The 43,646-nt window shown below is 69.2% G+C and carries 30 protein-coding genes; 8 read left to right on the forward strand and 22 right to left on the reverse strand.

The genetic code is table 11. The features are described 5' to 3' along the window. The 4 genes from ACNFOC_RS12010 to ACNFOC_RS12025 form a co-directional block, all read left to right on the forward strand. A partial coding sequence (locus tag ACNFOC_RS12010) for a response regulator transcription factor (protein WP_416959091.1) occupies nucleotides 1-261 on the forward strand: 261 nt, incomplete at its 5' end. Nucleotides 262-428: 167 nt separating this feature from the next. Next, on the forward strand, nucleotides 429-1,706 hold the full coding sequence (locus tag ACNFOC_RS12015; protein WP_416959092.1) for an HRDC domain-containing protein: 1,278 nt from the start codon (nucleotides 429-431) through the stop codon (nucleotides 1,704-1,706). 277 nt (nucleotides 1,707-1,983) lie between these two features. Then, nucleotides 1,984-3,201, forward strand: a complete 1,218-nt coding sequence (locus ACNFOC_RS12020) for a thiolase family protein (protein ID WP_416959093.1) — start codon at nucleotides 1,984-1,986, stop codon at nucleotides 3,199-3,201. After that, nucleotides 3,198-5,327, forward strand: a complete 2,130-nt coding sequence (locus ACNFOC_RS12025) for a 3-hydroxyacyl-CoA dehydrogenase NAD-binding domain-containing protein (protein WP_416959094.1) — start codon at nucleotides 3,198-3,200, stop codon at nucleotides 5,325-5,327. Before ACNFOC_RS12020 ends, ACNFOC_RS12025 begins: the two co-directional genes overlap by 4 nt. A gap of 59 nt (nucleotides 5,328-5,386) precedes the next feature. Here ACNFOC_RS12025 and ACNFOC_RS12030 read toward each other — a convergent pair whose 3' ends face one another. From ACNFOC_RS12030 to ACNFOC_RS12065, 8 genes are all read right to left on the reverse strand, one after another. Then, entirely contained in the window at nucleotides 5,387-5,530 is a 144-nt protein-coding gene (locus ACNFOC_RS12030; protein WP_416959095.1) for a hypothetical protein, read from the reverse strand. Between the two features lie 12 nt (nucleotides 5,531-5,542). Further along, nucleotides 5,543-6,229 carry a hyaluronoglucosaminidase gene (locus tag ACNFOC_RS12035; protein WP_416959096.1) on the reverse strand — a complete coding sequence of 229 codons (687 nt, stop codon included), beginning with the start codon at nucleotides 6,227-6,229 and terminating at the stop codon, nucleotides 5,543-5,545. Between the two features lie 130 nt (nucleotides 6,230-6,359). Beyond that, nucleotides 6,360-7,604: a phospholipase D-like domain-containing protein gene (locus ACNFOC_RS12040; RefSeq protein ID WP_416959097.1), complete on the reverse strand. Its 1,245-nt coding sequence runs from the start codon at nucleotides 7,602-7,604 to the stop codon at nucleotides 6,360-6,362. 82 nt (nucleotides 7,605-7,686) lie between these two features. Then, complete coding sequence (locus tag ACNFOC_RS12045) at nucleotides 7,687-9,654, reverse strand: hypothetical protein (RefSeq protein ID WP_416959098.1); 1,968 nt, start codon at nucleotides 9,652-9,654, stop codon at nucleotides 7,687-7,689. 32 nt (nucleotides 9,655-9,686) lie between these two features. Then, nucleotides 9,687-11,783: a glycosyltransferase family 4 protein gene (locus ACNFOC_RS12050; protein WP_416959099.1), complete on the reverse strand. Its 2,097-nt coding sequence runs from the start codon at nucleotides 11,781-11,783 to the stop codon at nucleotides 9,687-9,689. Then, nucleotides 11,780-13,543: a stealth family protein gene (locus tag ACNFOC_RS12055; RefSeq protein ID WP_416959100.1), complete on the reverse strand. Its 1,764-nt coding sequence runs from the start codon at nucleotides 13,541-13,543 to the stop codon at nucleotides 11,780-11,782. The genes ACNFOC_RS12050 and ACNFOC_RS12055 overlap by 4 nt, the downstream gene beginning before the upstream one ends. Further along, entirely contained in the window at nucleotides 13,540-15,156 is a 1,617-nt protein-coding gene (locus ACNFOC_RS12060; protein ID WP_416959101.1) for a stealth family protein, read from the reverse strand. Before ACNFOC_RS12060 ends, ACNFOC_RS12055 begins: the two co-directional genes overlap by 4 nt. Before the next feature lie 15 nt (nucleotides 15,157-15,171). Beyond that, entirely contained in the window at nucleotides 15,172-16,800 is a 1,629-nt protein-coding gene (locus tag ACNFOC_RS12065) for a stealth family protein (RefSeq protein WP_416959102.1), read from the reverse strand. A 306-nt stretch (nucleotides 16,801-17,106) separates the two neighbouring features. Here ACNFOC_RS12065 and ACNFOC_RS12070 point away from each other — a divergent pair, with 306 nt between their 5' ends. Further along, complete coding sequence (locus tag ACNFOC_RS12070) at nucleotides 17,107-18,207, forward strand: LCP family protein (RefSeq protein WP_416959103.1); 1,101 nt, start codon at nucleotides 17,107-17,109, stop codon at nucleotides 18,205-18,207. A 36-nt stretch (nucleotides 18,208-18,243) separates the two neighbouring features. Here the strand turns inward: ACNFOC_RS12070 and ACNFOC_RS12075 are convergent, their stop codons facing one another. Together ACNFOC_RS12075 and ACNFOC_RS12080 are read right to left on the reverse strand one after the other, a co-directional pair. Next, on the reverse strand, nucleotides 18,244-19,368 hold the full coding sequence (locus tag ACNFOC_RS12075) for a DUF8189 domain-containing protein (protein WP_416959104.1): 1,125 nt from the start codon (nucleotides 19,366-19,368) through the stop codon (nucleotides 18,244-18,246). Nucleotides 19,369-19,581: 213 nt separating this feature from the next. Next, nucleotides 19,582-20,601: a PLL family lectin gene (locus ACNFOC_RS12080; RefSeq protein WP_416959105.1), complete on the reverse strand. Its 1,020-nt coding sequence runs from the start codon at nucleotides 20,599-20,601 to the stop codon at nucleotides 19,582-19,584. Between the two features lie 140 nt (nucleotides 20,602-20,741). Here ACNFOC_RS12080 and ACNFOC_RS12085 point away from each other — a divergent pair, with 140 nt between their 5' ends. Further along, the gene (locus ACNFOC_RS12085; RefSeq protein WP_416959106.1) at nucleotides 20,742-21,113 is read left to right on the forward strand and encodes a PIN domain-containing protein; all 372 of its coding nucleotides are present in this window, start codon (nucleotides 20,742-20,744) and stop codon (nucleotides 21,111-21,113) included. A 73-nt stretch (nucleotides 21,114-21,186) separates the two neighbouring features. Here ACNFOC_RS12085 and ACNFOC_RS12090 read toward each other — a convergent pair whose 3' ends face one another. The 9 genes from ACNFOC_RS12090 to ngcE all read right to left on the reverse strand — a co-directional run bounded on the left by ACNFOC_RS12090 (nucleotide 21,187) and on the right by ngcE (nucleotide 33,317). Then, nucleotides 21,187-22,710, reverse strand: a complete 1,524-nt coding sequence (locus ACNFOC_RS12090; protein ID WP_416959107.1) for an amino acid permease — start codon at nucleotides 22,708-22,710, stop codon at nucleotides 21,187-21,189. 148 nt (nucleotides 22,711-22,858) lie between these two features. Then, nucleotides 22,859-24,787, reverse strand: coding sequence for a 1-deoxy-D-xylulose-5-phosphate synthase (gene dxs, locus ACNFOC_RS12095; RefSeq protein ID WP_416959108.1), 1,929 nt, complete (start codon nucleotides 24,785-24,787; stop codon nucleotides 22,859-22,861). A 193-nt stretch (nucleotides 24,788-24,980) separates the two neighbouring features. After that, a complete protein-coding gene (locus ACNFOC_RS12100; protein WP_416959109.1) occupies nucleotides 24,981-26,300 on the reverse strand; it encodes a sugar ABC transporter permease in 1,320 nt (439 codons plus the stop codon). Continuing rightward, on the reverse strand, nucleotides 26,297-27,085 hold the full coding sequence (locus tag ACNFOC_RS12105) for an ATP-binding cassette domain-containing protein (protein ID WP_266862968.1): 789 nt from the start codon (nucleotides 27,083-27,085) through the stop codon (nucleotides 26,297-26,299). Before ACNFOC_RS12105 ends, ACNFOC_RS12100 begins: the two co-directional genes overlap by 4 nt. Nucleotides 27,086-27,294: 209 nt before the next feature. Beyond that, nucleotides 27,295-28,401, reverse strand: a complete 1,107-nt coding sequence (locus tag ACNFOC_RS12110) for a sugar ABC transporter substrate-binding protein (RefSeq protein WP_416959110.1) — start codon at nucleotides 28,399-28,401, stop codon at nucleotides 27,295-27,297. A gap of 120 nt (nucleotides 28,402-28,521) precedes the next feature. Continuing rightward, complete coding sequence (rok7B7, locus tag ACNFOC_RS12115; protein WP_019063292.1) at nucleotides 28,522-29,721, reverse strand: ROK family transcriptional regulator; 1,200 nt, start codon at nucleotides 29,719-29,721, stop codon at nucleotides 28,522-28,524. Between the two features lie 199 nt (nucleotides 29,722-29,920). Then, the gene (locus tag ACNFOC_RS12120) at nucleotides 29,921-30,856 is read right to left on the reverse strand and encodes a carbohydrate ABC transporter permease (protein ID WP_416959111.1); all 936 of its coding nucleotides are present in this window, start codon (nucleotides 30,854-30,856) and stop codon (nucleotides 29,921-29,923) included. 17 nt (nucleotides 30,857-30,873) lie between these two features. Further along, entirely contained in the window at nucleotides 30,874-31,809 is a 936-nt protein-coding gene (locus ACNFOC_RS12125) for a carbohydrate ABC transporter permease (protein WP_416959112.1), read from the reverse strand. A gap of 59 nt (nucleotides 31,810-31,868) precedes the next feature. Then, complete coding sequence (gene ngcE, locus ACNFOC_RS12130) at nucleotides 31,869-33,317, reverse strand: N-acetylglucosamine/diacetylchitobiose ABC transporter substrate-binding protein (protein ID WP_416959113.1); 1,449 nt, start codon at nucleotides 33,315-33,317, stop codon at nucleotides 31,869-31,871. A 369-nt stretch (nucleotides 33,318-33,686) separates the two neighbouring features. Here ngcE and ACNFOC_RS12135 point away from each other — a divergent pair, with 369 nt between their 5' ends. After that, the gene (locus ACNFOC_RS12135) at nucleotides 33,687-37,481 is read left to right on the forward strand and encodes a GH92 family glycosyl hydrolase (RefSeq protein ID WP_416959114.1); all 3,795 of its coding nucleotides are present in this window, start codon (nucleotides 33,687-33,689) and stop codon (nucleotides 37,479-37,481) included. Between the two features lie 7 nt (nucleotides 37,482-37,488). Here the strand turns inward: ACNFOC_RS12135 and ACNFOC_RS12140 are convergent, their stop codons facing one another. The 3 genes from ACNFOC_RS12140 to ACNFOC_RS12150 form a co-directional block, all read right to left on the reverse strand. Then, nucleotides 37,489-37,845 (reverse strand): hypothetical protein, encoded by a 357-nt coding sequence (locus ACNFOC_RS12140; protein WP_416959115.1) that lies wholly within the window; start codon nucleotides 37,843-37,845, stop codon nucleotides 37,489-37,491. Nucleotides 37,846-37,930: 85 nt separating this feature from the next. Further along, entirely contained in the window at nucleotides 37,931-41,191 is a 3,261-nt protein-coding gene (locus ACNFOC_RS12145) for a GH92 family glycosyl hydrolase (protein WP_416959116.1), read from the reverse strand. A gap of 501 nt (nucleotides 41,192-41,692) precedes the next feature. Beyond that, on the reverse strand, nucleotides 41,693-42,781 hold the full coding sequence (locus tag ACNFOC_RS12150) for a lytic polysaccharide monooxygenase auxiliary activity family 9 protein (protein WP_416959117.1): 1,089 nt from the start codon (nucleotides 42,779-42,781) through the stop codon (nucleotides 41,693-41,695). 270 nt (nucleotides 42,782-43,051) lie between these two features. Here ACNFOC_RS12150 and ACNFOC_RS12155 point away from each other — a divergent pair, with 270 nt between their 5' ends. Next, nucleotides 43,052-43,609, forward strand: coding sequence for a hypothetical protein (locus ACNFOC_RS12155; RefSeq protein WP_416959118.1), 558 nt, complete (start codon nucleotides 43,052-43,054; stop codon nucleotides 43,607-43,609). Nucleotides 43,610-43,646 lie beyond the last annotated feature (37 nt).

A 43,646-nucleotide genomic window follows, 5' to 3' on the forward strand; every position in this document is an offset into this window, starting at 1 on the left:
TATAAGAGACAGGCCGCCCGTATGCACCGCCGCCCCCCGGGTTCCCCGAGCCACCCGGGTGGCTACCGCGAACTGTCCGGCCGTGAGGTCGAGGTCCTGCGTCTGGTCGCGGAGGGCCAGTCGAACAAGGCGATCGGCGTCTCCATGGGCCTGTCCGCACTGACCGTCAAGAGCCACCTCGCCCGCATCGCCCGCAAGCTCGGCACGGGTGACCGCGCCGGCATGGTCGCGGTGGCGCTGCGCACCGGAATCATCCACTGACCCCGTCCCGCAACCCCGTCCCCACATCGCCTTCCGCTCCCCTTCCCGCTCCCCCTTCGAGCCGTGAACCGGATCTTTCACTTACCTGACTGGTTTACGACCCCCAGACGCCCGTCGACGGAACGTTCCGTCGGCGGGCGTTGTCCATACACGGATACCCTTGACAGGTGACCGACGCCCAAGAAACCGCAGCAGACACCTCACTGCGAACCACCGGAGGCGCCCCTCCGGACGACGTCGAAACGGCGCCGATCCCTTTGCTTGAGCCCCGAGAGGGCATTCCGCCCGTGATCGCCGACGAGGACGCGCTCGCCGAGGTGATCGCGGCCTTCGCCGCCGGCACGGGTCCCGTCGCCGTGGACGCCGAGCGCGCGTCCGGCTACCGCTACGGACAGCGCGCCTATCTGGTGCAGCTGCGCCGTGAGGGCGCGGGCACCGCACTGATCGATCCGGTGGCCTGCCCCGACCTGTCGGGCCTCGGCGAGGCCATCTCCGGCGTCGAGTGGGTGCTGCACGCCGCCACCCAGGACCTGCCCTGTCTGCGCGAGATAGGCATGGTGCCGACGCGGCTCTTCGACACCGAGCTGGCGGGTCGGCTCGCCGGATTCCCGCGGGTCGGCCTGGGCGCGATGGTCGAGGGTGTGCTCGGTTTCGTCCTGGAGAAGGGGCACTCCGCCGTCGACTGGTCCACCCGCCCGCTGCCCGAGCCCTGGCTGCGCTATGCCGCCCTCGACGTCGAACTCCTCGTCGACCTGCGGGACGCCCTGGAGAAGGAGCTCGACCGGCAGGGCAAGCTGGACTGGGCCCGCCAGGAGTTCGACGCGATCGCGGCCGCGCCGCCCGCCGAGCCCCGCAAGGACCCGTGGCGCCGTACGTCCGGGATGCACAAGGTACGGCGGCGCCGGCAACTCGGTGTCGTACGGGAGCTGTGGCAGACGCGGGACCGGATCGCGCAGCGGCGGGACGTGTCGCCGGGGAAGGTGCTGTCCGACGCGGCGATCGTGGAGGCCGCGCTCTCTCTTCCCGTCGACGCGCAGGCGCTGGCCGCGTTGAACGGGTTCGGGCATCGGATGGGGCGGCGGCAGCTGGAGCAGTGGCAGGCGGCCGTTGATCGGGCCAAGGCCCTTCCCGACTCCGCGCTGCCGCAGCCCGGTCAGCCGGTCACCGGGCCGCCTCCGCCGCGCGCGTGGGCCGACAAGGATCCTGAGGCTGCGGCTCGGTTGTCCGCGGCGCGGGCTGCCGTGTCGGCGGTGGCTGAGGGGCTCAACATGCCTCAGGAGAACCTCATTACTCCGGACACGGTGCGGCGGGTCTGCTGGGAGCCGCCGAAGAGTGTGGATGTGGCTTCTGTGGGGGCTGCATTGGCGGGGTATGGGGCTCGGGCTTGGCAGGTTGAGCAGGTTGCGCCGGTTTTGGTGGAGGCGTTGACCGCGAAGGCGCCGTAGGAGTCTGTGCTGTTTTGCGGGTGCGGGCTCGCTGTGGCTGGTCGCGCAGTTCCCCGCGCCCCTAAAGACAAAAGGGCTCGGAAGCGGAACCTTGGCGTCGAGATCAAGCCAAGATCCTCAGGTAGCGCCTAGGGAACTGGACGCGGGCGGGGTGTGACGTTCGCCGCTCCCGGCCCCGGGGGTGGGCAGGTTGGTTACCCGCAAGTAGCATGGGTACTGAGCGCGCGCTCAGCGCATCGCGGCAGTGCCGATCCCGCACCCTGGAGGAGAGCCAATCGTGCCTCGTACCGTCAGGGACGTCGTCTTCGTCGACGGCGTCCGCACCCCGTTCGGCAAGGCGGGCCCGAAGGGCATCTATCACGAGACCCGGGCCGACGACCTCGTGGTGAAGGCGATCCGGGAGCTGCTGCGGCGCAACCCCGGACTCGACCCCAAGAAGATCGACGAGGTCGCCATCGCCGCGACCACGCAGATCGGTGACCAGGGGCTGACCCTGGGGCGGACCGCGGGCATTCTCGCCGGGCTGCCGCAGTCGGTGCCCGGTTACTCGATCGACCGCATGTGCGCGGGCGCGCTGACCGCCGTCACGACCACCGCGGGCTCCATCGCCTTCGGTGCGTACGACGCCGTCATCGCCGGCGGTGTCGAGCACATGGGCCGGCACCCCATGGGCGAGGGCGTGGACCCGAACCCGCGGTTCGTGAGCGAGAAGCTGGTCGACGACTCCGCGCTGTTCATGGGCATGACGGCGGAGAACCTGCACGACCGCTACCCCACGATCACCAAGCAGCGAGCCGACGAGTACGCGGTGCGTTCGCAGGAGAAGGCCGCCAAGGCGTACGCCAACGGCAAGATCCAGCAGGACCTGGTGCCGATCTCGGTGCGCAACACCAACGAGCAGGTGGGCGAGACCGGTTGGGGTCTCGTCACCGCCGACGAGCCGATGCGTCCGGGGACCACCCTCGAGAACCTGGCTGGTCTGAAGACTCCGTTCCGTGTGCACGGGCGGGTCACCGCCGGCAACGCGGCCGGTCTCAACGACGGTGCCACCGCTTCGATCATCGCCAGCGAGGACTTCGCGCGCGAGAACGACCTGCCGGTGCGGATGCGCCTCGTGTCGTACGCCTTCGCGGGCGTCGAGCCGGAGGTCATGGGCTACGGCCCGATCCCGGCCACGGAGAAGGCGCTCGCCAAGGCGGGTCTGTCCATCGAGGACATCAACCTCTTCGAGATCAACGAGGCCTTCGCCGTACAGGTGCTGGCCTTCCTGGAGCACTACGGCATCGCGGACGACGACGCGCGCGTCAACCAGTACGGCGGCGCGATCGCCTTCGGTCACCCGCTGGCCTCGTCGGGTGTGCGTCTGATGACGCAGCTGGCCCGTCAGTTCGAGGAGCAGCGACACGTCCGCTACGGCCTGACCACCATGTGCGTCGGCTTCGGCATGGGCGCCACGGTCATCTGGGAGAACCCGCACTTCGAGGGGGACAAGTGAGCACCACCACCGAGCTTCTGAAGGGTGCGGCCGAGCTGTTCCCGGACGAGGTCGTGACGTCCGCGCACGTCCGTCACCTCGAACTGCCGTACGGCGCCGGGCGGTTCGCGCTCATCACGCTGGACAACGGCTTCGACCACACCAAGCCGACCACCTTCGGTCCGGCCTCGCTGGCGAACCTGAACACCGCCATCGACCAGGTCGAGAAGGAGGCCGCGGCCGGCGAGATCGTCGGTGTCGGCATCACCGGCAAGCCGTTCGTCTTCGCGGTCGGCGCGGACCTGAAGGGCGTCGAGCTCCTCAAGAACCACGCCGACGCGCTCGCCATCGGCAAGGGCGGCCACGAGGTCTTCAAGCGCCTCGCGGACATCGCGGTGCCGACCTTCACGTACTACAACGGCGCGGCCATGGGCGGCGGTGTCGAGGTCGGTCTGCACTGCGAGTACCGCACGGTCTCGAAGCACATCGCGGCGTTCTCGCTGCCCGAGGTCTTCCTCGGCCTCGTCCCCGGCTGGGGCGGCTGCGCGCTGCTGCCGAACCTGATCGGCGCGGAGAAGGCCGTCTCGGTGATCATCGAGAACAGCCTCAACCAGAACAAGCAGCTCAAGGGCCAGCAGGTCTTCGACCTCGGGATCGCCGACGCGCTCTTCGAGGGCGCCGACTTCCTTGAGCAGTCGCTGATCTGGACGGCGAACGTCCTCAAGGGCGACATCAAGGTCGAGCGTCCGGCGATCGACCGCGGCGAGGCCTGGGACCAGGCCGTCGCCAAGGGCCGTTTCGTCGCGGACTCCAAGGTGCACGGCGCGGCCCCGGCCGCCTACCGCGCCCTCGACATTATCGAGGCCGCGAAGAACGGCGACCTCCAGCAGGGCTACGACGCCGAGGACCTGGCGCTCGCCGACCTGATCATGGGTGGCGAACTGCGCGCCGGTATCTACGCGTTCAACCTCGTCCAGAAGCGCGGCAAGCGTCCGGCGGGTGCGCCCGACAAGTCCCTGGCGCGTCCGGTGACGAAGGTCGGCGTGGTCGGCGCGGGTCTGATGGCCTCGCAGCTCGCCCTGCTCTTCCTGCGCCGCCTCGAAGTGCCGGTCGTCCTCACGGACATCGACCAGGAGCGCGTCGACAAGGGTGTGGGCTACGTCCACGCCGAGATCGAGAAGCTGCTCGGCAAGGGCCGTATCAACCAGGACAAGGCCAACCGCCTCACGGCCCTGGTCACCGGGGTGCTGGACAAGGCCGAGGGCTTCTCCGACGCCGACTTCATCATCGAGGCCGTCTTCGAGGAGATCGGCGTCAAGCAGCAGGTGTTCGCGGAGGTCGAGGCGGTCGCCCCGGCGCACGCGATCCTCGCCACCAACACCTCCTCGCTGTCCGTCTCCGAGATGGCGTCGAAGCTGAAGAACCCCGAGCGGGTCGTCGGCTTCCACTTCTTCAACCCGGTCGCGATTCTGCCCCTGTTGGAGATCGTGCGCGGCGAGCAGACGGACGACGCCTCGCTCGCGACCGCGTTCGCGGTGGCCAAGAAGCTGAAGAAGACGGCGGTGTTGGTGAAGGACGCCCCGGCGTTCGTCGTCAACCGCATCCTCACCCGCTTCATGGGCGAGATCCAGAACGTCATCGACGAGGGCACGTCGGTCGCCGTCGCGGAGAAGGCCGTGGAGCCGCTCGGCCTGCCCATGTCCCCGCTGGTGCTGCTGGAGTTGGTCGGTCCGGCCATCGGTCTGCATGTCTCGGAGACCCTCAACCGGGCCTTCCCGGACCGCTTCACGGTCTCCCCGAACCTCGCGGCCGTCGTCAAGGCGGGCAAGCGCGGCTTCTACGTGTACGACAGCGGGAAGCCCGAACTCGACCCCGAGGTCGCGGCGTTGCTCCAGCAGGGCGATTCCGTGCTGACCGAGGAGCAGGTGCGGGACCGGGTCCTGGACGCGGTGGCGCAGGAGATCGGTCTGATGCTCGACGAGGGTGTCGTCGCCGAGGCCCAGGACATCGACCTGTGCCTGATCACGGGCGCCGGCTGGCCCTTCCACCTGGGCGGCATCACGCCGTACCTGGACCGGGAGGGTGTGTCGGAGCGGGTCAACGGCAAGCCGTTCCTGGCGCCGGGTGTCGCGAGCGTTCCGGCGTAACCGCCTTCGTACGGACGTGACTTGAGGAGGGCCTCCGCCTTTGGGCGGAGGCCCTCCTCTCATGCCTCGGCTTCGGCGGCGGCCAGCCGTGCCTTCAACTCGGCGTTCTCCGCCTCCAGGTTCACGATGCGCTTGCGGGCGAAGTACAGCTCCATGACGGCGTCGTGGAACTCGGAGATGAGTTCGTCGGGGGTGAGTTGCACGCCGAATTCCCTTTACGCGGAGGCCAGTTGGGTGACCGTGCCGGCGGAGCCCTTCCAGAACAGCTTGCCGTCGCGGGCGTAGAGGGAGCCGCCGCCGGCCGCGGCGGGCGCGTTGGTCGGTTCCGTCGTGACGTTGGCGAGGCGTACCGCGCCCTCGGCGAGGATGGCCGAGGCGGCGCCCGTGCGCTGGACCACGTGGAGCTGGGACTGGGGTGTGGCCCCGCGGTCGATGCCGACGCCGATCCGGCCGGTGCCCTTGACGACGAGGTCGTCCAGGCCGTCGTTGTTGCGCAGGACGAGCAGGGCGCCCTTGGTCGCGCCGTTGGTGGCGGTCAGATAGATGCCCTGGGAGGCCGTGCCCGTCGTCTGGAGGTCGATGGAGAGGGCGGAGGCGTTCGCGTCCGAGCCGTCGGCGTACCCCACGTGTGCGATCTTCAGCGTGCCCCGGCCGGTCTCCACACCGGTCAGGTACATCGCCGAGGTCTCGGGGTTGTCGGAGGTCACGTTCAGCGCCACCGCCGACCCGGAGGTGGCCTTGTGGTTGATGGTCACCGTGTGGGCGGTCGTGGAGGTGCCGTAGAACTGGGCGGGCGCGGTGTACTCGGTGTACTCGCCGTCGGCCGCCGCGTCCGTGCCGGCGGCGACGGTGACGGCGCCCGCGGTGAAGGCGCCGAGGAATATTCTTCGTCCGACTGTCATGGGGTGTACGGCCTCTCCGTCAGCGTTGGTATCGGGGTTTCTGTCTGCCGGGATCGTGCGGCCGGCTCTCACGAGATGAGCACGATGGAGTTCCGGCCGCCGAAGCCGGCGCGGAGCGTGCTTCGGGTGGTCACGGCGCCACGTCCGCGGCGGAACGCTGGTGCCAGAAGTTGAGGCGGTAGGCGTCGTGCACGGCGGGGTCGTCGTACTTCAGCAGGGCCTCGTCGTTGCCCTGGAGCGCGCGCACGGTGTAGGTGTGGCTGCCGGTCCAGACGATCTTCTGGTCGGCCTGCCCCTTGTAAGTGCCTTCCACCAGAAGGTACTTGCTGTGGGTGTAGAAGCCGTCGGTGTTCTCGTCCATCCGGTGCAGCGCGATGCCGCCGTATGCGGTCGGGGCCGCCAGCTGGGCCGCCACGGCACCGGAGGCCGACTCGTCCAGCCAGTGGTACACGATGTCGACGTAGCAGCCGGCGTTGTCGAGTTCCCAGAGCTTCTTGGCGACCGCGAGCCGGGTGATCTGGTGCATGGCGATCCGGACGACCGTACGGCCGTCCGAGGTGCCGTAGCCGGTGGAGTTGCCGTGGCAGACGGCGTTGCTGCCGACCGGGTCGTCCACCGTGTCGAGGATGTTGACGATCGGGTCGGCGCTCGCGCGCGGGAAGAGGTACAGCTTGGCGACACCGGCCTGGGTCTCCACCGGGTAGTCGGCGACCTGTGCGGTCTCACCGCTCCCCGCGGCCCGCAGATCCTCGAAGTAGTCGGCGTAGGCCTGGTGGAGGGCGCTGTTGCCGACGACGACCATGGCGTCGTTCCACGCGAGGGTCAGATCGTCGCCGGTGAGGTTCGAGGAGGTCTGCAGCACCACGTCCCGGACCGGGGTGGCGCCGCTCGCCGAGGTACCGGTGGTCTCGCTGAACAGGAAGAACTTGTTGTGGTTGACGGTGGTGTAGGCGTCGCCGGGGTTCGGGTCCTGGGACAGACACGCGGAGTCCTGGGGGCAGGTGAGGACCCAGGAGTCGGCGGTGGTGTCGGTGCCGAGCGCGTTCTTCAGTGAGGTGTAGGCGGTACTGGTGCTGTCCGAGTCGGCGATCACCTGGACGGAGACTCCGCGGGCGGCGGCTTTCACGAGTTCGTCGGCGATCCACTGCGACCACATCAGGTAGATCGAGATCCTGATCCGGGAGCCGGCGGTCGCGCCCTGTGTCAGCCGGCCGATCTTCGTGAGGATCTCCTTCTGGGCGGTGGCGTCGCCCGAGGGGTCGTTGAAGACGGGTCCGGTCGTGACGAGTGGTGTGTCGTCGGCGTGGGCAGCGGTCGGCAGGATGGCGATCGCGACTGTTGTCGCGATGGTGGCGAGCCAGGTGCGTGTTCTCAAGTGTTCCCCTCCTGTTGGTCACTGACGGTTGATCAGCTTTTCGGGACGATCGGCGGACGATCGGCAGAGGGGCCATGACGCTCTACGATCGCCACGGCCCCAGCGGGCTGCCCACCGTCGGGGACAGTTGGCGGCGCACCCGCAGCCGGCCGCCCGTGCCGATGACGGCGACGACCAGGGCACCTGTCACGTCGTGGGCCATCGCCGGAGCGTGGGCGACCATGTCGCCGGACTCGTGCCAGTGTGTGCCGGAGACGTTCTTGTCCCGGTCGGGCATCGAGACGACGAGTCGGCCGCGGCTGCCCCGGTGGGCCAGGAAGGCTTCGCGGGCACCCCGCTCCGGAGCCCACAGCGCGGCCACCGCGCCCGTGCCGCCATGGCCGCCGAGTCCGGCGCCGGAGCCGGGCCAGCGGCCGTCGGCGTGCTGGCGGTAGGCCATGACCTGCTGGGTGCCGGCTTCCCGGAAGTACAGGCAGGTGCGGCCGCCGCCCGAGTCGACGGCGGAGATGCCGCCGGTGGCGGGACGGCCCGTCTGCAGGGTGTCGTCGAGGAGGAAGGCGCCGCCGGGTTCGGCCTGATGCCAGCGCCACACCGTGTTCTTGCCCGGCACGTACAGCTCGACCGTGCCGCGCTCGGTGGTCAGGGCCGTGCCCGCGTCCTGGACGAACCGTCCGCCGATGTTCTCCCAGGGGCTCCAGGTGCCGTCGGTGTCCCGGCGGCGCACGCTGATGCCCTGGTCGAAGTTGCGGACGAAGACGTACAGGCGTCCGGCCGTGTCGACGGCGGCGGACGGCACGCCCGCCTCTCGCTGGCGGCGGCCGTCGCCGTGCGCCCAGTCGGGGTTCTCCAGGGTCTGCCAGCCGCTGAAGCCGTTGCCGCCGGGGTCCTGGACCGTGTGCACGACGTCGACGGTGACCCCGCCGCCCACGACCTGCTGGCGGCGCAGGCCGACGAGTTCGGCGGGGCCGCCGGGCGACCCGGTGACAGCGAGAGTGGAGGCGATCCAGCCGTCGCCGAGGACGAAGGGGCCCTTCCACTCGCCGTCGCCCGGGCTGGTCTCCGTCCAGAACGCGAGCCGTCCGGCCAGCACCCCGAACGCGTTGAGCCGCCCGCCGGGCCCGAGGCGCAGCCAGTCGGTGGCGGGCGAGTAGCGGTAGGCGACGCTCATCATGTGCGTGCTGCGGTACGGGTCGGGGCCCAACTGCCGGTCCCCGCAGGTCTGGCAGGTGCCGTGCGGGCAGGCCGAGGGGGCGTCGAGACCGCCGTACGTGGCCAGGTACTCGGCCTTCTCCGCCGCCGCCGCGGAGTCGAGGTTGTGGCCCCAGAAACGGTTGGCGTACGCGCGGTAGTGCTCGACGACCGGGTTGTGGCCGGCCTCCCGGTGCCGGGCGAGGGCGGCCAGCGCGAACTGTGCCGCGGTCGTGTGGTCGACGTGGTCCGAGCAGACGAACTCCTCACGGCCGCCGTCGTGTTCGGGGTCCGGATCCATCGTGCGCACCGTCGTGGGACAGAAGTGGCCGAGCAGCGCGGTCAGGCCGTCGATCACCTGCTCGCGGGTGATGTGCTGGACCTGGCCGACGGTGCAGCCGTGGACCGGCAGCGTGGCCTGGGTGCGCAGGGCGCCCTCCCACAGGTCGTGCAGGCGGGTGCGGGTGCCGCGCTCGGTGGGGGCGCCCTGGTGCAACTGAAGGAAGTAGAGGCTCACCGAGTCGTGGTCGACCAGGGTGAACCGCTCGGCGGCGAATCCGGGGACGAGATCGACGGGTTCGCGCTGCCAGGGGTGATCGCGGTCGCCGGTGGCCATCCGGGCGTACGCGGACCGCAGTCCGCAGCCGCGCTCGGTGCTGTAGCGGGCGAAGTCCGGTGGTACGGCGGCGCGTTGGGACTCGTTGGTGTCGACGTTGATGCCGTCGCCCTCGCCCGCGGTGACGACCACCGTGGTGATCCGGTCACCGTCCTGGAGAGAGCGGACGAGGTCGGGGTTCATGAAGTACAGGTCGTCGTCCTGGTGGGCGACGATGTGCAGAACGGATCGGGCTGTCGCGGTCATCGGGCCTCCTGGGCCGTCGCGGTCGGAAGGGTTCATCGGTCCACCACGTTCATGGCCATCGCACCCGAGGCCGAGCAGTAGGGCCGCACCCACACGGGGCGGGCCGGGTGGACGACGGCGTACGGGGAGGCCTCGTCCCCGACGAGCGGAACGGAAGGGTAGACGTAGGCACCCTTGACGTCGGGGAAGTCCTCCAGCAGATGGCAGACGCGTACCTTGCGGCGGTCGTAGGGATCGGGCTGAAGCCACCAGTCCCAGTCCTCCCAGCGCTCCAGGCGGTGGTCGACGACCCGGCGCAACGGCACTTCGGCCCGGAACGCCTGGCTGCCGAGGACCTCGACGGGCGTGGCGAAGCTCTTCGCGTGCCGCCCGCGGCGGCTGACGATGAACAGCGCGCCCGGCTCGATCCAGCGTCCACCGGTGAGCACGCCCCGTACCGTGACGGCGCCGTCGGCCGCCTCGACCCGGGTGCACTCGGCGTGTTCCTCGCGCAGGACCGTGCGCAGCATCAGTCGGCCGTTGGGCTGGGCGTAGGGGAGGTTCCAGCCGAGCCGGCCGGCCGGCGGGCGGGCCACCAGCCGGGCGCGGGCGTCGATGAGGGCTCGGGTGTCACGGACGCCGGCCTTCATGTGGACGAACGGGGCCTTGGAGGCGTTCATGGTCACCTGCCAGCGCCCGTCACCGAGTTCGTCGAGGGCGGACGGAGTGAGGACGGCGGTGTAGCGGATGCCGCCGTTGTCCAGATCCTTGCGGGAGGTGCGCAGCGGGAGGTCGGGGCGGCGGTTGCCGTCCGACGGCTTGTGGCGCAGCACGAACTGCCAGCGCCGGCGGCCCTCTTCGGGACCGTCGGCCGAGAAGCGCAGGAAACCCGCGCCGTCGGCGGTGACGTCCGCGGTGGCCGTGCCGAGGGAGACGGGCGGCATGGCGAGCCGGTCGGCGCCTCCCTTGCGGGCACCTGCCGGGGCTCGGTAGCCGCGGTGGACGGTGGCACGACGACGGGCGGCGTCCTCGAAGAGCTCCAGATAGCGGTCGGCCACGGCCGCGGGGTCGTAGCGGGTGGCGTTGCGCAGTGCGGCGGCCCCCATCGCGCGGCGCAGTCCGTCGTCGGCCATGAGGCGGCGCAGGCCCCAGGCGATGCCCTCGACATCGCCGTTGGGGACGAGGAAGCCGTCCTCACCGTCGCGGAGGATCTCCCTGGGGCCGACGGGGCAGTCGGTGGAGACCACGGGCAGGCCGCAGCGCATGGCCTCGACCAGGGTCATGCCGAAGGACTCGGCGCTCGACGTGACGGCGGCGATGGAGCCCTTGGCCCATTCGGACTCGATCGGTGAGAAGCCGCCCATGAGCAACGCCCGTCCGGCGAGACCGAGTTCGCTGACGAGGGCGCGCAGTTTCCCGGCCTCGCCGCCGTCGCCGTAGATGCGCAGCTGCCAGTCGGGGAACTCCTCGGCCAGTCGGCCGAAGGCGCGGATCAGGAGGTCGTAGCGCTTGATGTGGTGCATGCGGCCCGCGCTGACGACGACCTTGCGGGAGCAGTCGGAGGGCTCGACGAGCGGCTCCGGCACACTGTTGGGGATGCCGACGACCGGGATGCCGGGGATCGGGGTGTGCTCCAGGAAGGAGTGGGCGTCGGCCTCGGTGACCGTGGTGATGGCGTCGAGACGCGGGTAGACGCGGGCCATCTCCTCTCGTACCGCCGGCGGGATGGCCAGGTGGGTCATGTGCTCCTGGGCGACCCGCAGGGCGCCGTCCCGGGTGTGGGCGGCGACGAAGAGGTTGAGGCTGGGGCGGGTGCCGACCACCACGTCGGCGGAGGTTCGTTGCAGGTCACGGATGATGCGCTCGTCGGTGAACCTGCTGTACTGGGCGTAGAACTCCTCCTGGCGTGGGACGACTTCGCTGGGTACGCCGCCGGCGGCGGCCCCGCGGTCGGAGGACCCGGGGCGCAGGTCCACGAGGGCGCGGACCGCGATGCGCGGGGAGATCTCGAACTTGGGCATCGTGGCACGCCGGAACACCGAGACGATCTCCACCTCGTGGTGGACGGCGAGCGCCTCGGCCAGGTTGATGACCGTGCGGTTGGTGCCGCCGATGCCGTAGATGTTGTTGATCAGGAACGAGATCTTCACCGGGCCGCGCGCTCCTTGCGCTCGAAGGGACTCGGCACCGGGTAGTAGGCGCGCAGGAACGTCTTGAGCATCTCCGTCTGCCGGTCGACGTCGTGGCCGTCGGAGAGGGTGTCGTTGATGCAGAACGCCTGCCGGTCACGGCGGGCCAGCAGGATGCCGAGCCGGCGCTGGATCTCGGGCTTGGCCAGGTCGAGATAGGCGAAGGTGATGGTGGACGGCACGGCTCTGCCGGTGAAGTAGGCGTAGTAGTGGTAGAGCGAGGACGGGATGGAGATGTCGTCGGCGCTGCGGAACCGGCTGTGCGAGGTCTGCCGGTGCTCCTCGGCGAACTCGCGCTCGATCTCCTCCAGGACACTGCGGCGCAGGGCGTAGGGGGCATGGCGGAGTTTCTGCACGATGGCGGTGCCGAAGTGCTTCTGGAGCAGGCGTCGGTTGTTCTTGCCGGCCGCGTCGACCGGGCGGTCCACGGGGCTGGGGTCCCAGCGGGGCACCTGGGACGGGGAGAAGAAGGTGCGGGTCATTCCGTTGGACAGGAAGAAGTCCTGGGGGGTGACGGGGCTGCCCAGGAACATGTCGTCGTTGAAGTACAGGAAGTGCTCCGACAGGCCCTTGATGTGGTGGAGCCGGCTCTCGATGGCATGCGAGTTGAAGGTGGGCAGCGCGGCCGGGTCGCCGAAGATCTCCGAGTGGTCGACGACGGTGATGCGCGGGTGGGTCTCGTTGAGCCAGGACGGGCGCTGACGGTCCGTCACCAGGTGGACGTGGCGCACCCAGGGGGCGTTCTGCTCCAACGCCCGCAGGGAGTAACGGAGTTCGTCGCGGCTGATGTAGCGGGCCGCGTTGGCGGACTCGCTGTGGTAGCCGTGCTCGCCGTAGGCGCCGCGCCGGCGTTGCCAGTTGGGGTCGCTGCCGTCGACCCAGGTGTAGACGACGTCGATCGGGAAGCGCACGTCCTCGGGCAGCGGGTCGGCACAGGGCCGGATGGTGCGGACGGAGCGGGTGCGGCGGGTGTGCAGGGCCGCGAAGCCGGTGAGCCTGCTGACCGGGACGGCGACCCGGGGCTCGTCGAGGGCGACGTCCTCGGTCACCCGGTTGGGGCGGGGGGCCAGCAGGCGTCCTTCCTCGGGCCGCCAGAACTCGATGTCGCAGCCGTGCTCCAGGCCGAGGACCAGAGAGCCGGCGAGGTCGCTCCACACCATGCCGACGCGGAGCACGGCGGCCTGGTGGGCCAGGTCCCGGCCGCGCCGTGAGCCGGCCAGCACGGTGCGGCCCTGCGCGGCGGCGCCCCGGCAGGCCCGCAGGTAGACGGGACTGCGGTCGGAGCAGCTCGCCAGTACCTGCTCCACCCGGTGCCGGTCGGGCTCGGCGACGGCGAGGCAGGAGCGGAACTCGGAGGTGCCGCGCACGGCGAAGTAGTCGACGCCGGCCTCCTCCAGAGCGGTGACGACGAGTTCGAGGTTGGCCTCGCGCAGTCCGAGCGGCGACACGGTCGGCCGGACCAGGGCGATCCGCGCTCCGTGTCCGGCGAGGGCCGCGAGGTGCTCGCCCGGGCCGAACAGATGCGGCCAACGCCGGCGGGCCCGTATGCCCCGCACCATGCGGGAGCCCAGGTTGACGGTGTGCAGTCGACGCAGCAGCCCCTTCAGGGCCATGCGCAGCCGCAGCGGGACACGGCGGGCGATACGGCGTCTGAGGCCTCTGGGGACAAGGGTGCGGTACGCCCCGACCGCCGCGGAGGCCTCGGGGTTGCCCATGCTCACGGCTGGTTGTCCGCCTCGTCTGTGTGGTGGTCGCCCTCGAAGACGCTCGGGACGGGGAAGTAGCGGTGCAGGAACCGCACGACGGCCCTGGTGCCGCCGCGGGCACGCGCGTCGTCGGTGCCGAGGCCGAACAGCTGGAGCTGCTGGGTGTCGCGGCGTACGAGGAGCCGGTCCAGGTGGGTGCCGATTCCGGGGAGCGCGGCGTGCAGCGCCACGAAAGGCTCGCCCGAGGGGTCGGCCAGGCCGGTGGTGTGGCCGAGGTGGTGGACCACACCGTCCAGGGGATGTGTGCCGAGCACGGCGGGCAGCCGCTGCGCGTCGTCGAGCGGCAGCGGCGCGGTACCGGACCCGGCGAGCCTGGCCAGCGTCTCGACGCGGTATGGCTGCGGGCCGTGCGCGTAGCCGTGGGAGGCGACCCGGCTGGTGGCCGAGTACGCGGTGCGGGTCCACGGGGCGAAGGACTCCTGGGCGTTCCAGGGGCCGCGCCGGGGGCGGGTCGTACCGTTCGGGGTGAAGTAGTCGAAGGCGCGGACGGGCCTGCCGAGCAGGGCCCCGGGGCGCAGCAGCAGGAAGTGCTCGGCGAGGTCGGGCAGTTGGTGCAGGTGCCACTCGGCGCCAGGCCTGGCGCGGACCACGGTGAGCCGGTCGTCGGCCGCGAGCCAGGCCGGCGGCTCCGCCTCGGCGACCACGTGGACGACGTCCGTCCAGGGCGCGTACTGGTGCAGGGAGCGCAGCGCGGCGCGCAGCAGTACCTCGCCCCAGGGCGTGGGGTGCTGCCACAGCAGGACCGCGTCCACCGGGAAGGTGATCTCTTCGAGCCGTACGACGTCGAAGTTCTCCAGCGTTATCGTCGGCTCCATGTCGCCGTCGGTGTCGCAGTAGCCGGACAGCCGGTCGATGCCGATCTCGATGCCGGGTGCGTCGCTGGGCACCGTGCGCTGGACCCGGTTGGGGCGTGGCCCGACCAGCCGTTCCACCGGCAGGTCGGTGTTGGTGGTCCAGAACTCGATCTCGATGCCCTGGTCCTCCCCCACCCAGAGGTTCTCGGTGGGCTCGGTGCGCAGCCAGGTCAGGCGGATCACCTTGGCCTTGGCGTAGTGCTTCCACGCCTTCACATGGCTGCCAGGGATCTCCTGGGTGTCGTTCTGGGCGGGCGACACGGAGACGACGTAGCCGGTCTGCTCCTCCAGCAACGCGCGTAGCACGCGGCGGACAGCGCCCTTGTCCTTGTGGTCGACGGCCAGGCTGATCCGTCGGTCGTCGAGCGCCGGGACCGCGAACCAGGGAATGTCCGCGGCGTCGAGGGCGTAGGTGACCATGTCGTGGTCGAGCCGGCGGGCCAGGTCGAGGGTGAGGCCGGTGTGCACGTGGCCGACCCGGCCGTCGGGTGCCTGGGTACGGCGCTCGGAGCGGCCGAGTTCCACCCTGCGCACCTGGCGCAGGGCGCGCCGGTGCAGCCGCGCCTCACGGCGGCTCAGGGTGCGGGCGAGCTGCCGTTTGACCTTGCGCCGTACCCGCACCGGCACGGTGGTCGCGGCGGCGGAGCGCACGGGCTGGGGAACGAGGCGTTTGTAGACGTTGACCGCGGAGCTCATGGACGTCGGGTCCGACACGTCACGAACTCCGTTTCATCTCTCGTGGGGGCTTGGGGTGGGGAAGTAGGCGTTGAGGAAGCCGTCCAGCAGTTCCTGCTGCGCCTCGATGTCCTCCGGTGTCGAGAAGGCGTCGTTGAGACAGAAGGAGTCCTGGTCCCGGCCGTCGAGCAGCCGTTGCAGCCGGTCCGCCAGGTCCGGCACGGCCAGCTGGAGGTAGGTGAAGGGCATCGATCCCGGTTGCCCCCGGCCGGTCAGTGCCGCGTAGTAGAGCGCGAAGGACGAGGTCGGCGACAGATCGGTCATGGCGCGGAACCTGCTGGCCGATGTCCGCGCCCAGGCTTCGGGGAAGTCGCGCTCGGCCTCTTCCATCGCGGAGCGCCGCAGGGCGTACGGGATGTGTTCCATCGGCTGGGTGATCACTCGGCCGAAACGTTCCAGCAACAGGGCGCGGTTGTTCTTGCACGCGGCGTCGACCGGGGTGTCGGTATCCGCGACGGGACCCTGCGGGATGCGGTTGCGCGAGGGGAAGTAGCGGGCCGTCCCGCTCGGCGTGAAGAAGGCGTGCGGGGCCACCGGGCGGCCCATGAACATGTCGTCGTTGAAGTACAGGAAGTGTTCGGCCAGGCCCTCGATGTGGTGCAGCTGGCTCTCGATCGAGTGCGAGTTGAAGGTCGGCAGATCGGCCGGGTCGCGGAAGATCTCCCGGTGGGTGGCGATGCGCAGTCCGGGCAGGTCCTCGCGCAGCCAGGGCGGGACCTGGTCGTCGGTGACGATGTAGACGTTGCGGATCCACGGCGCGAACAGGTGCAGCGAGCGCACCGAGTAGCGCAGTTCGTCGCGGCTGATGAAGCGGGCGTCGCTCGCGGACTCGGCGTGGTAAGCCTCACCCTTCGCCTGCGCCTTGCGCTGCTGCCAGGACGGGTCGTCGCCGTCGACCCAGGTGTAGACGGCGTCGACGGGGAACGCGATGTCGTCGGCGCAGTTCACCAGGAACTCCGGGCGGGTGGCGAGCGCGGGCGCGAGGTGGCCCGGGGTCCAGTCCGAGACGAACCGGCTGAACAGGCGGGCCGCGCCGAGAACGCCCGCGCCGTCCGCGGCGACGGCCCAGGTGGCCCGGTTGGCGCGGGGGGCGACGAGGTGGGTGCCGTGCCGCTGCCAGAACTCGATCGCGCAGCCGTACTCGTGTCCGAGCAGCAGGTGGCGGCCCGGGTCGGTGCGCGACCAGCTGACCTGGAGGACGCGCGCGCCGGCGATGTCGCGCCAGGCCTTGGGGTCGCGCGAGGAGACGGGCTTGGCCGGCCGGGGCGCGTCCGGGTCGATCACCCCGAGGTGCCCCGGGTACTGGCTCAGCCCGCGGAACACCACGGCGAGCACCCGGTCCCGGTCCTCTTCGGCGACGGCGACGACCGTGCCGTGGTCCGAGGTGCCGCGTACGGCGAAGTGGGCGACACCGGCCGAGTCGAGCAGCGCGGTGACCGCGGAGCGGTTGGCCTCGCGGGCCGCCAGCGGGGTCAGGCCCGGCTCGACGTAGACGTCGCCGTGCTCGGCGGTGACCGTGGTGGGACCCGCCGCCACGGGACGCTGTCCTACGACGCCGTCCCGCGCGGGGCGGCCCACCGGGTCCGCCGACTGTCCAAGAGCATGATCGAACACGGTCGTCACGCCGCTCGCCCCCCACGGGCGGACGCACGCAATGGCACAGCCACCCCTCCACGACCACGTAAGACGACGGCAAGCGTGCCGTCGCCCGTTCACACCGAAAATTTAACGTTCACAGGACCGGCACATCATCATCAAGCGCTTACACAGCTGTCAACAAGGGCCGGAAATGACACAGAACACATACAACCCTTACGTCACGTTGAACGTCTGATGACCGGTGGACGACCGTCCACCGCCGCAGACGGGCCCGGTCTCTCCCCCCACTCGTGCCCCGAGCTCACTGGTGACGAGAGAGGACCGAGGCACATGACGCACGCCCTGACGGAGACGGACTCCCCGGGATCGAGGCGCGCGCCGTCCAACCGCCGGGCCAAACCCCCACGCCGGCGCCGTCGCGTGTGGCGCTGGGTCGCGCTGAGTCTCGTCCTGCTGGTGCTGGCCTCGGGCGGCGTCGGCTACTGGCTCTACAGCGACCTGAACGGCAACATCAAGGGCGTCGACCTCGACAAGGCGATCGGTGACGACCGGCCGGAGAAGCTGCCCACCTCGGGACAGAACCTCCTGGTCCTGGGCTCCGACTCGCGGTCCGGCGCCAACGCGTCGCTGGGCACGGGCAATGTCTCCGGGGCGCGCTCCGACACCGCGCTGGTGATCCACGTACCGGAAGGCCGTGCGAAAGCGGTTGCCGTGAGCATCCCGCGCGACACCCTGGTGACGCGTCCCGAGTGCACCGCGAAGGACGGCTCCACGCTGTCCTCGAAGAAGCGCGTGATGTTCAACTCCGTCTACTCGCTCGCCGGTCCCGCCTGTGTGGTCAAGACCGTCGAGCAGATGTCCGGGGTACGGATGGACCACTTCGTAGAGGTCGACTTCGCGGGATTCAAGGGGCTGGTGGACGCGATAGGCGGGGTCACCGTCACCGTCGACCAGGACATCCACGACACGTCCAGCGGCCTGGATCTGACCGCCGGCACACACCGGCTCGACGGCACGCGGTCGTTGCAGTTCGTCCGCACCCGGCACGGCATCGGCGACGGCAGTGACCTCGGACGCATCGGGCTCCAGCAGCAGTTCCTGATCGCGCTGCTGAGCGAGATCAAGAAGCAGGACCTCCTCGGCAGCCCCACCAAGGCGTACAAGATCGCCGACAACCTCACCGAGTCGCTCACCACCGACTCGGGCCTCGCCTCGCTCACCAAGCTCGCCGAGTTCGGACGCAGCATGAACGGCATCGATCCGTCCACCATGGAGACGATCATGCTGCCCGTGCGGTACGACACCCAGGACCCGAACCGCGTCGTGGCCGCGCAACCGCAGGCCGGCCAGTTGTGGCAGGCCCTGCGCAAGGACCAGCGGATTCCCGAGTCGGCGAAGAAGTCGCCGGCGACCGGGGGTTCGTCGTCCTGACGGCGGGCCGACTCGGCGGCCCGGTGCCGCCCGTCGTCAGACGCGGAGCGACGGAGCCAGTGCCAGACCGGGGCCCCCGGTCTGGCGGGCGACGCGCAGAGCGCCGTCGGGGCCGATCACCGCGAGCACGACACGGCCGCTTCCGTCCAGGGCGAGCGCCGGGGCGCCGACGCAGCGCTCACCGGTCGGGGACCACCACAGGCCCGCCTGCTCGTTCTCCGCGCCGAACGCGCTGAGCATGACCTGCCCCTCGTGATCACGGTGGGCCAGCACGGTGCAGTCGTACCCGTCGAGCACCGCACGCACCGCCGTGACGGGATCCGCGGCCGGTACACCGCCGAGGGGGATCACCCAGCCGCCGGGGCGATGGGCGACGAGTTGTCCGCTGTCCTGGTCGGTCCAGTAGTACGTCGCTCTGTCGGGTCCCGTCTCCAGCGCCGTCACCGTGCCCGGAGCCATCCGCAGCGGGATGTTCGGCTCCTGCCGGAAGTCGCCGTCGGCTTCCGCCTGCCGCCACCACATGGCGTCCCGGTCGCCGCCCGCCAGCACCTCGATGCGCCCGGAGGCGTGAGCGACCACGGCCGGTCCGTCCTGGACCCCGCTGCCCTTGAGGTCCTCCCAGGGTTCCCACTTCCCGGTGGCGCCCTCCCGGCGCAGCATCAGTCCGCGCCCCGCGTTGCGCGCGAAGACGTGCACCCGTCCCGACGCGCTGACCGCGGCCGCCGGAACTCCGAACCGGGCCGCCTTCTCCCGGTCCTTGTGCGGATTGCCCAGCGACCGCCACTCCGTGACCGTGCGGCCGGTCTGGTACTGAATGGCGTGGACGATGTCGACGGCGGGCGGCCCGTCGCCCTTGCGGGTCTCACGCCGCCCCAGGAAGTGGACGTAGGCGTCGGCGCCCTGGACCACCGAGACGTGGGTCAGGTCCGGCGCCGGGAAGAAGTCGGGCCCCGTCCAGTGCGGGCCGCCCGGCCGCGTCTCGGTCCAGCGCAGCAGTCCGGCACGCGTGCGGGCGTACGCGGTCAGCCTGCCGTCCTTGCCGAGCACGAGCCAGCGGCCGTCCAGGGTCGCCTCGGCGGTGTACCGCTCCGCCTCCGTGTGTGCGACGACCCTGTCGTCGGTTCTGCGTCGGGCGGCGCCGCGCCCGGATCCGGTCCGCATGACGTGGCCCGCCCCTTCTGTGACGCCCGGCACGTCTGACCTGCCGATTCCCCGAACACCTGTTGCGCGGGGACGCCGAGCGCGCCCCATCATAAGTCGAACATTTGACGAACACGGTGTGACGGCCGTGCGCCTGCCCGGCCCGGACCAGCACGTCTCCCGGGAGGGAGCCGTGACGGCGGGCCGGCCGTGGAGCGACGCGCACGAACCCCGTCAGACCTCCCGCCACGCCTCCAACGCCAGCCCCGCCTCCTCCTTCCGCCGTGTGACGAGCAGTTGACCGGTGGACGGCGACACCGTCGCCGCGGTCACCCGCTCGTCCTCGTCCAGGGTCAGCGACACCTCGGCGTCCGCCGGGAGTTGGGGGCCCGACTCGGTCCACCAGGCGCCGGCCGACTCCTGTTCGGTGGGGTACGCGGCGAAGGCGACCCGGCCGCTGGCCGAGCGCTGGGCGAGCAACGTGCAGTCGTGGCCGTCCAGTTCGCAGCGGACCGCGGAGACCGGGCCGGGGCCGGCGGAGGGCAGGAGGGTGATCGGCTTGGCGCCGGGGCGCCAGGCGCAGAGGTCGCCGGAGTCGTCCGTGTAGTAGAGGGTGGTGCTCTCCGGGGAGGTGGCCAGGGCGCGGAGCGTGCCGGGGCGGATCCTGGCCTCCATCGCCTCCTCCAGCACCGGCTGTTCGCCCGGTTCCAGCTGGCGCCAGTGCAGGATCGCGCCCGGCACCGCCGCGTACAGCTCGACCGTGCCGGACTCCCCCGTCACCGCCGCCAGTTCCTCGTGGACGCCGGTCCCCTTGAGGTCGCGCCACGGGCCCCAGCCGCCCTTCTCCTTCTGGGCCACCATGCTCACCCCGCCCCCGGCATTGCGCACGAAGACATGGGCGCGGCCCTCCGCGTCGACGGCGACCGCCGGTACGCCGGTGCGGTCGCCCTTCTTGTCCGGGTGGCCGATCGGGCTCCAGTCGAGGGCCGCGAGCCGGGGGCGGAAGTGCGTGGAGTGGACCAGCCCCGACTCGTCGGCCCGCGTGGGGCGCCAGGACACCAGGTGGGCGTAACCGTCCGCGCCCTGTCCGACGCCGAGCAGCCCGGGGTGCAGCTTCTGGTCGCCGCCGACCTTGCGCGGGTCGCTCCAGAGGCCGCCGGGGCCGCGTTCCGCCCGGCACAGGACGGCGTCGCCCGAGGGCAGATACACACTGAGCCGGCCGTCACGGCCGCGTATGAGCCAGTCGCCGTTCACCGCTTCACTGTAATTGGGGCGGATGTTTTCACGCCGGGCACCCCCTGCCCGCACCCGCCGGGCACCCCCTCCTCACATGCCCTGGGCACCCCTTGCCCACAACTCCTGAGCACCCCCCGCCCGCATGCGACCCTTGCCCCATGGACGAGGACACTCCCCTGCTCGTGATCGTCGACGGCGCGAACGTCGTCGGGTCGGTGCCCGACGGCTGGTGGCGCGACCGCAAGGGTGCCGCCGAGCGCCTCCGTGACCGGCTCGCGAGCGACGGTCTGCCGGGCCGCACGGACCCCGTGGAACTCGTCCTCGTCGTGGAGGGCGCGGCCCGTGGCGTGGCGTCCGTCCCGGGCGTACGGGTGGACCCGGCACCCGGCAGCGGCGACGACCGGATGGTCGAACTGGTCGCCGAGGCCGACGGCCGCCCGTGCCTGGTGGTCACCGCGGACCGTGAACTGCGGCGCAGGGTCACGGAGTTGGGCGCCGAGGTCACCGGGCCGCGCAGCGTACGCGGCTGACACCCAAGCGAGCGGCCCCGTAAGTCCCCTCCAGTGAGCGGGACTTACGGGGCCGGACGGCCAACTGGCGTGCCTACGAGGCGTTTCCGCTCGGCGGCGCTGCCGACTCGCGGGCCTCCGCCGCCTGTTGCAGGCCCAGGCGGCTGTGCGTGCGGCCGTAGAAGTAGTAGACGAGGAAGCCGATCGCCATCCAGATCGCGAAGCGGAGCCAGGTCTCGGCGGGGAGGTTGAGCATCAGCCAGAGGGAGGCCAGGACCGAGACGATCGGGAGGGCCGGGACCAGGGGGGTGCGGAAGGAGCGGGGCAGGTCCGGGCGCTTGTTCCTGAGGATGACCACGCCGATCGCGACCACGATGAACGCGAACAGCGTGCCGATGTTGACCAGTTCGGCCAGTTCGCTGAGGCTCGTGAAGCCCGAGACGATCGCGATGACCACGCCGAGGAGGATGGTCGGGCGGTACGGCGTGCGGAAGCGCGGGTGGACGTGCGAGAAGAAGCGCGGCAGCAGTCCGTCACGGCTCATCGCGAAGAAGACACGGGCCTGGCCCAGCAGCAGGATCATGCACACCGTCGTCAGGCCGATCGCGGCGCCGAAGCTGATCAGTCCCGCGAACCACGGGTGTCCGGTTGCCTTGAACGCGTCGGCGAGCGGCGCGTCGATCGACAGCGAGCTGTACTTCTGCATGCCGGTCACGACGATCGCGACGGCGACGTACAGCGTGGTGCAGATGACCAGCGAGCCGAGGATGCCGCGCGGCACGTCACGCTTCGGGTTGCGGGTCTCCTCGGCGGCGGTGGCGACGACGTCGAAGCCGATGAAGGCGAAGAAGACCACGGAGGCGGCGGTGAAGATGCCCATGACGCCGAAGTTGGAGGGCGCCCAGCCGAACATCAGCTGGATCAGCGGGGCCTTGAGGTTGCCGCCCGCCTCCACGGCCTGCGACTTGGGGATGAACGGCTTGTAGTTGTCGCCCTTGATGAAGAAGGCGCCGGCGACGATCACCACGAGGACGACGGCGACCTTGATGGCGACGACCACCGAGGTGACCCGCGCGGAGAGCTTCATGCCGAGCACGAGGATCGCGGTGAGGACGAGGACGAGCAGCGCGGCGAGGAGGTCGAAGCCGAAGCCGTCGGCGCCGTCCCGGCCGCTGAGCGCCTCGGGCAGGTGCCAGCCCGCGTTGTCCAGCAGCGAGTGGATGTAGCCGGACCAGCCGACGGCCACCACCGCCGTACCGAGGGCGAGTTCGAGGACCAGGTCCCAGCCGATGATCCAGGCGGGGAACTCACCGAGCGAGGCGTACGAGAAGGTGTACGCGGAGCCCGCGACCGGGACCGTGGACGCGAACTCGGCGTAGCAGAGCGCCGCGAGGGCACAGACGACGCCGGCCACGACGAAGGACAGGGCGACCGCGGGACCGGCGGTGTTCTTGGCGGCCGTGCCGGTGAGGACGAAGATGCCGGTGCCGATGACGACGCCGACGCCGAACACGGTCAGATCCAGCGCCGAGAGGGACTTTCTGAGCGCGTGCTCCGGTTCCTCGGTGTCCTTGATGGACTGTTCGACTCTCTTCGTCCGGAAGAGGGTGCTGCTCACGGGTGTACCTCCCACGCTTGGCGTCCTCGACATGATCGAGAGGGGGCATGGTGCGTATGCCCCGGCGCGAGCGGATTCACGCGAACGGGCTGCTTTCACCACTGCAAAGGGTGGTGGAAGCAGCCCGTCCGGCCGTGTGGCTTCGGTGTCAGTCGCGTGCGGACTCCACCGAGTCGACCTCGGCGGTGGGCCGTTCGAAGCGGCCGTCGAGCTTCGAGACCAGGCCGGTGACCTGGCGGGCGATGTCGGGAGCGGTGAGGCCGATCTCCGTCATCACCTCGGCGCGGGAGGCGTGGTCGAGGAAGCGCGGCGGGATGCCGAAGTCGCGCAGCGGGACGTCGACGCCCGCGTCGCGCAACGCCTGTGCGATCGACGAACCGACGCCGCCGACACGGGAGTTGTCCTCGACGGTGACGACCACGCGGTGCTGCTCCGCGAGCGGGGCCATGGCCTCGTCGACGGGCTTGACCCAGCGCGGGTCGACGACGGTGGTGGTGATGCCCTGCTTGTCGAGGAGGGCGGCGATCTCCAGGCACATGGGCGCCAGGGCGCCGACCGAGACCAGCAGAACGTCCGGGGCGTCGGTGCCGGGCGCGCGCAGCACGTCCATGCCGCCGATGCGGCCCACGGCGGGTACGGCGGGTCCGACGGCGCCCTTGGAGAAGCGGACCACGGTCGGCGCGTCCTCGACCTGGACGGCCTCGCGCAGCTGGGCGCGGACCTGGTCGGCGTCGCGCGGCGCGGCGAGGCGCAGCCCGGGGACGACCTGGAGGATCGACATGTCCCACATGCCGTTGTGGGAGGCGCCGTCGGTGCCGGTGACGCCGGCCCGGTCCAGGACGAAGGTCACCCCGCACTTGTGCAGGGCCACGTCCATCAGCACCTGGTCGAAGGCGCGGTTGAGGAAGGTGGCGTAGACGGCGAAGACGGGGTGCAGTCCGCCGGTGGCGAGGCCGGCCGCGGAGACGGCGGCGTGCTGCTCGGCGATGCCGACGTCGTAGATGCGGTCCGGGAAGGCGTCGGCGAACTTCTTCAGGCCGACGGGCTGGAGCATCGCGGCGGTGATCGCGACGATGTCCTCGCGCTCCTGGCCCAGGGCGACCATCTCGTCGCCGAAGACGGAGGTCCAGTCGGCGCCGGAGGCCTTGATGGGCAGGCCGGTGTCGGGGTGGATGGGGCTGATGCCGTGGAAGCGGTCGGCCTCGTCCTGGAGGGCGGGCTGGTAGCCGCGGCCCTTCTCGGTGAGGCAGTGCACGATGACCGGTCCGCCGAAGCGCTTGGCGCGGGCGAGCGCGGACTCCAGGGCGTCGATGTCATGGCCGTCGACCGGGCCGACGTACTTCAGACCGAGGTCCTCGAACATGCCCTGCGGGGCGATGAAGTCCTTCAGCCCCTTCTTCGCGCCGTGCAGCGTCTCGTAGAGGGGCTTGCCGACGACCGGAGTGCGCTCCAGGAGGTCCTTGCCGCGGGCCAGGAAGCGCTCGTAGCCGTCGGTGGTCCGCAGGGTCGCCAGGTGGTTCGCGAGGCCGCCGATGGTCGGTGCGTAGGAGCGCTCGTTGTCGTTCACGACGATGACGAGCGGGCGGTCCTTGGCGTCGGCGATGTTGTTCAGCGCCTCCCAGGCCATACCGCCGGTCAGCGCGCCGTCACCGATGACGGCGACCACGTGGTCGTCGCGTTTGAGGACCTGGTTGGCCTTGGCGAGGCCGTCGGCCCAGCCGAGGACCGTCGAGGCGTGCGAGTTCTCGATCACGTCGTGCTCGGACTCGGCCTGCGAGGGGTAGCCGGAGAGGCCGCCCTTCATCTTCAGCTTCGAGAAGTCCTGGCGGCCGGTGAGCAGCTTGTGGACGTAGGACTGGTGGCCGGTGTCGAACAGCACCCGGTCCTTCGGCGACTCGAAGACGCGGTGCAGGGCGATGGTCAGCTCGACCACACCGAGGTTCGGGCCGAGGTGGCCGCCGGTCTTGGAGACGGCGTCGACGAGGAAGGTCCGGATCTCCCCGGCCAGCTGGTCCAGCTGCTCCAGGCTGAGCCGGTCCAGATCGCGCGGTCCCCTGATGCGGGTCAGCAGCGGCACCCGTGCCTCCTTGCGAGTAGAGCTGATCGAGCTGTTGCCGGGCTTGTCGAGTCTAATGTTCCGCCTTTGCGGACGGCGCCCGGGCTCTGCGTCATACGTCACGCGATCGGCTGTACCCAAGAACAGCCATTCCTACGACATGACTGTGCCCGGTACCGCGTTCGGTACCGGGCACTGGTCGACAACGCGCAGGTCAGCCGCGACCGGCGGCCTTCTGGCTCTTGCGGGACACGGAGTCGATGACGACCGCGCCGAGCAGGACGCCACCCGTGATCATGTACTGGATCGACGTGTTCATGTTCAGCAGGTCGAGGCCGGTCTGGATCGACTGGATGACGAGCATGCCCAGGAGGGCGGACCAGACGGTGCCGCGCCCGCCGAAGAGGCTCGTACCACCGATGACGGCGGCCGCGATGGCCAGCATCAGGGTGTTGCCGCCACCGGCGTTGAGCGTGGCGCTCTGGGTCTGACCGGCGAAGAACATACCGCCGACCGCCGCGAAGCCGCCGGAGATGGCGAACACGGTGATCCGGATCATGGACACGTTGATACCGGCACGGCGCGCGGCCTCGATACCGCCACCGACCGCGAAGACCTTGCGGCCGTACGGGGTACGACGGAGCACGAAGTCCACGATCACCAGGGACGCGAGGAAGATCACCAGCGAGTTGGAGACACCGGCCGAGGAGTTCAGCACGTACGCGGTGACGAACGCGGCCACGGCGAGCAGGCCGACCCGCAGCCCGATCTCGCTGGTGGGCCGGAACGGCACCCCGGCGGCCTTGCGGCGGCGCTGCTCGACGAGCGAGCCGTAGAGCAGGGAGCCGACGCCGAGGGCGGCCAGGATGTAGGCGCCCGCGATCGACTGGTCCATGAAGAAGGAGCCCTGGCCGAGCAGGTGCACCGGACCCTCGTCCGGGATGTTGATGGTGCCGCTCGAACCGAGCAGCCACAGCATCAGACCGTTCCAGCCGAGGAAGCCGGCCAGGGTGACGACGAACGCCGGTACGCCGATCCTCGCGAAGAAGAAGCCGTGCAGCGCGCCGATCCCGATACCCGTGACGATCGTCAGGACCAGCGCCAGCCAGCCGTTCATCCCGTGGTTGACCACGAAGACGGCGAACAGGGTGGACGCAAGACCGCTGACCGAGCCGACGGACAGGTCGATCTCGCCGAGCAGCAGCACGAAGACCAGGCCGATGGCGAGCATGCCGGTGGCCGACAGGTAGTAGCTGATGTTGGACAGGTTGTCCGCGCTCAGGAACCGGCTGTTCTGCGACTGGAAGATGATGCCGATGACGATCAGGCCGGCGACGACCGGCAGCGAGCCGAGCTCACCGCCCTTGACCTTGCGCTTGAACTCGGTGATGTAGCCCTTGTAGCCCTCTTCGCGGACCAGCAGACGCGGGTCGACGACGGTGGCGGCACCGGCCGCCGCCGTGGGGTCCTCGGTCGGGGCGGCGGTGGTCGGTTCCACCGCGTCCTTCTTCACGGTGCCTGACGTGTCGCTCACTTTGCCGCCTCCGTGCTGCGCACCGCACGACGGGTCACGGCGTTGTCCGTGGCACCGGTGATCGCGGCGATGATCGTTTCCTGACTGGTGTCCTTCACCGGGAAGGAGCCGTTGTTCTTGCCCAGGCGCAGCACGTTGACGGTGTCGGCGACCGCCTTGACGTCGGCCATGTTGTGGCTGATGAGGATGACGCCGAGGTTGCGCTCGCGCAGCCGCTCGACCAGGTCGAGGACCTGGGCGGTCTGCTCGACGCCGAGGGCGGCGGTGGGCTCGTCGAGGATGACGACCTTGGGGTCACCGATCAGCGCGCGGGCGATGGCGACGACCTGTCGCTGACCACCGGAGAGGCTGGCGATCGGGATGCGCACGCTCGGGATGCGGATGGAGAGCGTGCTCAGCAGCTCACGTGAGTTCTTCTCCATCGTGACCTCGTCGATGACCCCGTGGCGCAGCAGCTCGCGCCCGAGGTAGAGGTTGCCGACGACATCGAGGTTGTCGCACAGCGCGAGGTCCTGGTAGACCGTCGCGACGCCGAGTCCCTGGGCGTCGTGCGGCTTGTTGATGCTGACCGGATTGCCCTCCCACTCGATGATTCCCTCATCGATGGGATGCACCCCGGCGATGGTCTTCACCAGGGTGGACTTTCCTGCGCCGTTGTCGCCGACCAGTGCGACGACTTCTCCGGCGTGGACCTCCAGCTCTACTTCGGTGAGGGCCTGCACCGCACCGAATCGCTTGGAGACTCCGCGCAACGCCAGCACGGGCGTAGCGGACACGTTAACCATCTCCTTCGCCGCCTGACCGGCGGGGATGCCGCGCTTGTCAAAAGGCGCGGAGGGTTGTGCCTAGGCACAGATTTACAAGATGAACATGCGCGCGGCCGATGCCAGTTGGCAACGGCTGCGTTCGCACGGGTTCCGATCGGCGCCCGCCCCACAGCGGGGTTTGAGGGTGGGGCGGACGCCGAAGGGGCTTTGTCACCGCTGGGCGGTGGTTACGACAGACCGGCCGCCTTGCACGCCTTGGCGTAGTCGGCGGTGCAGATCTGCGCGACGGTGTAGAGACCGTCCTTGATGACCGTGTCCTTGATGTTGGCCTTGGTGACCGACACCGGGGTCAGCAGCTGCGAGGGCACCTTGTTGCCGGAGCCGCTGGTCTGGGTCGTGGTGGCGAGCGAGGAGATGCTCTTGCCCTGCGCCAGGTCGACGGCGAGGGTGGCGGCCGCCTCGGCCTCCGGCTTGAAGGCCTTGTAGACGGTGCTGGACTGGGTACCGGCGACGATGCGCTGGATACCGGCGAGCTCCGCGTCCTGACCCGTCAGCGGGATGCCGCTGATGCCGGCGCCCTTGAGGGCGGTGGCGATACCGCCGGCCATGCCGTCGTTGGCGGCGTAGACGCCCGCGATGTTCTTGGCGCCGAGCTGGGTGATGGCCGCCGTGACCTTCTGGTTGGCGACGGTGTCCTTCCACAGGCCGGACTGCTCGTAGGCGATGTCGACCTTGCCGTCGAGGGCCTCGTGGGCACCCTTCTTGAACTGCGCGGCGTTCGGGTCGGCGTCGTCACCGTTGATCATGACGATCTTGGACGACTTGGTGGCCTTCGAGCCCAGCGAGGTGAGGAGGGCCTCACCCTGGAGCTTGCCGACCTGCACGTTGTCGAAGGAGACGTACGCGGAGACCGGGCCCTGGGCCAGACGGTCGTACGCGACGACCTTGATGCCCTTGTCCACGGCCTGCTGGATCGAGGACTTGATCGCGGCGGAGTCCTGCGCGCTGACCACGATCACCTTGACGCCCTTGGTGATCATGCTGCTGACCTGCTGGGCCTGGGTGGCCGCGCTGGCGTTCGCGTTGTTGTACTCGACGGTGCAGCCGGAGCAGAGCTCCTTCACCTTCGCCTCGAAGTACGGCTTGTCGAACTTCTCGTACCGAGTGGTGACGCTGTCGGGCAGGAGCAGACCGATCTTGGCGGTGGTGCCGCCCGAGGAGCTGGAGCTGCTGTCGGACTTCTTGTCGTCGCCCGCCTTGCCACAGGCGGCCATGGAAACGGCCATCGTGGTGGCGATGACAGCAACGGCGGCACGACGCATACGCGTGTTCACTTTGAAACCTCCCTGACGAGGCCGCGTCGTTGCGGCCGAGGTGGCTGGAAGTCAACTCGGCCGCGCGTTCGGCGTCAAGAAGTAAATACTTAACGAGATGGCAACGGCGTCGTGCGTTCTCTAAGTGAAGACAGGTGTCGCCGCAGTCAGCGACCCGTCCAAAAGGGTCGAATCGCCCATCTCGCTGAGTGCGAGAGCGAGCGCTCCGAGCACCTCCGCACGGCCTCCAAGTGCCCCCGGGAGAACGGAGAGTTGACGTGCCGCACTCGGGATCGCGTAGCGGCCTACAGACTCCCTGATCGGCCCGAGCACCAGCTCACCGGCCTCGGCGAGATCGCCACCGAGGACCACTCGGCTCGGGTTCAGCAAATTGCAGAGATTGGCGACTCCACTGCCGATGTGTCGGCCGACGTCGGCGATCACCCGACGGCAACCAGGGTCTCCGTCCCGCGCCAGCCGTACGACTCCCTCCATGGTCAGGTCGGTTCCGTGACTGGACTGGAGAAGCGGCAGCACATAGCGCGCGGCCGTGAAGGTCTCCAGGCAGCCCCGGTTCCCGCAACGGCAGACAGGGCCGGACTCATCAAGAGTAATATGCCCGATTTCTCCCGCTGTGCCACCCGGGCCCCGGTAGATCTTGCCGTTGATGACCAGTCCCGCGCCGACCCCGCTCGCGACCTTGATGTACGCCAGGTCCCTGACGCCCCGCCCGCTGCCCCAGACGAGCTCGCCGAGGGCGCCCAGGTTGGCGTCGTTGTCCACGTGCACCGGTACGCCCAGACGGCTGCCCAGCTCCTCCGCGGGTCTGGTGCCGGTCCAGCCCGGGAGGATCGCGGTGGAGCCCAGGGTGCCCGACTCGACGTCGATCGGTCCGGGCACGCCGAGGCCCACCCCGGCGATCTTGGAGCGGTCCACTCCGGTCGCCGTGATCAGCCGGTTGACCAGCTCTTCCGCCCGGTCGAAACCCTGCGTCGAGGAGGCGTCCACATCGACGGGTTCGGACTCCTCGGCCAGCACCTGGTGGGCGAGGTTCCCGACCGCGACGCGCAAATGCGTGTGCCCGAAGTCGACGCCGATGACGATGCCGGCGTCCCCGCTCAGGGAGACGCTGCGGGCCCGGCGGCCGCCCGCCGAGGTCGGCGTGACCTCGACCGTTCCGCCGTCCTTGAGTTCGCGCACGATGTTGGAGACCGTCGCGGCCGACAGGCCCGTCGTCCTCGCGATCTCCGCCTGCGTCAGCGACCCGGCCAACCGCACCGCTCGCACGACCCGTTCGAGATTGGCTCGGTGCAGTGACGACTGCGACCCCGGAGTCTCCACGACGACCTCCTGCGCGCGGGACCGCATCGATGAGGCCCCGTCTATGTCCAACTAGTGAACTCTAAGCTGAGCTGTTCGGGTTGCCTCCCGTCAAGAGGTTGAACCGCATCCGGGTTCCCGGACACATACGTGACCACCGCCCCCGGCCTGCCGGGAGCGGTGTCGGAACGATCACTCTCTGTCGCGTGGTCCAGGAGCGCTACTTCAGCGTCGCCGAGGTCAGACCGGACTGCACCTGGCGCTGGAACGACAGGTAGACGACCAGCATCGGGATCATGGCGATCGTGACACCCGCGAAGAGAACGGGCAGGTCGGAGGCGTAGCCCTGTTGCTGCTGGAGCTGGATGAGCCCCTGGGTGAGGACATAGCGTTCCGGGTCCGAGCCGCTCTGCGGCTGCATCAGGACCGTCGGCAGGATGAACTGGTTCCACTGACCGAGGGTGTTGAAGATGCCGACGCTGATCAATCCGGCTTTCGCCATCGGCAACATCACTTGGAAGAACGTCCGGGTGTGCGAGGCGCCGTCGAGGATGGCCGCCTCGAAGACCGCGGTGGGCAGCGTCCGGAAGAACGCGTGCATGAAGAACACCGTGAACGGCATCGAGTAGGCGATGTAGACCAGGATCAGCCCCTGGTACGTGTTGAGCATGTCGAGGCGCTTGACCATGAAGAACAGCGGGACGAGGGCCAGGAACACCGGGAACATCGCGCCGGCGACGAAGAAGTAGTACAGCAGCCGGTTGCCCCAGAACCGGTAGCGGGCCAGCACGTACGCGGCCATGGAGCCGAACAGCATCGTCAGCGGGACCGAGAACACCAGCACGATCACGGTGTTGAGGAAGTAGTCGCCGATGCCCTTGCTCCAGGCCCGCCGGAACACGTCGAACGACCAGTTCTGCGGCCAGCCGAAGGCCGAGTTGCCGATCTGCACGTCGGTCTTGAACGAACTGAACACCAGCCACAGCAGCGGCAGCACGATCAGCAGGGCCCACAGGGCCAGGAAGCCGTGTGAGAAGGCGTTCAGTACGACGCCCTCGCCGCGCGGCTCACCGGCCCGGGCGCCGGCCTTCCCCACCGACGGCTGCGGCGGGACGGTGCCGCCCGTGGGGGCGGTCTCCTTCAGGGGTGCGCTCATCGTCGTATGTCTCCCGCTCAGAACTCGATGCGCTCACGGCGGGTGGCGCGCAGCGTGACCACGGACAGGACCAGGGTGAGCAGCAGCATGACGACGCCCATCGCGCAGGCGTAGCCGCTCTTGCCGAAGTAGAGGAAGTTGCGCATCATCACGGTCGACATGACGTCGCTGCCGTGGTCGGGACCGCCTCCGTAGGCGCCCATGTTCGAGGTCATGGAGGAGACCAGGACGAACATGTCCATCGCGATGATGCCGAGATACACCCAGGCCGTCTGGACGGTCTCCCAGAGCAGCGGCAGCGTGATCCGGAAGAAGGACTGGGAGCGGCCCGCGCCGTCGATCAGCGCGGCCTCGTAGATGTCGCGCGGAATGGACTGCATGGCCGCGGAGAACAGCACCAGATAGAAGCCGACGCCGTGCCACACCACGACCGCCATCAGCGCCCACAGCACCACGTTGGGCTCGTTGAGCCACTCCACCGGATTGTTGACGTCCACCAGGTGGAGTTTGATCAGGAAACCGTTGAGCAGACCGCCGCCGTCACTGCGGTACACCGCGTTGAACAGCACCGCGAGAATCGCCAGGGACAGGACCTGCGGGAAGAAGTAGACGATTTTGTAGAAACCGGAACCGGCGACTCCCTGCACGCCACCGGCCTTGCTGTGCCCTCCCGCGTTCACCATGAAGGCGAAGAAGAGGGCGAGGAGAATGGTGATCACCGGGATGAACACCAGGAACAGGAGGTTGTGCCAGATGGCCTGCTTGAAGACGTCGTCGTGGATCAGCGTTCGATAGTTGTCCAGTCCGACGAACTTGAAGGTCTGTGACTCGCCTTTCCAGTCGGTCAGCGAATAGCCGAACGTCTGGATGTACGGCCAGATCACGAAGATCAGATAGAGCGCCACGGGAACGAAGAGAAATCCCGTGACGAACCTGTACTGCCCTTTGCGCATTGGCGTTTCCTGCCCCTGGTGTCCCGAGCGTGATCAGGTGGTGCGATCAGGCCTTGTGATCAGGAGTGCACGTTCTTCTTGGACGCCGGGTCCTTGGCCTGCTTGTCGACGGCGGCCTGGCAGCGCTTCAGCCACTCCTTGGGCTGGATGCGCTTGGCCATCAGCTCGTTGGACGCGTTCTGGATGGAGGTGTCCATCTCGCTGTACCAGTCGGGGTACAGGAAGCGGAAGGTGTTGTCACCGGCCGCCTTGGACGCGTCGACCGTGGACTGGGTGCCCGGGCGCAGGGTGACGCTGGAGTCGACACCGTCCTTGAGGATGGTGAGCGAGTTGGCCTCCTTGGCGAAGAGCGTCGACCACTCCTTGGAGAGCATGTGGCGCATGAACTCCTTTGCGCCGGGGAGGTTCTTGGCCTTCGCGGGGATGATGAAGGGCTCGCCGGAGCCGGCCCGGATCGCCTCGAACGGCATCTTGCTGTCGGCCAGCAGCGGCATCGGCAGGAACTTCATGTCGAAGTCCGTCGGCGTCAGCTTGAGCTGCTCGTTCTCCAGCCAGGAACCGCAGGTGATGAACGCGGCCTTGTACTGGTTCCAGCGCGTCTGCGACTCGGTGTGGGTCAGGCCGTTGGTGCCGGGCATCAACAGGCTCTTCTCCACCACCTCGTAGATCGCCTCGACGCCGGCCTGCGCGGCGGCCGAGCCGACGAACGCCTTCGGGTCGAGGTTGTCGATCGCCTTGACGGCGTCGATCCCGCCCTTCTTCGCGATCAGGTCCATGATGGCGACGTTGATGTAGTACGGGTACTTGCCCTGGTGGGCGAGACCCCCGATACCGGCCGCCTTCGCCTTCTGGCACACGGCGATGAACTCGTCCCAGGTCTTCGGCGGGGTCCAGCCCTTCTCCTTGAAGAGCTTGCCGGAGTACCACAACCCCCAGACCGTGTAGATGTAGTTGAGGGCGACGACCTTGCCCTCCTGCACACCCGGGTCGAGGGTGCCGGGGATCAGCAGATCGCGCACCTTCTTGCTCGGGTCGTCGATCGCCGGCGCGTCGAGGACCGGGGAGAGATCGAGCAACTGGCCGTTCTTGTACAGGACGTCGATCTTGATCTGCTGGGCGCCGGAGTCGTCGACGATGTCCGGCGGGTTGCCCGCGTTGAAGCGCGGCTGGAGCTTGCCGGTGATCTCCTGCGTACCGGTATGCGTCGAGCTGACGCCGATCTTCGTCTTGAAGTTGGCTTCCCACGCCTTCGCGTAGTCGTCGCCGTAACCGCCCTTGAAGACGACGACGTCGAGGGTGCTGCCCTTCTTCACACCGAAGGGATTCGACTTCGACGTGGTGCCTTTGGTGCTGTCGTCACTGCTGCTGTCGTCCCCGCCACCGCTGGCACACGCGGACAGGAAACTCATCGTGGGTACGGAGATCAGACCGAGTGCGGCCGACCTCTTGATCAGATCACGGCGGCCGACGCCATTGGAACCGTTGTTCTCGGCGGAAGTGGATCCCATGCTCAAGTCCTCGCCTTCAACAGGACTCAGGCGGTGAACCGGATCCTCCCCGGCACCGCGGTCAGGTCGAGCTTGGTCGTGCAGAGGTACTTCGTGCGTGCTGCTGTGAGAGCGGTGTCGAACGCGACAGGTATAGTCCACTTCCCGCCGACAGAGCAAGATCGAATGCAGGGTAGGTTGTCGGTCTTTTCCGAAGTGAGACCTCGCGGAAATATGAACGCTCTGTGTGTTCGATGCCGGAGAAATCCGCGTTATTGCCCTCGAATGCCTCACTCAACACCCTTGACATCCCTGGCCACTTGACTCCCTACTGTTGCTTGCGCGTCGAATTTGACAACGTTGTCCAACGTGCAGGGAGGATGCTCTCGTATGCATCACAGATGGTGGGGTCCGGCGGCCGTGTCGACCGCCGCACTGGCTTTGCTCGTGGGCTCTCAGGGGGTGGCGGTCGCCCTGCCCGCGAAGGCCCTGGCCGCCGGCGGGGAGTTCGCCTCCTCGTTCGAGACGGGAGATCCGGCGCCCGACTGGCTGAACACGGTCGACACCGCGCCGGACGGCTCCAAGCGGGCCTCGGGCGTCGACGGCGGCTACAGCACCGGCATCCCGGGCAATGTGACCGACCATGTCACCGACGTCCGGGCGAGCGCCGAGAACACGGGCGGCGGCGAGGTGAAGGAGAACCTCGTCGACGGCGAGTCCGGCACCAAGTGGCTGACCTTCGAGTCCACCGGCTGGGTCGAGTTCGACCTCGACAAGCCGGCCAAAATAGTGACGTACGCCCTGACTTCGGCGAACGACTTCGCCGAACGCGATCCGAAGGACTGGACGCTGTCGGGCTCGACGGACGGCAAGGACTGGAAGACCCTGGACACCCGCTCCGGCGAGTCCTTCGCCGACCGGTTCCAGACGAAGTCGTACGACCTCGCCGAGCCGGCCGAGTACCAGCACTTCCGGCTCGACATCACGAAGAACAACGGCGCGAGCGGCATCCTCCAGCTCGCCGACGTCCAGTTCTCGACGGGCGGGAGCACCGCCCCCATCCCCGAGGACATGCTCTCGCTGGTCGACCGGGGCCCCAGCGGCTCCCCCACCGCGAAGGCGGGCGCCGGCTTCACCGGGAAGCGCGCACTGCGCTACGCGGGCCGTCACACGGCGACGGGGCGGGCGTACTCGTACAACAAGGTCTTCGACGTGAACGTGCCGGTCGGCAAGGACACTTCGCTGTCGTACAGGATCTTCCCGCAGATGTCCGACGGCGACCTCGACTACGACGCCACCAACGTCTCCGTCGACCTGGCCTTCACGGACGGCACCTTCCTCAGTGATCTCGGCGCGACGGACTCACACGGCTTCGCGCTGACTCCGCAGGGACAGGGCGCGGCGAAGATCCTCTACGTCAACCAGTGGAACGACGTCCTCTCGCGGATCGGTTCGGTCGCGGCCGGGAAGACCGTCGACCGGATCCTGCTGGACTACGACTCCCCCGGTGGCCCGGCGAAGTTCCGGGGCTGGCTGGACGACGTGAGCCTCAAGACGGTCGCGCCCGAGAAGCCGAAGGCGCATCTGTCCGACTACGCGCTGACCACCCGGGGCACCAACTCCAGCGGCAGCTTCTCTCGCGGCAACAACTTCCCCGCCACGGCGCTGCCGCACGGCTTCAACTTCTGGACGCCGGTGACGAATTCGTCGTCGCTGAGCTGGCTCTACGACTACGCACGCGCGAACAACGACGACAACCTGCCGACGCTCCAGGCGCTCAGCCTGAGCCATGAGCCCAGCCCCTGGATGGGCGACCGGCAGACCTTCCAGGTGATGCCGTCGGCCGCCTCGGGCGCCCCCAACACCTCGCCCACGGCACGGGAGTTGGCGTTCAAGCACGAGAACGAGACCGCGCGCCCGTACTACTACGGCGTCACGTTCGAGAACGGTCTGAAGGCCGAGATGGCCCCGACCGACCACGCGGCCTCGCTGCGCTTCACCTACCCCGGCGACGACGCGAGCGTCATCTTCGACAACGTCACCGAGCAGGCGGGCCTGACCCTCGACAAGACCAACGGGACCGTCACCGGCTACTCGGACGTCAAGTCCGGGCTGTCCACCGGCGCTACGCGGCTCTTCGTCTACGGCACGTTCGACGCGCCGGTGACGGACGGCTCCTCCAGCGGCGTCAAGGGCTATCTGAAGTTCAAGCCGGGCGCCGACCACACGGTCACCCTGCGCCTCGCGACCTCGCTGATCAGCGTCGACCAGGCGAAGGACAACCTGCGCCAGGAGATCCCGGACGGCACCTCGTTCGACACGGTCAAGCAGCAGGCCCAGAAGGTGTGGGACAAGCTGCTCGGCAAGGTCGAGGTGGAGGGCGCGACGCCCGAGCAGCTGACAACCCTGTACTCCAGCATGTACCGGCTGTACCTCTACCCCAACTCCGGCTTCGAGAAGGTCGGTTCGACGTACCAGTACGCGTCACCGTTCTCCCCGATGACGAGCCAGGACACCCCGACCCACACCGGCGCGAAGATCGTCGACGGCAAGGTGTACGTCAACAACGGCTTCTGGGACACGTATCGGACGACCTGGCCGGCGTACTCGTTCCTGACGCCCAGTCAGGCGGGTGAGATGGTCGACGGGTTCGTGCAGCAGTACAAGGACGGCGGCTGGACCTCGCGCTGGTCCTCGCCCGGCTACGCGGACCTGATGACCGGCACGTCCTCGGACGTCGCGTTCGCGGACGCGTACGTCAAGGGCGTGAAGTTCGACGCCAAGTCGGCCTACGACGCGGCCGTGAAGAACGCGACCGTCGTCCCGCCCGCCTCCGGTGTCGGCCGCAAGGGAATGACCACCTCGCCCTTCCTCGGCTACACGAGCACCGACACCAACGAGGGCTTCTCCTGGGCGATGGAGGGCTACAACAACGACTACGGCATCGCGCAGATGGGCCTGGCCCTCTACAAGAAGACCGGCGAGAAGCACTACAAGGAGGAGTCCGAGTACTTCCTCAACCGCGCCCAGGACTACGTGAACCTGTTCGACAAGCAGGCCGGGTTCTTCCAGGGCAAGGACGCCAAGGGCAACTGGCGGGTGGACTCGGCGAGTTACGACCCGAAGGTCTGGGGCTACGACTACACGGAGACCGACGGCTGGGGCTACGCCTTCACCGCCCCGCAGGACAGCCGGGGCCTCGCCAACCTGTACGGCGGCCAGCAGGCCCTCGGGGACAAGCTCGACCAGTACTTCAGCACCCCGGAGACCGCCTCGCCCGACAACGCCGGTTCCTACGGCGGGGTCATCCACGAGATGACGGAGGCGCGGGACGTCCGCATGGGCCAGTACGGGCACTCCAACCAGGTCGCCCACCACGTCACCTACATGTACGACGCGGCCGGCGAGCCCTGGAAGGCTCAGAAGGACGTGCGGGAGGTGCTGTCGCGGCTCTACACCGGCAGCGAGATCGGGCAGGGCTACCACGGCGACGAGGACAACGGCGAGCAGTCGGCGTGGTACCTCTTCTCCGCGCTCGGCTTCTACCCGCTGGTGATGGGCAGCGGCGAATACGCCATCGGCTCCCCGCTGTTCACCAAGGCGACCGTCCACCTGGAGAACGGCAAGGACCTCGTCGTCAAGGCGCCGAAGAACAGCACGAAGAACATCTACGTGCAGGGTCTGAAGGTCAACGGCCAGAACTGGACGAAGACCTCACTCCCCCACTCGCTGCTGGAGAAGGGCGGAGTGCTGGACTTCTCCATGGGCTCCAAGCCCTCGTCGTGGGGCAGCGGCAAGAACGCGGCGCCGGTGTCGATCACCAAGAACGACAAGGTGCCGACGCCCCGGTCCGACCAACTCGCGGGTGTCGGGGCCCTGTTCGACAACACGTCGGCCACGGAGACGACGGTGACCTCGGTGGACCTGCCGGTCACGAAGGCCACCAAGGGCGTCCAGTACACGATGACGTCGTCGAAGGACCACACGCAGGCACCGACCGGCTGGACCCTCCAGGGCTCGACCGACGGCACCACGTGGAAGACACTCGACAAGCGCTCCGGCGAGTCCTTCACCTGGGACAGGCAGACGCGTGTCTTCTCGGTCAAGTCACCTGGTTCGTACGGGCATTACCGCCTGGTGCTGACCGGCTCGTCGACCCTCGCGGAGGTGGAACTGCTCGGCTGAGGGCCGCTCACGGCACGGGGAGGCGGGGCAGCAGCCGGCGCAACGCCTCCGCGTGCTGGTGGACCCGTTTCAGCACGCCTCTTCTGGTCGACGCGAAGACGGGGACGTCCTGGGCCGGGCCGCACGCGGCGGCCGTGTACAGGTCGTCGAGCCACGCCCCCCTCCCCCTGGTGCCGTCCGGCGCCAGGGGGATCAGTCGTGTCAGGACCTCCGATTCGGCGCCGCCCAGGAACCAGACGCGCACCATCAGGTCGGCGCGCAGATAACGCAGGCCGCCGTCTATGTCCTCGGGCGGCGCGAAGCCCTCGTCCCCCACCAGGAACGCGAAGGCCGTGCGCGCCTCGGCCCGGAACTCCTCGGGCATTTGCGGCCGTTTCACCATCTGCGGATGCTCGCACGCGCCGATGTGCCCCCGCCACCGGAACGGGCGAGGGCACATATTGTGGACGTCAGTTCACCGCAAGGGTGAACACATGGAGATCCGGGTCGTCCGGAAGTGTCACGCTCTTGATGGTCTTGCCCGTGGGCGCCGCGAACGGCTTGGTGGCGAACACATAAGTGGCTACCGGGTCTTTGTCCGCACCCGCGACATTGCGGTACGCGGTCCTGGCGACGACCACGTTGCCGTACTGCACGGTGCCGCCGCCCCCGCCGACCGTCCAGTCCGTGAAGGACAGGTCGATCGCGTCGGTGCTGCCGTCGGTGTAGGTGACGGTCGCCTTCGTCTGCTGGTTGCCGTTGACCGCGCTGCCGACGAACGACAAGGTGCTTGCGGGCTGCGGGAGTTGGACGGTCTGACCGGCCGCCGAGACGTTGTCCGGGCGCCCGTTCGGCGAGCCCGGCCAGGTGAAGCCGAGGCCGTCCACCGTGCCCGTGCCGCCCGGGGTGAGCCCGGCCGCCGCGAGCGCCTGGAGGGAGTAGCTCCAGCCGCCCCCGTCGTAGTCCGCCTCGTCGTGCTCGCCGGTGTCGTCGGAGACCCCGGTGTTGTTGTAGGCGGCGAGGAGGGTGCCGGGCGCGGCCACGGTCAGGGACACCGGCTGCTCGTACGACGTGTCGCCCGAGGTGACGGTGACCTTCACGTCGTAGAAGCCCTGCTGGACGTCGTCGGCGGCGGTGAGGGTGATGTCCTGGGAGCCGTCGACGACCGTTCCCTGGGCGGGAGTCGCCGTGACTCCGGTGGGTGTCTCGACGCTGTAGCGGACCTCGGGTCCGGTGCCGCCGCTCAGGGACAGGGCCTTGATGTTCACCTTCGTGCTGTCACCAGGCGCGAGGGTCGCGGCGGTCGGGCCGACACCGATCTGGTACGGCTGTTCACCGGTCCGGAAGGACGGCGGGGCATCGGCCGGGGCGCTGCCCCAGGTGCGGTTCGGGGTCGTGGAGAGGGTGTAGTCGAGGGTGCCGCCGTTCTTGACGAGGGAGGACGAGAGCCAAGGCTGTTGCGTGCTACGGCCGTTGACCTTCAGGGACTGGATGTACGGGGCGTCGGTCGCGGCGCCCTTCGCGTTGATCGAGATGTCGTTGCCCTGCGGGCGCTTGATCTCGATGCGCTCGAACAGCGGGGAAGCGAGGGTGAGTTCGGCACGGGAGGGGACCTGGGGGTACATGCCGAGGGCGGAGAAGACGTACCAGGACGACATCTCGCCGAGGTCGTCGTTGCCGGGGATGCCGGCCGGGTCGGTCGTCCAGAGCTGCTTCATGGCCGCCCTGACCGTCTCCTGGGTCTTGTAGGGCGCGCCCGCGTAGTCGTAGAGGTAGGGCACGTTGACGGACGGCTCGTTGTCCAGCTCGGACTTGTCGCCGCCGCTGCCCGTGAAGGACCAACTCCCGTCCGCCTCATGGAAGAAGGAGTCGAGGCGCGCGAGGGCCTTGTCGGTGCCGCCCATCGCCGCGAAGAGGCCGGCCGGGTTGTGCTGGACCATCCAGGTGTACTGGGCGGCCGTGCCCTCCACGAAGCCGTTGCCGGTGCCCGGGGTGAAGCCGGTGACCCAACTGCCGTCCGCCTTGCGGTTGGCGATGTAGCCGCCGGTGGGGTCGGCGGCGATGTTGAAGTTATTCTGCCACCACTGGGCGCGCTTGGCGAAGTCGGCCGCGGTGCTCTTCTTCCCTGCCGCCGTGGCGAGTTGGGAGAGCGCGAAGTCCGCCGTGGACATTTCCAGCGTCTCGGCGGCGCCGCCCCAGGCGTTGGAGACGGACGGCATGTAGTGCAGGTTCAAGTACTTGTCCAGGGAGGGGCGTTGGCCCACCGAGAGCACGGGCTTGCCCGAGGAGGAAAGGTCCTGTGCGGTGGGTACGGTCGCCGCCTGGACGAGGGAGGCGAGGGCCCCCTTCAGGTCGAAGTCGGTGCCGCCGAAGGCGCGGATGCCGGCCAGGGCGGTGGGTGAGGGGTCGCCGTTCATGACGTGGGTGCCGCTCGCGCCGTGCAGCCAGCGGTCCCAGACTCCCCCGTTCTGCTGGGCGAGTTCGTAGAGGGACTGGGCGATGTCCGAGCCCGTGCGGGGGCTGAGGAGGGTGAGCAGTTGGACCTGCGACCGGTAGATGTCCCAGCCGGAGAAGGTGCCGTACTGCGCTTGATGGCCCCGACTGACCTTGTGCACCTTGCCGTCGCTGCCCGTGTAGCTGCGGTCGGCGTCGCTGATGACGTTCGGGTGCAGGAGGGAGTGGTAGAGCGCGGTGTAGAAGGTGGTGCGCTCGGGGTCGGTGCCGCCGCCGACCTTGATCGCGCCGAGTTGGTCGCGCCAGGCGCGGTGGGCCGCGTCCTCGACGGCGTCGAAGGTACGGGACGGCGGGTTCTCCGCCTTGAGGTTGGCCGTGGCGCCGGCCTGACTGACGTACGAGACACCGACCTTGACGCCGACCGGGCCGGTGCCGGGCTCGAACTCGACGTAGCCGCCCGCGCCCTTGCCCGCGACGGGACGGCCGCCGGTGGCGAAGCCGCCCGTGCCGCCGGTCGCGCTCGTCGAACCCGGGGTCAGCTTGTCGTCCCGCCAGGTGCCGGTGGTCTTGAAGGCGCGGTCGAAGGTGGCGGTGAAGTACAGGGTGTAGTAGGCGCGTTGGCCCTCGGGGTCGAGGTAGCCGCAGAAGTTGCCGGAGGTGACCGAGCCGGAGACCGTGCGGGTGGCCGGGTCGATGGTGACCGACGAATCGGTGGAGCCCACCTCGGAGTTGGCGGTGCGGATCAGGAGTGAGGCGGGCTTGTCGGCCGGGTAGGTGAAGCGGCCGGAGCCGGTGCGGGCCGTCGCCGTGAGGTCGGCGGTGACGCCGGAGGCGAGGCCCACCTTGTAGTGGCCGGGTTCCGCGGTCTCGTCGGTGTGGCTGAAGTCGGAGGCGTAGACGGCGTCCTTGGTGTCGCTCGCCGGGGAGGAGGTGACCTCACCGGCGTACGGGTAGAACGGGATGTCCCCGCTGCCGCCCGCGCAGCCCGTGCCGGACATGTGGGTCAGGCTGAAGCCGCGGATACGGGTGGCGTCGTACTGGTAACCGCCTGGTGCGGCGGTGCTGGTTGCGCTGCCTCTGGTGTTCTCCGGGCTCCAGGAGAGCATGCCGAAGGGCACGACGGCGCCCGGGAAGACGTTGCCGCCGTTCTTGGTGCCGATCAGCGGATCGACGTAGACGCTGGGGTCCTTGACGAGTTGCGGTGGGGCGGCGGTCGCCGCCAGGGCGGGGGTGGCACCGCCGACCGCGAGTGCGGCGGCCAGTGCCGCGGCAGGCAAAGTTCGCCCACCAAGGAGCGGCGTCCGGTGCGTGCTCTCGGCGTGCCGGCCGGAAGCCCTCGTACTGGACGTACTTGGGCTTTCGGCCGGTGCGGCGAGAGTGCGTGCCGGACGTCGCGACGGGGCGGACATTGCCTGTCGCAGCACTGGCATTAGGGACATGGGACGGAAACGCATGACGCGGCCCCTCCTCCTTCGGACGGGTCGCGCACCACAGGTCGCACAAGCCGCAGGGACAGTAACGTGCGCCACCCGTACCACGGAAGAGCGCGTGCGCCGGCGAGGGCACGCGGGGCACCCACTCGGACGGCGCCCTCAGGCCAACTCGCTTGACATCGTTGTCCGTTGGGGCGGTAGAGTCATATGCAGACCATTCGACAACGTTGTCGCACCACAGCGTCGCCCCAAGCCACGCACCACCCGGGCAGGTTCAACCCCCATTGCCTGTCCGGCTCGCGGACCCGGTGGCCCCCGACCACCGGGTCCGCCCCGAGCACAGGCTCAACCGACCTGGCAGGGAAGGGCAGTTGCCGGATCACCGCCGTCGCCGTTCACGACGTATCCGAAGGTGGCGCTCTGCCCCGGACTCAGTGAGCCGTTCCAGTCGGCGTTGTGGACCATCACGTCCTGGCCACTGTAGGTCGCGTTGCCGTTCCAGAGGCTGGCGACCGACTGGCCGCCGGGGAGTGACCAGTTGACCATCCAGCCGAGCATCGGGACGTCACCGGAGTTGGTGACGGTCACCTCGGACTGGTAGCCGCCGGGCCAGCTGCCGGTCGTGTGCCGGGTGGCCGAACAGACGCCGGGTACCGGGTCGGTGGGGTTGCCCGGGTCGTGAATACCCGTCACTTCACCGTTGCCGCCGTCGAACACGACGTCCGAGCAGGAGTAGAAGGTCTCCGCGCTGTCCGAGCGCTGCCACACCATGTAGATGATGCTCCGCCCCGACTTGTTCGCCGGAAGCTGCCCGGTCCAGGAGTAGTTGGCCTCGACCGTGCCCGGGGTGCCGTTGAGCGCCGGGTGGTCGACCGTGAGGAACGGGGTGTCCTCCATGGCGTCCCAGGTGAGCGTCTTCGTCGGGTCGAAGCCGTCCTTGGTGACGTAGACGTAGAACCAACCCGGGTGCGCCGCCCAGGCGTTGTACGAGAAGTCGACCGTCGCGCCGGAGGTCAGATGGGTCAACGGCCAGTCGTCGCGCGGGAGGTTGAAGCCCGTGAAGTTCGTGTTGCCGCCGCTGCACAGCTCACCGTCCGGTACGAAGCCGCGGGTGCGGCCGGCGCCGTCGGAGCGCAGCACGGAGAACCAGTTGTAGAACGGCGTGGTGCCGCTCACCTGTTGGGCCGCCTTGCAGGCCGGGTTGATCGGTTTGATCTCACCGGTGGTGGTGAGCGCGTCCTGCCAGCAGAGGAAGGTGCGGCTGGCCGGCTTCATGGGGGTGCCGTGGGCCTCCGCCCTGCCGCCGGTGGCGAGGATCAGGGCCAGGGCGGGGACGGTGGTGAGGAGCGCCAGGAGGACGAGGAAGAGGGCTCGGTGGGGGGTGGGGTGCGGTAATCGCGGTACGGCACGCGGACTTGGGCTTGGATTTGTCACGGACATGACAGTTCTACGTCCCTTCGGTCGGCGGGTGCGAGGAACGTGCGGGGGTGGATGTGTGCGGTAGTGGATACGCGGGCTGGTGGATACGTGGGGTGGGGCGACCCGGCCACCCGGCGGGTTCCGGACCGCCGGACGGGTGGGAGCGCTCCCACCCCACTTGTCCGTGAAGTTAGCGCGGACTGGGGAGGCTGTAAACGGCGGGGACGCTTGAAGTGGCGCCCGGGGCGCGCTTGTTCAGGGACCGGGGCCTCGTACGATCCCTTCATGATCGCAGTCGTCGTCACGGTCGCGCTGGCCTTCGCCGGGCATGCCGCCACGTACCTCAACGGCCTGCGATTGGCGCAGCGACAGGAGCGGCTCGCCCGGGTCAATCGCCAACTCAGCGACTTCCACGGCCCGTTGTTCGCGCTGACGGAGGCGAACGCGCGCACCTTCGCCGCCTTCGTGGAGCGGCACGGCCGGGCCGCGGGCACCTCCCCCTTCAGTGACGCGACTCCACCGACCGACGAGGAACTCGCCGAGTGGCGGCTGTGGGTGACGACCGTCTTCCTGCCGGTGTTGCGGGAGATGCGCGAGCTCGTCGTCGGGCGGGCGGATCTGTTGCGTGAGCCGGAGATGCCGCCGCTGCTGCTGGAGTTGTGCGCGCACGCGGCGGGATACGAGATCACCGTGGCGCGCTGGGCGCGGGGCGACTCCTCGGAGCATCTGTCACTGGTCGTGTTCCCGAGCGCGGAACTGGCCGAGTACGCACGGCGGGGTTTCGGCCAACTGAAGCTGGAGCAGGCGCGGTTGCTGGGCGGACGTGCGGGCGGCGGTCGATGACCAGGGTGGCCGAACGGGCCGATGTGCGGGGTGGGAC

The organism is Streptomyces colwelliae (assembly GCF_048158785.1).
GTDB lineage: Bacteria > Actinomycetota > Actinomycetes > Streptomycetales > Streptomycetaceae > Streptomyces.

Coding starts and splice junctions, on each gene's coding strand:
- ACNFOC_RS12105 (WP_266862968.1), bottom strand. CDS start 27,085: ATGGTTAACGTGTCCGCTACGCCCGTGCTGGCGTTGCGCGGAGTCTCC.
- ACNFOC_RS12035 (WP_416959096.1), bottom strand. CDS start 6,229: ATGACAGTCGGACGAAGAATATTCCTCGGCGCCTTCACCGCGGGCGCC.
- ngcE (WP_416959113.1), bottom strand. CDS start 33,317: ATGGGATCCACTTCCGCCGAGAACAACGGTTCCAATGGCGTCGGCCGC.
- ACNFOC_RS12135 (WP_416959114.1), top strand. CDS start 33,687: ATGCATCACAGATGGTGGGGTCCGGCGGCCGTGTCGACCGCCGCACTG.
- ACNFOC_RS12120 (WP_416959111.1), bottom strand. CDS start 30,856: ATGAGCGCACCCCTGAAGGAGACCGCCCCCACGGGCGGCACCGTCCCG.
- ACNFOC_RS12070 (WP_416959103.1), top strand. CDS start 17,107: ATGACGCACGCCCTGACGGAGACGGACTCCCCGGGATCGAGGCGCGCG.
- ACNFOC_RS12045 (WP_416959098.1), bottom strand. CDS start 9,654: ATGACCGCGACAGCCCGATCCGTTCTGCACATCGTCGCCCACCAGGAC.
- ACNFOC_RS12125 (WP_416959112.1), bottom strand. CDS start 31,809: ATGCGCAAAGGGCAGTACAGGTTCGTCACGGGATTTCTCTTCGTTCCC.
- ACNFOC_RS12085 (WP_416959106.1), top strand. CDS start 20,742: ATGGACGAGGACACTCCCCTGCTCGTGATCGTCGACGGCGCGAACGTC.
- ACNFOC_RS12075 (WP_416959104.1), bottom strand. CDS start 19,368: ATGCGGACCGGATCCGGGCGCGGCGCCGCCCGACGCAGAACCGACGAC.
- ACNFOC_RS12155 (WP_416959118.1), top strand. CDS start 43,052: ATGATCGCAGTCGTCGTCACGGTCGCGCTGGCCTTCGCCGGGCATGCC.
- ACNFOC_RS12140 (WP_416959115.1), bottom strand. CDS start 37,845: ATGCCCGAGGAGTTCCGGGCCGAGGCGCGCACGGCCTTCGCGTTCCTG.